This window comes from Paraburkholderia sp. CNPSo 3076, from assembly GCF_026343935.1.
Taxonomy (GTDB): Bacteria; Pseudomonadota; Gammaproteobacteria; order Burkholderiales; family Burkholderiaceae; genus Paraburkholderia; species Paraburkholderia nodosa.
On sequence record NZ_JAPMAL010000044.1, the window covers coordinates 1 to 56,590 of the forward strand.

A 56,590-nucleotide genomic window follows, 5' to 3' on the forward strand; every position below is an offset into this window, starting at 1 on the left:
GCAAATTCGGCGGTTCGCTCGCGAAGGTGGCGGCGCCCGACCTGGGCGCGATCGTCATCAAGGCCGCGCTCGAGCGCGCGGGCGTTACGCCCGAGCAGGTGAGCGACGTGATCATGGGTCAGGTGCTCACGGCCGGTTCGGGCCAGAACGTGGCGCGCCAGGCATCGATCAAGGCGGGCCTGCCCACGGCCGTTCCCGCCATGACGATCAACAAGGTGTGCGGCTCGGGCCTGAAGGCGGTGATGCTCGCGGCCAACGCGATCATCGCGGGCGATTCGGACATCGTCGTGGCCGGCGGTCAGGAGAACATGAGCGCCGCGCCGCACGTGCTGCCGGGCTCGCGCGACGGTTTCCGCATGGGCGATGCGAAGCTCATCGACAGCATGATCGTCGACGGCCTGTGGGACGTGTACAACCAGTATCACATGGGCGTGACGGCGGAAAACGTCGCGAAGGAATACGGCATCACGCGCGAGGAGCAGGACGCGTTTGCGGCGCTGTCGCAGAACAAGGCGGAAGCCGCGCAGAAGGCCGGCCGCTTCGACGCGGAAATCGTGCCGGTGGCGATTCCGCAGCGCAAGGGCGAGCCGCTGCAGTTCGCGACCGACGAATTCGTGCGCCACGGCGTGACGGCGGAGTCGCTCGCGGGTCTGAAGCCCGCGTTCAACAAGGAAGGCACGGTGACGGCGGCGAACGCGTCGGGCCTCAACGACGGCGCGGCTGCGGTCGTGGTGATGTCGGCGAAGAAGGCCGAGGCGCTGGGCCTCACGCCGCTCGCACGCATCAAGGCGTACGCCAGCGGCGGCGTCGATCCGAAGGTGATGGGCATGGGTCCGGTGCCGGCGTCGAAGCGTGCGCTGGAGCGCGCGGGCTGGTCGGTGAACGACCTCGATCTCATGGAGATCAACGAGGCATTTGCCGCGCAGGCGCTGGCCGTGAACAAGCAGATGGGCTGGGACACGTCGAAGATCAACGTGAATGGCGGGGCGATTGCGATCGGACACCCGATCGGCGCGTCGGGCTGCCGGATTCTCGTGACGCTGCTGCACGAAATGCAGCGCCGCGATGCCAAGCGCGGTCTGGCCTCGCTGTGCATCGGCGGCGGCATGGGCGTGGCACTCGCGCTCGAGCGCGCTTGATATCGGAACGGGCATTTGCCAGCGCCTCGCCAAGCAGGGTTTTACGGTGGTCGCCGGCTGTGGCCCGCATTCGCCGCGCCGCGTGAAGTGGCTGGAAGATCAGAAGGCGCTCGGTTTCGACTTCGTGGCCTCGGAAGGCAACGTGGGCGACTGGGATTCGACGCGCCAGGCGTTCGACAAGGTCAAGGCCGAGGTCGGTGAAATCGACGTGCTCGTGAACAACGCCGGCATTACGCGCGACGTCGTCTTCCGCAAGATGACGCGCGAAGACTGGACGGCGGTGATCGACACCAATCTCACGAGCCTCTTCAACGTCACGAAGCAGGTGATCGACGGCATGGTCGAGCGTGGCTGGGGCCGCATCATCAATATCTCGTCGGTGAACGGCCAGAAGGGCCAGTTCGGGCAGACCAACTATTCCACGGCCAAGGCCGGCATTCACGGCTTTACGATGGCGCTGGCCCAGGAAGTGGCGACCAAGGGCGTGACGGTCAATACCGTTTCGCCGGGCTATATCGGCACGGATATGGTGAAGTCCATCCGTCCCGACGTGCTGGAAAAGATCGTCGCGACGATTCCCGTGCGCCGTCTCGGCGCGCCCGAGGAAATCGCGTCGATCGTGGCGTGGCTCGCGTCCGACGAGTCAGGCTTTGCAACCGGTGCTGACTTCTCGCTGAATGGCGGGTTGCACATGGGCTGATCCTGAGCGCCGCGCGCCTGCAGGGGACGCGCGAAGCTGGGATCGAGGACGGCAGCGGGCCTGTTTGCTCACCGGGGCAGGCACGCTTGACGGGCTAGGCGAACGCGCGACGGCAGCGGCTGCCGCGCGTTGGCGCTAACAAGGGCGACACATGACGACTACAAAGAAAACCGCCGAACGTCTCATCAAGAAATATCCGAATCGTCGGCTGTACGACACGGAGACGAGCACGTACATCACGTTGGCCGACGTGAAGCAACTCGTGCTGGAGCAGGAGGAGTTCAAGGTCATCGACGCGAAGACCAACGAGGATCTGACGCGCAGCATCCTGCTGCAGATCATCCTCGAGGAGGAAAGCGGCGGTCTGCCGATGTTCTCGTCGTCGATGCTGTCGCAGATCATCCGTTTCTATGGTCATGCGATGCAGGGCATGATGGGCACTTACCTGGAAAAGAACATCCAGGCGTTCATCGACATCCAGAACAAGCTCGCGGACCAGTCGAAGAGCCTCTACGAAGGCAACGCGATGAATCCCGAGGTCTGGTCGCAGTTCATGAACATGCAGGCGCCGATGATGCAGGGCATGATGACGAGCTACATCGAGCAGTCGAAGAACATGTTCGTGCAGATGCAGGAGCAGATGCAGAACCAGGCGAAGAACATGTTCAGCAGCTTCCCGTTCAAGCCCGTGCCGCCGGGCGGCGCAGCGGCGCCGGCGCAGGGCGCGCCCGAGGGCGGCGAGGAAGAGAAGAAGTAAGCGGCGCGGCGCACACGGCGGGTGGCGCGCGCTGGCAAGTCGCGGCGCGCTTTCGCATATCCGGCGCGCCGTGGCGGCCCGTTGCCGCGCGAGCGCCACGCTTTGTGAGGCAGTGGGTGATGCCGCCGCCTTTATTTACTCTCAGGCGCTTTGCAGGTCGCGCAAGGCTTCAGGGTGCGCCACGGCCAACCGCAAAAGGGATTGTGCGGCGCCGGTCGGCTGGCGCCGGCCTTGGCTCCCAGTCCTGCAGCGTACGCGTGGAAACGCCAGGCAGTGCCGCGAACGCGCTCTGCGAGAGACCGGCGCTCGCACGCGCGAGCGCGGCGGCGGTGGGCTTGCGGCCGGTGACGCGCAACGCGCCACTCGAGGCGCCCCGGCGCGCTTTCAACCCGCGCACCGAGTCCAGCAGTTCAGCCTGAAACGGGTCCATTTTCTCGTTCATGTTTTCGCTCTCTCCGCACATCCGGTTCAGGTTGCGTTTGACCGCGCGCCGGGCGCACGCGGCGAAAATTATCCGGATGCGCAGTTCGCAGGCGAGCGATAGCTGAACAAAGTTTGATTCTGTCCATATTCCACCCGACCCTGACGCTACGAGGCACGCACCCACCATGCTGCGCCGCACGATACGCCAAGCGGGTAAAATGGCGGATTGGCTTGACCCTCGCGCGGCGCTACCTCGCCCTGCGCCCCATATCCGGACGTACACGTGAAAAACCCTGTTGAATCAACGACCCCCCGCAATCCTGCTCCGCGCGTCGGGATGGTTTCCCTCGGCTGCCCGAAAGCGCTTGTCGACTCCGAGCAGATCATTACCCAGTTGCGCGCCGAGGGTTACGAAATCTCGGGGTCTTACGACGGTGCGGATCTCGTGGTCGTCAACACGTGCGGCTTCATCGACGAAGCGGTGCAGGAGAGTCTCGACGCCATCGGCGAAGCGCTTTCCGAGAACGGCAAGGTAATCGTCACCGGCTGTCTCGGCAAGAAGGCGAGCGCGAGCGGCTCGAACCTGATCGAGGAAGTGCATCCGAAGGTGCTCGCCGTGACGGGCCCGCACGCCGTGGGCGAGGTCATGCAAGCCGTGCACAGCCACCTGCCCAAGCCGCACGATCCGTTCGTCGACCTCGTGCCGGCTGCGGGCATCAAGCTCACGCCGCGCCACTACGCGTACCTGAAGATCTCCGAAGGCTGCAATCACCGCTGCACGTTCTGCATCATCCCGTCGATGCGCGGCGACCTCGTGTCGCGCCCGGTCGCCGAGGTCATGCTCGAAGCGGAGAACCTCTTCAAGTCCGGCGTGAAGGAACTGCTCGTCATTTCGCAGGACACGAGCGCTTACGGCGTGGACGTGAAGTACCGCACCGGCTTCTGGAACGGCAAGCCGATCAAGACGCGCATGACCGATCTCGTCGGCGCGCTGGGCGAGCTGGCCGCGCAATATGGCGCCTGGGTGCGCCTGCACTACGTCTACCCGTACCCGAGCGTGGACGAAGTCATTCCGATGATGGCCGAAGGTCCGTTCAAGGGCCACGTGCTGCCGTATCTCGATGTGCCGTTCCAGCACGCGCATCCTGAAGTGCTCAAGCGCATGAAGCGTCCCGCGAACGCGGAGAAGGTCATGGAGCGCGTGAAGGCCTGGCGCGAAATGTGTCCCGATCTCACGATCCGCAGCACGTTCATTGCCGGCTTCCCCGGCGAGACCGAAGAGCAGTTCGAAACGCTGCTCGACTTCATCCGCGAGGCCGAACTCGACCGCGTGGGCTGCTTCGCCTATTCGCCGGTCGAAGGCGCAACGGCGAACGAACTCGACGGCGCGCTGCCCGACGAAGTGCGCGAGGAACGCCGCGCGCGCTTCATGGAAGTGGCGGAGCAGGTCTCGGCCAAACGTATCCAGCGCAAGGTGGGCAAGACCCTCAAGGTGCTGATCGACGAGATCAACGTCGATGGCGGCATTGGCCGCACCGCGGCGGATGCACCCGAGATCGACGGCGTGGTGTATGTCGCGCCGGCGACCAGGGCGTCGAAGCGTTACAAGGTCGGCGATTTCGTTTCGGTGAAGATCACCGGCGCGGATGGCCACGATCTCTGGGGCGAGGTCTGACCGGCATGACGAGCGTCGCCCCGCAAGTCCTCGCTTATGGCGAGGCCATGGTCGAGTTCAACCAGGCGTCGAAAGACCGTCCCGAGTACTTGCAGGGCTTTGGCGGCGACACGTCGAACTTCGCCATCGCGGCGGCTCGCCAGGGTACACGCACGGGCTTCGTTTCGGCCGTCGGCGACGATCATTTCGGACGCCTCCTGACCGACCTGTGGACGCGCGAAGGGGTCGATACCGCGACGGTGCGGGTGGACGCCACGGCGCCCACGGGCGTCTACTTCGTCTCGCATGGCCCGGGCGGCCATGCCTTCGACTATCTGCGCAAGGGCTCAGCCGCGAGCCGTTACACGCCGCGCGATCTGCCGCTCGACATCATCGCGGCTGCGCGCGTGCTGCATCTTTCCGGCATCAGCGTGGCGATCAGCGACAGCGCCTGCGACGCGGCACTGGCCGCGGTCGAGCATGCGCGCGCCAACGGCGTGCGCGTGAGCTTCGACACCAACCTGCGCCTGAAGCTGTGGCCGCTCGCGCGAGCCCGTGCCGTGATGAACGAAGTGCTGCGCCTGACCGATATCTGCCTGCCCAGCTGGGACGACGTGGCGGTGCTCACAGGCCTCGACGACCGTGACGCGATCCTCGATTACCTGCTCGCGCGCGGTGCCTGCGCGGTCGCGTTGAAGCTGGGCAAGGACGGCGCCTATGTGGCGACGCCCGACGAGCGGCGCGTCGTGCCGGGCCACGTGGTCGCGGCCGTGGACGCCACGGGCGCGGGCGACTGCTTCGGCGGCGCATTCGTCGCGCGGCTCGCAGCCGGCGACGATCCGTTCGCGGCTGCGCGCTATGCGAACGCGGCTGCCGCGCTCTCGACGCTGGGTTTTGGCGCCGTTGCGCCGATCCCGTATCGCGAGGACGTCGAGCGCTTGCTTGCCGGCCAGCCCGCAAGCGAAGCGCATCAATAACAAGATTCATCCATTCAGGAAGACGAGGAGCAAGACCATGGAACGCGAAGTAGTGGTGGCAAGCGGTGTACGCACGGCAATCGGCGACTTCGGCGGCGGCCTGAAGGACTTCTCGCCGACGGATCTTGGCGCACGCGTGGTGCGCGAAGTGCTCTCGCGCGCGAACGTGGAAGGCGACGCGGTGGGTCACGTGGTGTTCGGCAACGTCGTGCACACGGAGCCCAAGGACATGTATCTTGCGCGCGTGGCCGCCATCAACGGCGGCGTTGCCCAGCACGCGCCGGCATTGACCGTGAACCGCCTGTGCGGCTCGGGCCTGCAGGCGATCGTTTCGGCGGCGCAAACCATTCTGCTCGGCGACGCCGACATCGCGATCGGCGGCGGCGCGGAAAACATGAGCCGCGCGCCGTATTCGATGCCGGCCGCGCGTTTCGGCCAGCGCATGGGCGACTCGCAACTCGTCGACATGATGATCGGTGCGCTGCACGACCCGTTCCAGACGATCCACATGGGCGTGACGGCGGAAAACGTCGCGAAGAAGTTCGGCATCACGCGCGAGGCGCAGGACGCGCTCGCGCTCGAATCCCATCGCCGCGCCGAGCGTGCGATCGCCGAAGGCCGCTTCAAGGATCAGATCCTGCCCATCTCAATCAAGTCGAAGAAGGGCGAAGTGCTGTTCGATGCCGACGAGCACGTGCGCCGCGGCGCCACGCTGGAGGACTTCTCGAAGCTCAAGCCGGTGTTCGCGAAGGAAAACGGCACGGTCACGGCCGGCAACGCGTCGGGCATCAACGACGCCGCTGCCGCCGTACTGCTGATGAGCGCGGACGCTGCCCGCGCGCGTGGCGTGAAGCCACTCGCGCGCCTCGTCTCGTACGCGCATGCGGGCGTCGATCCGGCGTACATGGGCATCGGCCCCGTGCCGGCCACGCAGAAGGCGCTCGAGCGCGCGGGTCTCAAGGTCAGTGACCTCGACGTGATCGAAGCCAACGAAGCCTTCGCGGCGCAGGCCTGCGCGGTGTCGCAGGAGCTCGGCTTCGACCCGGCCAGGGTCAATCCGAACGGCTCGGGCATCTCGCTCGGCCACCCGATCGGCGCGACCGGCGCGCTCATCACCGTGAAGGCGCTTTATGAACTGCAGCGTATCGGCGGCCGCTACGCGCTCGTGACGATGTGCATCGGCGGCGGCCAGGGCATTGCGGCCATCTTCGAACGGATTTGACGCCGACTCGTGACGCGCGGTTTTGCGCAAGGCCACTGTGCAAGTGAAGGAAGGATGCAGATGGAAGGATTGACGCAAGCACAGCGGCCGCCGCGCGCGGCCGCCCGACGGGGCAGCGCTACCCGGGCGCGCGGCTGGATCGTGGCCGCGGCCGCTGCAGCCATGGTCCTCACGCTGCCGCTCGCGGCGCGCGCGCAGGACGCAGGCGCTGCGCCGCCGGTCCAATCCACGCTCAAGCCGAACCCCGAGTTCGCGAAGCTGCCGCAATACGTCGGCACGCTCGGCCAGCGCCAGATCGTCATGCGCCTTGGCGCCAAGGCCGGCGACGACGACCCGACCGGCGTGCATGGCGAATACCAGTTCACGGACACCGGCGAGGTGATCCTGATTGCCGGCGACCACGCGGATGCCACGCTCGAAGCCGAGGACTCGAACGACGGCACGCATATCACCGGCAACTGGGTGGGCACGTTCGCCGAGGACGGCTCGCTTTCGGGCGACCGCATGGACCCGGACGATTCCCATCCGGTGCCATTCGATCTTAAGCCGCTCGCGGCGGGGTCCGCGGCTCCGGCTGTGTCGACCGGCGTGACGAGCGCGCCCGCGTCGACGCCGAACGGCGCGCATGCCGTGAACGGCGTGAGCAATCTCGTCATCGGGCAATAAGCGCCGCTGCGGGTGTTACTCTTCGGTATGCGGCGTTGCACGCGCCATTGCGCGAGCCGCGCGTCGCAACGTCATCGCGCCTCAACCGAATTCGCCTTCCGACATGACCAAATCCGACTCCAGCCGCGCATTGCAGACGCGCATCGTTCACCCGCAAGACGACCTCACGCCCGGCTTCGAGTCGTTTGCCGCGCCTGTCACGCGGGCGTCGACCGTGGTGTTTCCCGACCTCGCTTCGGTTCGCGCGCTCGACTGGCGCAACGACGCGCAATGGCGCTACGGCCTGCACGCCACGCCCACCTCGGCCATGCTGCAAAAGCGCATCGCCGAGATCGAAGGCGGCGAGCATGCGCTGCTGCAACCCTCGGGCCTCTCGGCCATCTCGAACGTCTACTTCGGACTGCTGAAGTCGGGCGACGATGTACTGATCCCCGATAACGTCTATTCGCCGAACCGCGACCATGGCGACTGGCTCGCGCGAGATTTCGGCCTCACGGTGCGTTATTACGAACCGATGATCGGTGCGGGCATCGCCGAACTGATCCAGCCGAACACGAAACTGATCTGGCTGGAAGCGCCCGGCTCGGTGACGATGGAAGTGCCCGACGTGCGCGCGATCACGACGGCGGCGCGCGCGCGCAATGTCGTGACGGCCATCGACAATACGTGGTCGGCGGGCCTCGCCTTCAAGCCGTTCGAGCACGGCATCGACATCTCGGTGCAGGCGCTCACCAAGTATCAGTCGGGCGGCAGCGACGTGCTGATGGGCGCGACCATCACGGCAGACCGCGATCTCTATCTCAAGCTCAAGGCCGCGCGCATGCGGCTTGGCATTGGCGTCTCGGTCGACGACTGCTCGCTCGTGCTGCGCGCACTGCCGAGCATGAAGGCGCGCTTCGAGGCGCACGATCGCACCGCGCTCGCACTCGCTGGCTGGCTCAAGACGCGCCCCGAAATCGCGGCGACGCTGCACCCGGCGTTCGAAGATTGCCCGGGCCACGAGTTCTACAAGCGCGACTTCACGGGCGCGGGCGGTCTCTTTTCCGTAGTGTTCGACGAGCGCTATAGCGCGGCGCAGATCGACACGTTCTGCGAGTCGCTCGAACTCTTCGCATTGGGCTGGAGCTGGGGCGGGGCGCATAGTCTCGCGATGCCGTACGACGTCGGTTCGATGCGCACGGCTGCGAGCTGGCCGCATCGCGGCACGCTGGTGCGCTTCTACATCGGTCTCGAAGAAGAAGCCGATCTGCGCGCCGATATCGAGCGCTCGCTCGCGAGGCTCGCGGAAAAAACAAGCACGCCTGAATAATCCGCACAAAGCCACAACGGCCGCTCGCGTCCACAAGGACACGAGCGGCCGTCGACGTGTCTGCCCGCCGCGAAAACCGGATCAGAAAAGACGCAGCAACCCGTCGAGCCCGACGAAGTTGAACGCGACGCTCGCGGCCTCGCGCACCACCGGCTTCGCGCGGAACGCCACCGACAAACCGGCCACGCCCATCATCTTGAGGTCGTTCGAGCCGTCGCCCATTGCGATTGCGCGGCGCGGGTCGATGCCGATTTCGGCACAGGTTTCGGCGAGCGTACGCGCCTTCACGTCGGCGTTGACGATCTCGCCCGTCACGCGGCCCGTGAGCTTGCCGTCGACGATTTCGAGCGTGTTCGCGCGCGTGTAGTCGAGCCCGAGGCGCGCTTTCAGGCGCTCGGTGAAGAACGTGAAGCCACCGGAGACCAGCAGCGTCTTCAGCCCCGCGGCCTTCGCGCCGGCGAGCATCTGTTCGGCGCCCGGCGAGAGCTGCAGGCGTTCCTCATACACACGCTCCAGCGCGCTCGCGTCGAGCCCCTCGAGCAGCGCCACGCGGCGCGTGAGGCTCTCGTTGAAGTCCTTGATCTCGCCGCGCATCGAGGCTTCGGTAATTGCTGCGACCTCGGCCTTCAGACCGCAGAAGTCGGCGATTTCGTCGATGCATTCGATCGTGATGAGCGTCGAGTCCATGTCCATCGCCAGGAGGCCGAAATCGGCCAGCGCGCGGCCGGCGTCGACGAATGCATAGTCGAGCTGATGCGTGCCGCAGTAGACCTCGAGGTCGGCGCGCTGGGCCGGCTCGGCGTTCTCGATGCGCAGCGCGTGGGCGTCGATCGGCGCGAGGCGGCTGCCGCGGGCGAGGCCGAGGAGCGGCTTGTGATGGACGGTGTCGAGCGGGGCGGGACTCTGGATGACGAGGTTCATGGCAGGACAGGCGAAGCCGACGCACGGCGTCGTCGGATTGATCGGATGAAAAAGGGCGCGGTCGCGCGTGTGCGTGCAAGACCCCGCAGTGCTCCTGCAGTGCGCGGTAAAGCCCGTCATTGTAACGTCCCGCCGACCGCTGCGGTCGCACACGCCGCCCGTCGCGTTTGCGCGCCTCGCGGATACTTCCCCGTTTTTGGCGTGCGTTTGCGAACACCTTGCAGCGACGAAAGCGCCCATTCGAGGCACAATGAAAGCTCGTGCGGCGATCCAACGGGGGCGGCCGCCGCGCGCCGTCAACCGAACGTGTCGCGACTCGCGTCGCGCGATGCGTCATGTGCGCCACGGCGCCAGGGGAACCGGTATGCAGGACGCCCGCAAGGCCCCAGCCACGACATCTGCCCGAACGCCGCGCGGCGAGCGGGCCCCGACATCGGACGCCGCCGCACCGGCCACGCCTGCCGCGTCCGTGCACCGCTTGCCTCGTAGCGCACGGCGCCGGCGTGATGACTCCGCCGACAGCGAAATCGACGGCATACGCATCACGAGCGCAAGGCGCGTCATCGATGCGGACAGCGGGACGCACAAGCTCGAGGTCGTGCGCTACTACGAGCGCGCCGCGCGCTGGATCCTGCCGCATCTGCGCGATCGCCCCGTGTCGCTCGTGCGCGCACCGCGCGGCCTGAGCGGCGAGATGTTCTTCCAGCGCCACCGCGCTCGCGCGCCGCTGCCCGAACTCACCGAACACGAAGGGCTCGACCCGGGCCATCCGCCGCTGCTCACGATCGATACGGCGAGAGCGCTGGTGAGCGCCGCGCAGATGGACGTCATCGAGCTGCACACCTGGAACGCTAGTGTCCACGACATCGAGCGGCCCGATCGGGTCGTGTTCGACCTCGACCCCGATCCGGCGTTGGGCTGGGACCGTATGATCGAGGCGGCGCAGTCCACGCGGGCCTTGCTTGCGGAACTGAGGCTCGAATCGTTCTGCAAGACGAGCGGCGGCAAGGGCTTGCATATCGTCGTGCCGCTCACGCCGGACGCGGGCTGGGATGACGCGAAGGCGTTCGCTCGTGCGGTTGCGCAGCATCTGGCCTCGGTTTGGCCCACGCAGATCACGGCCACCATGGGCCCCGAACACCGCAAGAAGAAGATCTTCGTCGACTACCTGCGCAATGCGCGCGGTGCGAGCACGGCGCTCGCGTATGGCGTGCGGGCGCGGCCGGGCATGGGCGTGTCCGTGCCGATCGGCTGGGACGAACTGGAGGCGACGACGGGCGGCGCGCAATGGACGCTTGCGACGATCGACGCGCGCCTCGCGCAGGTCGAGCAAGCCGATCCCTGGGCAGCCTATGGGCGCGTGCGCCAGACGTTGACGGCGGAGCTGACGCTGGGTCTCGAAACCGCCGGCAAGTAGCGGCGCGAGGTGAGGGTTTGCGCGTGCCGTGTATGCACGACGAGTCGGCCACGCAGACGCCGCCCGGCGCCAACGGTGCGCTGTCGGACGGCAAGCAAATTGCTGGCGATGACAAGCAGGATAAAACCTGGTCCGTTCGATGCATGTGCTCGGCGCAAGGCAGCGCGCAGCGCGCTAGACTGCTAACAGACCATCCGCCGCACGGGAGCGGAGCGTCGTACCTGGCGTTTCGCGGCTCGCCGCGTTCGTTGCGTACGCCGCTTTTCGCTCGCGGGCGCGGCCGTTCCCGCCAGGAGGTGACGCATGCCTTGCCGCAGCTCCCGCCATACTCGCCGCCGCCCCGCGGTGCTCGTCCAGTTTGTCCTCGCCGCTTCCTGCGCGATCGCGCCGCCGGCATTCGCGGCCACGCCGATCACGGTCACCTCGAAGGCCGCGACCGACGGGCCGATCCGCTACACCGTGCGGGTCGCGTCGAAGGCGTTCGGCGACGCCCAGGAGACCCGCACCCTGCGCTCGGGCGATACCGACGACTTCACCTGGCGCACCACGCCGCCGGGCGGTGCGGTCGCGACGCCGCAAGGCTGCCCGGACTACGCCTCGTTGCCGCTCGACGCGAATGGCGCGATGGTCCGGCAGACCCAGGTGCGTCTGGCGCCAATCGTCGCGAGCAACGGCACGGCCACCGTGCAGGTGAGCTTCCGCGCCCAGGCGCCGCACGGCACGCAGACGGTGTCGAGCAACGGCGCTTCGCTCACGTGCCCCGCCGTGGTCGCGCATAGCGAGGTCACCCACCTCACGATGCCCACCAATGGCACCGCGAAGACGCTCAAGCTCAGCGACGGCACGCAAATCTCGATCTCGGCGCAGCGCTAGGGCGCGGCTCGAGCGGGAGGGCCGGCGAGACGCACCAGGCGTGCCGGCCGCGCACGCCGCCCAGGCTTTAAGCGCGTGTCTTGCGCTCGATGAGCCGCGCAACGAGAAAGCGATGCTGCGGCGAGAACAGGCGCCGGTACGCGAGCAGCACCGCGCCCACCGTGCCGAGCGCCGACGAAGCCGCGATCAGGAACATGATCACGATCTGATAGCGGACGGCCTGTAGCGGCGATTGCCCCGCGAGCACCTGGCCCGTCATCATGCCGGGCAGGCTTACCACGCCAACGATGGCCATCTGGTTGAGCGTCGGAATCATGCCGGCGCGCACGGCCTCGCGGGCGCTCGCCTGCGCGGCTTCCCAGCGTGTGGCGCCCAGCGCGAGCGCGCTCTCCACACGGTCGCGCCGCGCGGTCAGCTCCTGCATCATGCGCTCCACGCCGAGCGACACGCCCGTCAGCGTGTTGCCGAGAATCATGCCGAGGATCGGAATCGCATATTGCGGCTCGTACCACGGCCGGATGCGGATCACCACGAAGAGCCCGACTGCCGCCACGAGCCACGCGCTCACCCAGATCGACACGATGCTGTCCGCGCGCTGCCCGCCATAGGTGCGCGCGCCGCGCTGCGCCCCTGCGAAGCCGGCGATCAGCGTCATGAGTACCATGAGCGGCAGCACGACGTACCAGCGGTTGAACGCGAACACCCAGCCGAGCACGTAACCGATCGCGAGCAGCTGCACGACGGTGCGCACGGCGGCCCACGCCAGCTTGCGTTCGAGGTCGAGCTTGAGCAACAGGGAGACCGCGCCGTTGACGAACACGAGGAGCGCCGCAATGGCGACGTCGCCGATGCCGAGGTTCTGCAGCACGCCGGGGCTCATTGCGCGGCTCCCTGGGTGAACGCCGCGCGCGTGGCGGGTTCTTCGAGCACACCCGCGCGCATCGTCAGATGCCGCGCGCCCACGCGCTGTGCCTGGGCGGGATCGTGCGAGACCCAGACCGTGGCGCGCCCCGTGCGCGCCTCATCGAACCAGCCGGCGACGAGCGCTTCGACGGCGCGCGCCGATTCGGGGTCGAGAGACGCGGTCGGCTCGTCGAGCAGGAGCGCTTCGGGATCGAGCTGGAGCACGCGCACGAGCGCCACGATCTGCGCTTCGCCGCCCGAAAGCTCGGCGGTGTCGCGCGCGAGGAAGTCGCTGGAACGGCCAGTGGCGGCGAAAAGCGCGCTGGCGCGCGCCGGGTCGAATCGCACATCGCGATATACCGCTAGCGTGTAGGGGTAGCGCAGATTGTCCTCGACGCTGCCGTCGAGCAGCGCAGGCCGCTGCCGCAGGTACGCAATATGCCGCCGATAGTGGACAATGCGCCCGCGCGTGACCGCTTCGCCGTGCCAGCGCACGTCGCCGCCATCGAGCGGGTCGAGCAGCGCGAGCGCGCGCAGGAACACACTCTTGCCGGAGCCGGACGGTCCCGTCAGCACGGCGCGCTCGCCAGCCTGCAGGGTGAAATCGGTGGGATGCAGCAGCCACTGGCCGCGTTGCGCGTCGCGCCGGGCGATCTGATGCGCCTCGACGAGCGGCACGCCACTGGCGTGGGGTGGGGGAAGTGGGGTGTGCTTGAGCATCGAAAGATTGCAAACAGGGCAGGCATACAGGTCGTGCGAGGCAGTCATGCAGATATAACCGGGCACGCTGACTGCTCTTGCGGTATTGCAACATGGCAGGCCATACAACAACGCATAACGTGGAGTACGCATGACGTCACCGCAGCCCAAGCCTTTCCGACTCGGCCGCACACTCGCCAGGATCATCGCATGGCTCGTCGCGGTTGTCGTCGTGTTGATTGCCGTGCTCGTCGTCTTCATCCTGACGTTCGACTGGAACCACGCCAAACCCTACGTGAACGAGAAGGTCACCGAGGCCATCGGGCGGGCGTTCGCGATCGAAGGCGATCTCAAGGTGGGCTGGCAGCGGCCGCCCGGCGAAACGGGCTGGCGCGCGTGGGTGCCCTGGCCGCGTTTTTCCGCCACGCAGATCGAGATCGCCAATCCCGACTGGACGAAGTCCCCGCACTTCGCCACGCTCGACGAGATCGACTTCGAGGTGGCCGTGCTGCCGCTGCTTGCGCACGACATCGTGATTCCGGCGATCAATCTCGTGAATCCGTCGATCGACGTCGAGCGCCTCGTCGACGGGCGCAACAACTGGACCTTCAAGCTGCCCGCCTCGAGCGGACCGTCGACGTGGCGGCTCGATCTGCACGACATCACGTTTTCGAGCGGCAATATTGCCGTGAGCGACCAGCAGACGAAAACCGACGTGAAGATCACGGTGAGCCTGCTCGGGCACGGCATCCCGATCGGCAAGGTGATGGAGGAGCAGGAAGCGGCGTCGCGCCAGGGCTCCGCGCAGGTCATCGGGCGTGCGGGCGCGAACCGGCTGACCCAGCAGGTCAACAAGGAGCAGGCTTCGGAGGCGGCGGCCGCCAGCGAGGCTAGCGGTGCGGCTAGCGGTGCGGCTAGCGGTGCGGCGGCTTCGGGCGTGCCGGCTGCCGCGAGTGTTGCCGGCACAACCACGGGCACGTCGAGCGCAACAAGCGCGCCCGCAGCCGGCTCGCAGAAACTCGCCGCGAGCGGCGCCAGCGGCGCCGTCGTCGGCTCGGGCACGGCGCCCGCGCAGCCGCCCGTGAAACAGCCGTTCTACGCGATCGGCTGGACGATCAAGGGCACCTATGGCAAGACGGCGCTCTCGGGCGACGGCAAGCTCGGCGGCGTGCTCGCCCTGCAGGACGCGAAGCGCCCGTTCCCGATCCAGGCCGACGTGCGCGTGGGCGACATGCACATCGCGCTGGTCGGCACGGTCACCGACCCCATGCATCTGGCCGCCGTCGATCTGCGCCTGTGGCTGCAGGGGCAAAGCCTGGCGCATCTCTACAACCTCACCGGCGTGACGTTGCCCGAAACGCCGCCGTATGCCACCGAAGGCCGCTTCGTCGGCAATTTCAAACGCGGCGCGAGCGTGTTCCGCTATGAGAACTTCACGGGCCGCGTCGGCGGCAGCGATCTGAACGGTACGGTGGTCTACGAGCAACGCACGCCACGGCCGCTCCTGAGCGGCGAGCTGGTCTCGAACCTGCTGCAGTTCTCGGACCTCGCGCCGATCATCGGCGCTGACAGCCGTGCGAGCAAGGAAAAGCGCGGCGACACCGTGACCCAACCTGCCGATCGCGTGATTCCGGTCGAGCAGTTCCGCACCGACCGCTGGAACGCCATCGACGCCGACGTCAAGTTCACGGGGCGGCGCATCATCAAGCAGGGCAGCCTGCCGGTGCAGGACCTCTACACGCACGTCATGATGACGAACGGCGTGCTCGTGCTCGACCCGCTGCAGTTCGGCGTGGCAGGCGGCACGCTCGGCACGCGGCTGAACCTGGACGGCAGCGGCGCGCCGCTCAAGGCGCGCGGCACGCTGGAGGCGCGCCACCTGAAGCTCAAGCAGCTATTCCCGAACTTCAAGACGATGCAGTCGGCGCTCGGCGAGATCAACGGCGACGCATCGCTCACGGCGACCGGTAACTCGCCGGCGGCGCTCGCTGCGACCTCGAACGGCGAGGTGAAGCTGCTCGTCACGCAGGGCACGATCAGTATGCTGCTCATGGAGGCGGCGGGCCTGAACGTGGCGAACGTGGTCTACGAAAAGCTGTTCGGCTCGCGCGACGTGAAAATCAATTGCGCCGCGGCCGACTTCGTCGCCACCAACGGCGTGCTCGATCCGCGCGTGTTCGCGCTCGACACCGACGACGCCGTGATCGACATCGACGGCCCGATCGATCTGCGCGACGAGTCGATGAACATGAAGGTCCATCCGCATACCAAGGGCTTCCGCATTTTCACGCTGCGCTCGCCGCTCTACGTGAAGGGCACCTTCAAGAACCCGCATGTGGGCGTGGATGCGACGGCGCTTGCGCTGCGCGGCGGCGCCATGATCGGGCTCGGGCTGATCAACCCGTTCGCCGCGCTGATTCCGCTCATCGCGCCGAGCAACAACAAGCCGCTGCCGTGCGACACGCTGTTCGCGCAGATGCATCAGCATCCCGTGGCGCCGCCGCCGGGCCAGAAAATGCACGCGCTGCCAAAGCCCGACCTCGGAAGCGCAGGCACGGGCGCGAGCGCGGCTGCGGCGACTGACAAGGGCGGCAAGGGCGATAAGGGTGACAAGGGCGCGAAAGCGGGCCCGGCAATGCGCAGCGCGCCGTCGCCGGCCTCGGCTGGCAAACCGACGCAAGGGCAGGAGCCGCTCTACAAGGGAAGCTGATTCGGGAAGCGGACGCGAAAAATACTGCGCCGGGTCAATCGACCCGGCGCAGTGCCGTAGTGAACTTCGTTGGAAGCGCGACCTAGCGCAACGAACGCGGCGCCGTGTCGCCGGCGGCGTCCTGGCGGCGCGTCACGCGCCGGGTGGTCATGGTCGGACGCGCGGCGCCGAACTCGGGCAGGACCCGGCCGCGCGCGCGGCTCGCGAACACAAGGAAGCCGAAGCCGTCCGCCTCGTACCAGTAACCGCCGTTCTCGAGGCCTTCGATCGGCTGCTCGAGCGCGTGAGCGATCGATTCGATGCAGCGCTTGCGCAACTCGCTCGTGCCCGGATAGGGCGGCTGCGCACCGCGCACGCTGCACAGGAGCACGTCGAGCCCCGGCAGGATATGCGCATACAGCACGGGCTCGTCCTGCGCGCGCGCACGCGCGATCTTGGTATCAAGTTGGCCGAACGGTTTGAAGTGGCTCAGCACGGCGAGAAATGACTCATCGCCGTCTGCCTTGACGCGTTTGCGCTTTTTCGGGAAGGACATAAAAATTCGCCTGAAAAAGGTGGATTGCAGTACACGCAGCGTTCCCATGCGACCACTCCCGGACTGGTGCGCCGCACGTCGATCCTTTATAGCACACGGATTTGCTGTCTTCATGAGGATCGAGATGGGGACGGTCCGCTTGAACGGCGCGCGGACCGCCTGTAGCGATCCGGCCTGCGCGGCCCGGCTTGCTGCCCCTGTTTCAAAACCCTCATCGCGTTCGCAAACGCCATGCCGGATCGCACGTCGCGCTCATGTAGATATCCCGGCGCTCTCTCGCTTGTCTCCGTCTCAATAATAGACCTGTGTGTGCGCTCGGTGTGGCGAATTGCCGCAAAAAAGCGGGTTTTCCACGACGCGAGGTGTGTGGTGTCACATACATTGTCATCCTGAAAAATCGCGCAGATAATGTTGCGGTTCGGGTGCCCGCGGTTGCCCCAGGCGCCCCCAGCTGGCTGGTTTTGCGAGGGCGGACGCGGCGCGAGAGCTTGCAAAACGCATTGCAGAACGCATGGCGAAAAGCACGGCGCGCCGCCCAGACCCGCCACCGAACCAGACCGACATGAAACTCTTCGCCAAGGGGCTCTTGCTGATCGCGATTCCGAGCGTCGTCGAACTGGCGCTGCTGGGTGTCGTGTTCGACGCGCAGGGAAAGGCCGCGCTCGCGGCCAAACGCGCCGAGAACACGCAGCAAATCCTTTGGCAGGCCAACAGTCTCGTCGACCCGTTGCTGCGCGAAGCCGCGCGCGTGCGCACCGGCATCGTGCTCGAAGACCCTTCCTTCATCGATCGCCACGCCGTCTGGACCGAGTTCTCCGACCGCATCACGCTGCTTGCGCGGATGGTCGCCGACAATCCGCCCCAGCTCGCGCGCGTCGAGCGCATGCGCGACGCCGCCTATGCATGGCGCAAGGAAGCGGGTGATATTGCCGATGCGCTGCGCACGGGACATAGCGCGCCGTTTGCGCGCGTGGCGGGCAACGGCATGCCGCCCGAGATCGAGACGGTGCGCGAGGTGCTGGGCGAGTTCATCGCCGAGGAGACGCGGCTCGACGAGGCCCGCGCGGCGATGCTGCGCGAGACGCGCGAGCGCCAGCAGGACGCGCTGATTTTCGCCGTGGTGGGCTCGATGCTGATCTGGGCGTTCACGGCGATGGCGTTTGCGCGCAACGTGGGCGTGCGACTCGCCGCGCTCGGCGCGAACGCCGAGCGTCTGGGCGATGGGGCGCCGCTCGCGCCGCCGCTCTCGGGCGACGATGAAATCGCGGCGCTCGATGCGGTGCTGCATCAGACGAGCGCGCGGCTGCGCGTGGCCGAGCGCGAACAGACCGCGCTGAAGGCGCAGCTCCAGGCGCGCGCCGCGGATCTCGCGAGCGCCAACGAGCATTTGCGCCAGGAGAGTCAGGACAACGAGATGTTCATCTACAGCGTGTCGCACGATTTGCGCTCGCCGCTCGTGAACCTGCAGGGTTTTTCGAAGGAACTGCAGGTATCGTGCGACGACTTGCGCACGCAGGTCGACGCGGCGGGGCTGCCCGAACACGAATATCGCGCGATGGCCGAAGTGCTCGACGGCGATGTCGACGAATCGCTGAAATTCCTGCGTCAGGCGGTGGCGCGCGCGGCGGCCATCATCGAGGCGCTGCTGCGCATCTCGCGCGCCGGACGCCTCGAATACCGCTGGCAGCGCGTCAACGTCGCGCGGCTCGTCGAGCGCGTGCTCGGTGGCCTCGCCGAGGAACGCACGAAGGCCGCGCGCATCGAAGTGGGCGAGTTGCCGCCCGCGTGGGGCGATCCGGCCGCGCTCGAGCAGATCTTCGGCAACCTCATCGAGAACGCGCTGCACCATCTCGATCCCGCGCGGCCGGGTCGGGTCGAGATCGGCGCGCTGGAGGCCGGCGCGCAATCCGCCGGCGAACCCGGTAAAAGCGCGGGAAAAGGCCCCGGAAAATCAGCGGCCGGAGAGCCTGGCGAACGTACGCGGACTTATTTTGTGCGCGACAATGGCGTTGGTATCGCGCAGGCGTATCTGCCGAAGCTGTTCCGCGCCTTTCAGCGGCTGCACGGCGGCGAATCGCCCGGGCAGGGCACCGGCCTCGCGCTCGCCAAGCGGATTGCGGAGCGGCATGGCGGGCGCGTCTGGGTCGAATCGACCGAGGGCGCGGGCTCGACGTTCTTCGTCGCGCTGCCGGACCAGCCGTTGCGTACCACATAGCGGGTATTCTGGCGCGCGCTGCGCGGCAAGCTTTCAACAAGCCTTAAAAAGTTCATGCAGGACGTAGGAGAGTCGAGATGACGAACGGGGAACAGGTCAGCATCGTGCTGATCGAAGACGACGACGGGCATGCCACGCTGGTCGAGCGTAACCTGCGCCGTTCGGGGATCTCGAACGGCTTTCTGCGCTTTCGCGACGGCCAGGAGGCGCTCGATTATTTTTTCGGCACGCCGGGCGATAACCCGGCTGCGGCCGCGCACTGGCCTTCGCGCGACGCGCTCGGCAATTTTGTCGTGCTGCTCGACCTGCGCATGCCGCGCGTGGACGGCTTCGAGGTGCTGCGGCGCCTGAAAGCGGAGCCCGCCACGGCGTCGGTGCCGGTGATCGTGCTCACGACCACCGACGACCCTCGCGAAATCGAACGCTGCTATGAGCTCGGCTGCAACGTGTACATCACGAAACCGGTCGAATATGACGCGTTCATCGAGGCCGTTCGCCGGCTCGGCTTCTTTCTCCAGGTCGTCAAGCTGCCGCCGGGACATCGCTTCGTCCAGGCGCGGCCGGCCGGCGCCCAATAACGCATCACGCATGCATCACGCATGGAATCATCACGCATTGGCAATCGAATGGAAGAACGGCGGCAAACCGGACCCGTGCCCGAAGGGATGCTTCGCGCATGACTGAGGTACCCACGATGCTGGACGGCGCGCGCGTGCTCGTTGTCGACGACGACGAAGGCATTCTGCGCCTCGCCCGCAAATCGCTTCTGCGCGCCGGTGCGCGCGTGGACACCTGCACGGGTGTCGGGGAGGCGTGCGCGCTGCTCGCCATGCAGACGCCCGATGTGCTCGTGCTCGACTATCAGCTCGACGGCGCGGAAACGGGCCTCGACTTCTTCCGTCGCCTGCGCGCCGACGACGTGCGCGTGCCGGCCATCCTCGTGACCGGCTTCACCGACGAATCTCGCGTGATCGCCGCGTTGCGCGCGGGCGTCTCGGACGTGGTGCCGAAATCGGGCGACTATCTCGACTACCTGCCTGAAGCCGTCGCGCGCGTGCTCTCGCAGGTGGCGCTGCAGCGCGCCTCCGACGAAGCGCTGCTCCTGCGCGACCGCGAAGAGCACTACCGCACGCTCTCCGAAGCCTTGCCGCACCTCGTGCTCACCTGCGCCGCGGACGGCAATTGCGACTTCGTCTCGAAGCAGTGGCTCGACTACACGGGTCTCGACGCGGGCCAGTCGCACGGTCTCGCGTGGCTCGACGCCGTGCATGCCGACGATCGCGAGGAGATTCGCCACACGTGGCTCAAGGCCGTGAGCAGCGGCGCCCCCGACTATCGCCACGAGTTGCGGATTCGCCGCCACGATGGCGTCTACCGATGGTTCGATGTCCGAATCGTTCCGATGCGCGACCCGCGCGGCGGCGTGAACAAATGGTTCGGCAGTTGCACCGACATCGACGCACAGCGCGAAGCAACCCAGGAGCGCGAGCGCCTGCTCGCCTCGGAGCAGGCCGCGCGGCAGACCGCTGAAGAAGCCAATCGCGCGAAAGACCGCTTCCTCGCCATGCTCTCGCACGAGCTGCGCACGCCGCTCACGCCGGTGCTCGCGGGCACGCGTCTGCTGGAGCAGATCCCGGGCCTGCCCGATGCGGCGCGCGCGGGCGTGCTGATGATCCGCCGCAATATCGAACTCGAGGCGCGTCTGATCGACGACCTGCTCGATCTCACGCGCGTGGCCAATGGCAAACTGAGCCTTGCGCTCGAGACGGTCGACGTGCACGACGTGATCGAGGCCGTGCTCGAGCTGTTCCACAGCGAAATCCAGATCAAGCAGCAGGATGTGCACGTCGATCTGCGCGCGCAGCAGCATTACGTGCGCGGCGACCGCGCGCGCCTGCAGCAGATGCTCTGGAATCTCGTGCGCAACGCCGCGAAGTTCACGCCGGACGGCGGCCACATTTACGTGCGCACGCGCGACGAGCGCATGCAGGTGGAAATCGAGGTCGAGGATACGGGCATCGGCATCGCGCCCGAGCAGATCGGCAAGCTTTTTCATGCCTTCGAGCAGGGCAGCCACAATCTCACGCGCCAGTTCGGCGGACTCGGTCTAGGTCTTGCCGTGACGCGGGCGCTGACCGAGGCGCACGGCGGCAACGTGAGCGCGAAGAGCCCCGGCGCGCATTGCGGCGCGACCTTCACCATCGTGCTGCCGACCGCGGCGCGTGGCGAGGGGGCGGCAGCGACCGCCGAGCTGCGCGGGCCGCATCGGGTGGGCGCGCTGAACATCCTGCTGATCGAGGATCACGAGGACACCGCCGAGGTCATGTCGCAGCTGATGCGTGCGGGCGGCCACGAGGTGGCGGTGGCGGGCAGCGTAACCGGCGCGCTCGCGCTCACGGCCAGCATGGCCTTCGACCTCGTGGTGAGCGACATCGGCCTGCCGGATGGCTCGGGCATCGACTTCATCCGGGCGTTTCGTGCGCAATCAACGGCGCCGGCCGTCGCGCTCACCGGCTTCGGCACCGACGAAGACGTGCGCCGCAGCGTCGAAGCGGGCTTTACTGCGCACCTCACGAAACCCGTCAACTTCGAGCAGCTCGAACGGCTGATCGAAGAGGCCGCAGCCGCGCGCAGCGCGGCGGCCGAGCCCGATTCCGCCGCGCCTCGTCCCTGACGCTGTCTGGATCCGGGCACAAAAAAGCCCGCGCGGCCTTACGGCGGCGCGGGCTTTTGTCTGGGCGCTCGTGCGGCTCAGCGCGGATTGCTCTGCAGCGAATCGCGGATCTCACGCAGCAGCAGCACGTCTTCGGGCGTGGGCGGCGGCTCGGCGGGCGCAGCCACTTGCGGCTGGCGCAGCTTGTTGATGAACTTCACCATCAAAAAGATGATGAACGCGAGAATGACGAAGTTGATCACCGCGGTGATGAACGAGCCATAGCCGAACACGGCCACGCCCGCGGTCTGCAGATCCTTGTACGATTCGGGGTTGCCTTTATAGCTGGCCGGAATGTGGCCGAGCCGCACGAACATGTTCGAGAAGTCGAGGCCGCCGGTGATCACGCCGATGACCGGCATGATGAGGTCTTTCACGATCGAGTTGACAATGCTCGAGAACGCGCCGCCGATGATCACACCGACGGCGAGATCCATCACGTTGCCTTTGACGGCGAATTCCTTGAACTCCTGGACGATGCTCATGAGCGGGCTCTCCCTGAATGGCGCAGCACGGGGCTGGGGTCAATACGGCGTATTGGCGCAATCATAGCGAACGCATCCGTATCGCGGTAGCAATTTGACATTCCCTGACGTTTTGCCGTGGACCGGCGACGAAGTCCCGGCGAACGCACGCGGCGTGCCTACGACGCGTGCGCCGCGCTAGTGCGCGAGCGAGATCTGCTGGTGGAAGCTCGCCGGGTCGGTGTTGGTGCCACACAGCAGCACGCCTACGCGCTTGCCTTGCAGCGTGTCGCGCAGCGGCCCGAGCAGCCCCGCCGTGGCGGTGGCGCAAGCGGGCTCGACGGCGAGCTTGAGCTGCTCGAAGAGCACGCGCATTGCGCTGCGCAAGGCGTCGTCGGTGACCGTGACGACGCGCTCGAGATGACGGCGGCACAGCGTATAGCTGTATTGCTCCGCATGCGGCGCCATGAGCGAGTCGGCGATCGAGTGCATGTGGGTCAGGCGCACCGTATGGTTCGCGGCGAAGCTGCGGCTCATCACGTCCGACCCCTCGGGCTCGACGCCATACACGCGCACGCGCGGATTCGCGAGCCGCAGCGCGGTGGCGACGCCCGCAGCGAGCCCGCCGCCGCCGATGGGCACGACGACCGCGTCGAGATCGGGCGCCTGGGTGGCCCATTCGTAGCCGAGCGTGGCCGTGCCGAGCACCGTGCGATAGCCGTTGAAGGGATGCACGAAATAGCGACCCTCGTCCGTCTCGATACGGCGCACGATCTCGAACGCCTCGCTGCTGTTGCCCGCTACGACAATTTCCGCGCCAAAGCGCTTGCACTGTGCGACGCGCGCCGCGCTCGCGGTGCGAAAGAGCACGACTTTCGCGCTGATGCCGAGGCGCATCGCCGCATACGCTACCGCAATCGCGTGATTGCCGCCCGAAACGCACGTGACGCCGGCGCTGCGTTGCGCGGCGTCGAGGGCGAGCAGATGCGTGAACGCGCCGCGCACCTTGAAGCTGCCGCTCGACTGCAGCAGCTCGAACTTGAAATTCACGAGCGTCGCTTCGAGCGTGGACAGATCATGGCGGTCGAACACCGGCGTGCGCAGCACCCACGGCGCGAGCGCGAAATGCTGCGAGGCGATCTCGTCGAGCGTGGGGATCGCCTCACCGTCGATCGTGTGGCTGGTGGGCAGCGGCGCGGCGGTGGACATGATGTTGCGCGTCCGGCGTAGTTACTGTGCCAGGGCTTCGACGGACATGCCGTGCACGAGCTTGCGCAGGAAACCTTCGCAGGCCGCGAGCTGTTCGAGCGAGACGTATTCGTTCGGCTTGTGCGCCTGCTGGATGTCGCCGGGGCCGCACACCACGCTCGGAATGCCCGCGCGTGCGAACAGGCCCGCCTCGGTGCCATAAGCCACCTTGCGGCGCGACTGATCGGCGGTGAGCGCGCGCACGAGCTGTGTGATCGCGGCCTGCTCGGTGGCGTCGAGGCCGGGGGCTGCGGCGATCTTCGTGAACTCGATCGCGCCCACCGCGTGCTCGCGCTGCATTTTCGGCACGAGCGTTTCGCGCGCGTACTGCTCGACGCGCGCGAAGATCGTGTCGGGGTCGAGCGTCGGCAGATTGCGGAACTCGAACGCGAAGCGGCATTCGGCCGGCACCGTGTTGATGGCGTTGCCGCCTTCGATCGTGCTGGTTTGCGCGGTCGTGAACGGCACATCGTAAAGCTCGTCGAAGGGGCCGTTCGCGCGGAACGCGTCGGCCATGTCGCGGATGTAGCAGATGAGGCGCGCCGCGTACTCGATCGCGTTCAGGCCGCGCGGCGTGAGCGACGAATGGGCGGCCTGGCCGCGCACGCAGCACTGGTACGCGTTGATGCCCTTGTGCGCGACGATGGGGTGCATGCTCGTGGGCTCGCCCACGATGCAGCCTTCGGGCTTCACGCCGCGCTTCACGAGTTCTTCGATCATGAGCGGCGCGCCCACGCAGCCCACTTCCTCGTCGAACGAGAGCGCGAGGTGCAAGGGCTTGGCGAGTTTCGTCTGCTGGATCTCGGGCAGGAGCGTGAGCGCGGCGCCGATGAAACCCTTCATGTCACAGGTGCCGCGGCCATAGAGCAGGCCGTCACGAATCTCGGGCTTGAACGGGTCGCTGTCCCATTTCTGGCCGTCCACGGGCACGACGTCCGTGTGCCCCGAGAGCACGATGCCGCCGTTCGTTTCGCCGTCGTGCGCGGGGATCGTGGCGAACAGGTTGGCCCATTTGCCGTCGCGGCCATAGGTGAGCGTCGACTCGATGCCGCGCGCGCGCAGATCGTCGCGCACGGTCTCGATCAGGCCGAGATTCGGATGGCGGCTGACCGTGTCCATGGAAACCAGGCGGGTGACCCAGGGGAGCGAGGCGGGAAGGGCGGCGGAAGGCGTGGACGACTGCGCTGTTTCAGCGGCGAGGGACATGTTGGACTCCAGCTTGCTTGTATTCTTCATCTTACCCAAAAAGAATGGGGCAAGCCAAAGCTGCGGGCAGTGCGGCGTCCCACGCAGCAGGCGACCGCGCTGGGCATGGCGCACTGCAGCAAGACGTGAAAACGCCCGCGCAAAAGGCAATCCGCGCGGGCGTCCGATGATGCTGAAAATGCATTCAGCGCGATGCGCCAGCGCGATTGGGCGCGCCGAGCGCGCGCAACGTCTCCTTCACGGTCGCCACGCGCACCGCGAGATCGGGGCTGCGCGTTTCGATGCGCAACTTGTCCTGCCCGGCGAGCTTGATGTGCTTGTGCTTCTGCACCATCTCGATGATGCGCATAGCGTCCACGGGCGGATTCGGCACGAACTGCAGGCCAATGACCGCTTCGCCCGCATCGATCTTCGTGATGCCGAGCGGCTTGGCCGCCAGACGCAGGCGGTGCGTTTCGATCAGCGCATGCGCCTGCGCCGGCATCTTGCCGAAGCGGTCGATCAGCTCTTCCTGAATGCCGTCGATCGAATCATCGTGCTCGCAGTTCGCGAGCCGCTTGTAGAGCGACAGGCGTTCCTGCACGTCGCCGCAATAGTCGGCGGGCAGGATGGCGGGCGCGTGCAGGTTGATCTCGGTGGTCGCCGCGAGCGGCGCGTTGAGATCGGGCTCGCGGCCGTCCTTGAGCGCCTTCACGGCGTCGTTGAGCATGTCCGTATACAGCTGGAAGCCGATCTCCTGGATCTCGCCCGACTGCTTGTCGCCGAGCACCTCGCCCGTGCCGCGAATTTCCAGGTCGTGCATCGCCAGATAGAAGCCCGAGCCGAGTTCCTCCATCTGCTGAATGGCTTCGAGCCGGCGTTGCGCCTGCTTCGTGAGCCCTTGCGGATCGTGCACGAGCAAATACGCGTACGCCTGGTGGTGCGAGCGCCCGACGCGGCCGCGCAACTGGTGCAGCTGTGCGAGACCGAACTTGTCGGAACGGTGGATGAGGATCGTGTTCGCCGTCGGCACGTCGATGCCGGTCTCGATGATCGTCGTACAGAGCAGCACGTTCGCGCGTTGCGCCACGAAATCGCGCATCACGGTTTCGAGTTCGCGCTCGTGCATCTGGCCGTGCGCCACGGCGATACGTGCTTCCGGCACGAGCGCTTCGAGCATCGCACGGCGGTTCTCGATGGTCTCGACCTCGTTGTGCAGGAAGTACACCTGGCCGCCGCGCTTGAGTTCGCGCAGCATGGCCTCGCGAATCACGCTGTCTTCCTCGCGGCGCACGAACGTCTTGATGGCGAGACGCTTTTGCGGCGCGGTCGCGATCACGGAGAAGTCGCGCAGGCCTTCGAGCGCCATGCCGAGCGTACGCGGAATCGGCGTGGCGGTGAGCGTGAGTACGTCCACTTCCGCGCGCAACGCCTTGAGCGCCTCCTTCTGGCGCACGCCGAAGCGGTGCTCCTCGTCGATGATCACGAGCCCGAGGCGCTTGAACTGAACATCGGACGAAAGCAGCTTGTGCGTGCCGATCACGATATCGACGCTGCCGTCGTTGATCTGCTGGATCGCGGCGCTCACTTCCTTCGCGGTCTTGAAGCGCGACAGCTCGGCGATACGCACGGGCCAGTCGGCGAAGCGGTCCGTGAAGGTCTGCGTGTGCTGCTCGGCGAGCAGTGTGGTGGGCGAGAGAATCGCCACCTGCTTGCCGCCCATCACGGCGATGAACGCCGCGCGCAACGCCACTTCGGTCTTGCCGAAGCCCACGTCGCCGCACACGAGGCGGTCCATCGGCTTGCCGCTCGTCATGTCGCCGATCACGGCGGCGATCGCGGCGGCCTGGTCGGGCGTTTCCTCGAAGCCGAAACTCTCCGCGAATTTGACGTAGTCGCGCGGTTCGAGCGCGAACGCGTGGCCCTCGCGCGCGGCGCGGCGCGCGTAGAGATTCAGAAGCTCGGCGGCCGTGTCGCGGATCTGCTGCGCGGCCTTGCGGCGCGCTTTTTCCCACTGGCCCGAGCCGAGCGCGTGCAGCGGCGCGCTATCGGGATCGGCGCCGCTGTAGCGCGAAATCACATGCAGTTGCGAGACCGGCACGTAGAGCTTGCTGCCGTTCGCGTATTCGAGGTGCAGGAACTCGGTGTCGCCTTCGCCGAGGTCCATCGTCACCAGGCCGTGATAGCGGCCGATGCCGTGCTGCGCATGGACCACCGGATCGCCCACTTTCAGCTCGGAGAGGTCGCGCACCATCGAATCGACGTTGCTCGCCTGTTCCTGGCGGCGGCGCCCGGCGCGGCGCGCGAGCGGGCCGTAAAGCTCGGTCTCGGTGATGACCGCGAGTTCCTCGTCCGGCAGCGAGAAGCCCGTGGAGAGCGGCGCGACGCCCATCGCGAAACGCTCGTCGCCGGTGAGCCAGTCCTCGAAGCTGTCCGCGCCCGCGGGGCGCAGGTGGTTGTCGGCGAGCAGCTGCGCGATGGTTTCGCGCCGGCCCGCCGATTCCACCGCGAACAGCACGCGGTTCTTTGTCGTGTCGAGGTACGTGCGCAGCGAGGCGAGCGGGTCGTCGGCGTGGCGGTCGATCGCGAGGTTCGGCAACGCCGTGGCCCAGCCGCCCGCGCTCGTGGCGGGCAGCACGAGGCGCGCGAACGGCTTCGCGAAGGCGAAGAAGTCCTCGTCGGTCAGGAAAAGGCGCTGCGGCTCCAGGATCGGCCGCTCGCGGTCGTGCGAGAGGAAGTTGTAGCGCTGCTTCGTGTCGTTCGTGAAGCGGCGGATCGAGGTATCGAGGTCGCCCGAGAACACCAGCTGCGCGTTTGCAGGCAGATAGTGGAAGAGCGTAGCCGTCTCTTCGAAAAAGAGCGGCAGGTAGTATTCGATGCCCGCCGAAGGCACGCCGTTGCCTATGTCCTTGTAGATCGTCGCGCGGCTCGGGTCGCCCTCGAACACTTCGCGCCAGCGGCTGCGAAACGCCGTGCGCGCGGCTTCGTCAAACGGGAACTCGCGGCCGGGCAGCAGGCGCACGTCCTTCACGGGATAGAGGCTGCGCTGGCTGTCCGGATCGAACGCGCGGATCGAGTCGACCTGGTCGTCGAACAGGTCGATGCGGTAGGGCAGCGGCGAGCCCATCGGAAACAGGTCGATGAGCGAGCCGCGCACGCAGTATTCGCCCGGGCGCACCACCTGGCTCACGTGTTCGTAGCCCGCGAGCGTGAGCTGCGACTTGAGCTTCGCCTCGTCGAGGCGCTCGCCCTGCGAAAACGAGAACGTGTAGGCCGCGAGGAACGAGGCGGGCGGCATGCGGTAGAGCGCCGTGGTGGCCGGCACGATGAGAATGTCGCAGCGGCCTTCGCCGAGATCGTGCAGCGTCGCGAGGCGCTCGGAAACGAGATCCTGGTGCGGCGAGAACGTGTCGTACGGCAGCGTTTCCCAGTCGGGCAGCAGGCGCACGCGCGCCTCGGGCGCGAAGAACGGAATCTCCTGGGCGAGCCGCTGCGCGTCCACGGCGCTCGCGCAGATCACGGCCAGTAGCGGGGCGGCGCCGGTGCGCGCGGCCTCGCGGTAGCGGGCGATCAGGAGCGCGTCGGACGAGCCGTGCGTGCCATCGAACGCGTAGCGCTGGCCCGGCTTGACGACGGCAACGGGGGACGGAGATTGCGAGGAAGCGGCGATATCGGACATGGGCAACAGGGTGGCCGACGCTTGTGTCGGCGCTTGTGTCGGTATGGTGGCCAGTTCAGTTCGGGCACGTGCAACGCCGGAATATGGGGGCCGGTTTGCGGTCTTCAAGTGAATCCGGCGCGTTTTTCCTTACGTTGCGCGGGCATTTTATGGCCGTTTTGCGGGCGTCCGGCGTGCGGGTGAGGGACCTATTATAAAATCCGTCCTTTACTTTGACTCATGCGGCTCGCGACACCGTGACTTCACGCCTCTTTGCCCTGATTCCGTGCGCCGGCACCGGCAGCCGTTCGGGCTCGGCCATGCCGAAACAATATCGAATCGTTGCCGGACGCGACCTCCTGCACTATACGCTTGCCGCCTTTGACGCCTGCAACGAATTCTCGCAGACGCTCGTGGTGATTTCTCCCGACGATAACCACTTCGACGCCCGGCGCTTCGGCGGCTTGCGCTTTGCCGTGCGCCGCTGCGGCGGCGCCTCGCGCCAGGCGTCGGTCTACAACGGCCTCGCCGCGCTCGCCGAATTCGGCGCAACCGACGACGACTGGGTGCTCGTGCACGACGCCGCGCGCCCCGGCATCACGCCCGCGCTGATCCGCGCGCTCGTCGAGTCGCTCAAGGACGACCCCGTGGGGGGCATCATGGCGCTGCCGGTGGCCGACACGCTCAAGCGCGTCGCGCCGAAGGATCCCGCGGCGCCCGGCGCGCATATCGCGCGCACCGAGTCGCGCGACGGCCTCTGGCAGGCCCAGACCCCGCAGATGTTCCGCATCGGCATGCTGCGCACGGCCATCGAGCGCGCGCAGCAAGACGGCCACGATCTCACCGACGAGGCGAGCGCGATCGAATGGCTCGGCCACGCGCCGCGACTCGTGCAGGGCAGTCTGCGTAACTTCAAGGTGACGTACCCCGAAGATTTCGCGCTCGCCGAAGCGATCCTCAGCCGCCCCGCGGAGTAAGCGCGCCGCAATCCCTTTACCCGGAATCCCAAACATGGACATCAGAATCGGACAAGGCTACGACGTGCACGCGCTGGTGCCCGGCCGCCCGCTCGTGCTCGGCGGCGTGACGATCCCCTACGATCGCGGCCTGCTCGGCCACTCGGACGCCGACGTGCTGCTGCACGCCATCACCGACGCGCTGTTCGGCGCTGCCGCGCTCGGCGACATCGGCCGCCATTTCCCCGACACCGACAAGCAATTCTATGGCGCGAACAGCCGCGTGCTGCTGCGCGAATGCCTGCGCCGCGTGCAGGAGGCGGGCTTTACGCTGATGAACGTCGATACCACGGTGATCGCGCAGGCGCCCAAGCTCGCGCCGCACATCGAATCGATGCGCCAGACGATCGCCGAAGACCTGAACCTGCCGGTCGAGCGCGTCAACGTGAAGGCGAAGACGAATGAAAAGCTCGGCTATCTCGGCCGCAGCGAAGGGATCGAAGCGCAGGCGGCGGTACTGCTGCTGCGCGCGTGAGCGGTTATTCAACCGACATTTTGAAGGGTTGAACGGCGGGAGCAGGGCGCGTGCCTGCTCCGCACCTGACGGCGATGATTGCAGCTGCAATCATCGCCGCTGCTTTTCTTGCCGATTAATTTTCCGTTTTTTTCGTCCCATACTGAACCGGTAACCGGAAGTGGGGAGGACGATGGCGGGAGTTGAAAGACGCGTGAAAGGCCTCGATGGCCTGCGGGCGCTGGCAGTGGTGCTCGTGTTCCTCTCGCACAAGGCCCACGTCGACGCGATCGATGCGGGCAAGATCGGCGTCTGGCTGTTCTTTCTGATCAGCGGCTATCTGATCATCGGTGAGCTGCATCGCAATCGGGTCCGCATCGAGCAACACGGCGCGCGCACGGCCGCGCTGCTGTACGTCTTTTTCATGAAGCGCACGCTGCGCATTTTTCCCGTGTATTACCTGCTGCTCGTGGCGCTCACCATCGCGCATGCGAGCTTTTATCAGCGCGATGTCGATCTCGGGCTCGCCTGGCATTTCGTATTCCTCTCCAATTACTGGATCGGCGTGGTGCACGACGGCTGGCCCGGCACCGTGTCGCATTTCTGGAGCCTCGCGGTCGAGCAGCAGTTCTATCTCGTCGCGCCATTCGCGCTGCTGTTCGTGCGTGCGTCGCGCCATCTCGCGCTCTGCGCCGTGGTCATCGCGGCGGCCGCGTGCGCGCATCTCGCGCTGTACGAGGAAGGGGCGATCGCGCCGCTCATCTACGCATTCTCGCCGTGGAATTTCGCCATGCTGGCGCTCGGCGGCGCACTGGCGATTGGCGGCGCGCGCGTGCCGTTGCGCCCGGGCACGTTGAGCGCGCTGTGGTTCGTTGGCGCGTGTGCGGCGATCGCCGGCTTCGCGCTGGCGCGCGCCGATTGTGCTGACTGCGCCGAAGGCGTGACGAGCGCGACGATGCTGCCGGGCTGCTTCGACATCGGGCTCGCGCTCTCGCTCGGCGCGTTGTTCCTGTGGCTCGTGCGTCGTCAGGACAGCGTACTGGTCGCGGCGCTGGAACTGCGGCCGCTGGCCTGGCTCGGCACGATCAGCTACGGCTTCTATCTGTTTCACAACCTCGTGCCGGCGCGTCTTGGCGTGGCGCCGGGGCTCTATGCGCGGCTTCACGTGCCCGAGGTGGCGCAGCCGGTCCTCGCGCTCGTGCTGCAGTTCGCACTGGCCGTGCTGCTCGCGCATCTGTCGTGGCAGGTGCTCGAAAAGCGCGTGCTCGAGTGGAAGCGGCCGCTCGAAACGGCGATACGCAACCGCCTGCCCACCCGCGCGGCAGCGAGCCAGACGTGATGCGCGGCGGCGCGTAGCCTAGAGCGTTCCGCCGCCGACTTCGCGGCCGTCCGGACACAGCTCGCCGGTCTGCAACCCATCGAGCACGCGCAGCACTTCTTCGGCGCTGCGCCCGACGTTGAGGTTGTTCACCGTGACATGCTGGATGGTGTTGTCGGGATCGACGATGAACGTCGCGCGCAACGCCACGCCCGCTTCCTTGTCGCGTATGCCGAGCTGATCGATGAGTTCGCCCTTCACGTCGCCGAACGAATAGTGATTGAGGCGATCGAGTGTCTTGTCCTCGCGTCGCCACGCGAGCTTCACATATTCGTTGTCGCAACTGCCGCCCATCACGACCGTTTCGCGGTCATCGAATTCCTTGATGAGCCCGGCGAACGCGACGATCTCGGTGGGGCAAACGAGCGTGAAATCCTTGGGGTAGAAATAGATGACCTTCCACTTGTTGGCGAAGGTCTGCTCGGTGATCTCGGTGAACGCCGATTCGCCGTTTTCTTCGGGATGGTTGAAGCCGGGCTTCGCGGCCGTGACGGTAAAAGCTTCGAGTTTGTCGCCGACGGTTTTCATGGCGGAGGTCCTCATACGAGAGACGGGCCGGGCGGCCCGCATTGCCGCCGCGTGCGCGGTGCCAGACTCGGCCACATGCGGCGGCGTGCCCATGAAAACGATTGTCGCAGGTGCGGGCGGCGCGTGGTGCGACGGTGCGCCGCCGCCGGGTCTCGCTCAGGAGCGAAAGAGGCTCAGGCGCCCTTGGCGAGCGGGAACTCGATCGTTACTTCGAGCCCCGGGCCTGGCAGCCGGTTGCGCAGACGCAGCGCGCCGCGATAGCGACCCACGAGGCGCTGCACGATGGCCATACCGAGTCCCGTGCCGTTCGCCTGCGTACGAGCCGTATCGACGCGGTAGAACGGCCGCGTGACGAGCGGGAGCTGATCCTCGGGAATGCCCGGGCCTTCGTCGACCACGGAAAGTTCGACGCGCGAATGAGAGACGCGCGTTTCGAGCATGATGTGCGGAATGCCGTCGGTTTCGCTCGCGCCGTACTTGCGGGCGTTCTCGATCAGGTTGCCCACGACGCGGCGCATGTCGGTGTCGTCGGCTTCGATCATGGCCGAAGGCGCGAGCCGCGTGATGAGACGCACGCCATCTTCGCTCGCCATGCGCCCGGCCATCTCGCCGGCGATGACCGAGAGGTCGACGCGCTCGGGCATGCGCTGGGCGGGCCGTGCGTAATCGAGGAAGCGGCCGATGATCATGTCCATCTGCTCGATGTCGTCGATCATCGCGTCCTTGGTGGCCTGGTCGGACGGACTCATCTCCGTCTCGAGCCGCAGGCGCGCGAGCGGCGTGCGCAGATCGTGCGAGATGCCCGCGAGCATCAGCGCGCGGTCGGCCTCCAGCTGCTCGAGGTCCCGCACCATCTGGTTGAACGAGCGATTCGTTTCGGCCGCGACGCCCATGCCGCTCTCAGGCAACGGCGCGGGCGGCTGGCCCGAGCCCAGCATGCGCGCCGACATGGCGAGACGCGCGAATGGCCGGTTCACGAGACTCGTGATGAAGGCCGCCCCGAAGAGCGATAGCGCAAGCGCAGAGACACCCCATCCGACCCACTGCAGGCCTGTGACGTTGTCGAGCTGGTCGCGGTCGAGCGCGACCCAGTAGTCGTCTTCGTCGATCTTGAAGCTGATCCACACGCCCGGAATGTCGTTCACGGACTGCGCGATCACGGTGTCGTCGCCAAGACGCCCGCGGATGTCGTGCTCGATCAGGCGATTGAGCGATTCGTCGGGCTGAAGCTTGTATTTGTCGGTGGTTTCGCGCGGGTACACGCGCACGCCCTCGTTGCTCTCCAGATCCTGCAGCAACGCGCGGCGCAGATCGGGATCGGAGTAGAGGAGCGCCGTGCGCGTGAGCTTCACGATCGCGACGAGCTGGAGCGCCACGCGCTGCGCGCGCGGCTCCCGCTCGATCACGCGAAAGCTCTGGAACCACGCGGCGAGACTCACTGCGATGAGAAGGGCGATCAGCAGGAAGGTGCGCCAGAACAGATCGCCGAACGCGAGCGTGAGCAAACGCCGGTCAATCCGCATGGACCCTTCCCGTTTCAACAGAGGCAGTGCAGACAACGAGACTCCATCCAGGATCACGCGGCGCCGTCGGGAATGAACACGTAGCCGAGGCCCCAAACCGTTTGAATGAAACGCGGGCTGCCCGGATCGGGTTCGATGAGCTTGCGCAGGCGCGAGATCTGCACGTCGAGGCTGCGGTCGAACACTTCGTATTCACGGCCGCGCGCCAGCTCCATGAGCTTTTCGCGGGAGAGCGGTTGGCGCGGATGACGCGCGAACACCTTGAGCACCGAGAATTCGCCCGTGGTGAGCGGAATTTCCTGGCCGGCCTTGGTGAGCGTACGCGTGGCGAGATTCAACGCGAATTCGCCGAACTCGAACACTTCGGTGGTTTCCGAGGGCGCGCCCGGCAGTTCGGACGGCGCCTGACGGCGCAGCACCGCGTGAATGCGTGCGACGAGTTCGCGCGGGTTGAAGGGCTTGGGTAAATAGTCGTCGGCACCCATTTCGAGGCCGACGATGCGGTCCACGTCCTCGCCCTTGGCGGTGAGCATGATGATGGGCGTGCGGTCGTTGCTGCCGCGCAGACGCCGGCAGATCGACAGGCCGTCTTCGCCTGGCAGCATGAGGTCGAGCACCAGCAGGTCGAAACGCTCGCGCACCCACAGCTTGTTCATGGCGGGGGCGTTTTCGGCCACATAGACATTGAAGCCCTGCTCGCCGAGATAGCGGCGCAGGAGGTCCCGCAGTCGGGGATCGTCATCGACAACGAGAATTTTGGACGGGTTTTTGGTTTCCATGCCTGGCATCTTAGCGCGATTGGATACTGATGCGAGTTTGCACCAATTATCAGGTTACAGTCAGTTACAAAATTTACCCGTGCTGTGCCACGACCGCAAGCACCGACAGATAGACTTCTTTACGTAAAGCGGCAGTTCGGTAGATACTTCATTCGACTTTAAAATTCATGCCCGCGCCGAGCCGGGTTCGCACATGTATTCGAGGTAGCCGTTTGCCGCGTCAAGAAGGGAACAAAACGATGGGAGGGGTCAGGCCGACAATGCGCCATACCATGCTTGCACTGGCGCTAGCCGGTGGCGTGGCGGCCGCACTGGAGTCGGTGCCGGCCCGGGCCCAGCCCTCCGCAGACCGCTACGAGAACTCGCTGTCCTCCGCTCGCTCGCCGGGCAGCAAACCGTCGATGCGGCGCGTACGCAGCGACACGATCCCGCGCCCCGCATCGGACATCAACCAGCGTCCCGCAGTTCCCCCCGATCTCGATCAGCGTCGCCGCGACGGCCATATGACGCCCGACGAACGGCGCCTCTTGCGCCAGCACATCGAAGACGCCGTGCGCGAACTGTACAAGCGCTGATACTGCGGCGCGCGTAAATGCCGCTCTGCTGCGATAACGTTTACGCGATTTTCTCCTGGCACCTCGCGCACGCCTTTCTCGCGGCTTTCATGATTTTATCGGTATCGAAGCGTGCATTGGTGCACTCGCGCTGCCGAAACGCGCTGAAAAATACCGTAGCAATTGCACCGTCAACATCCGTTTCGCCACAGCCGTTAAGCCGGTACATTCAATGACTGCGCCGACGGATTCGTCGTGCGCCCATTCATCATGAGCGACTCCAGACGGTCGAGGCCAAACGCGCAATCCGCCGCCCACGTAGCGGCGCCCGACGACGGCGCGGATGCGCTGCTCGACGCCGACGATGCCCGCCATCTTCTGGTGCGCACGGGCTTCGCGCCGCGCGAGAGCGAAGTCGAACCCTATGTGGGCCTCACGCGAGAGCAGGCTGTCGCGCGGCTCGTCGGCAGCGCGCGCCGCGAGGCGCTCACGCCGCTGCCCGCATGGAGCGCCGAAGTGCCGCCGAGCCGGGCACAGCGCAGCGCGTGGACCCCCGAAGAACGCCAGCAAGCGCAGCGCCAGCGTGGTGCGCGCTACGACGAATTGCGCGCATGGTGGCTGCGCGAGATGCTCGTCACGCCTTCGGCGCTGACTGAGCGCATGACGCTCTTCTGGCACAACCACTTCACCTCGGGTCAGGACAAAGTCGGCGAGCCGCAGTTGATGGCCGCGCAAAACGCGCTGTTGCGGCGCGATGCGCTGGGCAGTTTCGCGGGCATGCTGCACGCGGTCGCCAAGGACCCCGCTATGCTGCTTTACCTCGACGGCGCGAGCAATCGCAAGGGCCGGCCCAACGAGAATTTCGCGCGTGAAGTGATGGAACTGTTCACGCTGGGCGAAGGGCAGTACTCGCAGCGTGACGTTGCCGAAGCGGCGCGCGCCTATACGGGTTGGAGCCTCGATCCCGACACCGAGGCGTTCGTCTGGCGCGCCGACTTGCACGACGACGGCGAAAAGACCGTGCTGGGACGCAGCGGTGCATTCGACGGCGACCAGGTGCTCGACATCCTGCTCGCGCAGCCGCAAACTGCCCGGTATGTGTCGGCGAGGCTTTGGCGCGAGTTCATCTCCGCGACGCCTGACGAGGAGCAGCTCACAAACGTCGCCGATCGGTTTCACTCAAGTGGCTATGAAGTCGGCGCTGCGCTTCGCGCGCTCTTAACCACTCCCGCGTTCTGGGATGAAAGCAATCGGGGCGTGCTCGTGAGTTCGCCGGTGGAGTTCATCGTCGGCACGATGCGGCGCTTCGATGTGGCCTATGGCGATACGCTGCCGTTCGCGCGCCGCTCGGCCGCGTTGGGCGAGAACCTGTTCTATCCGCCGAACGTGAAGGGGTGGCCGGGCGGGGCATCGTGGATCAATAGCTCGACGCTGCTCGCGCGCAAGCAGTTCGTCGAGCAGCTGTTTCGTGCGACGGAAGCAGGGCGACCGCATGCTTCGGCCGCAGCGACGAAGATCACGGCAAGCATGCCGCAAAACGCGATGCGGCATGACGCCTTGCAAGGCGGCATGCGCTTCGATCTGGACGGCTGGCTCTCGCGCTTCGGTCTCACCGCCGAAGCCACGCCCGGCCTTTCCGCGCAGTTGCAGATGCAGCACGCAGTCCTGCCGCTTGCGCCTGTCGATGCGATCGCAGTTGGCAGTAGCTCGAGTTCATATCTCCAGGCACTGCTGATGGATCCGGTGTATCAGTTGAAGTGAAGCATGGATATGAATAGCCGAATCCCCGGCGGCAGTGTGCGCCGCCGCACTGACGAGCGAGGCAAGCCATGAAGCGACGCGACTTTCTTGCAGCCGGTGCGACGGCGGTCGCCGCGACGGCTGGTTCCGGGCTATGGCTGCCTCGCGCTGCGCGCGCGCAAGGCGCGGCGCCCATGCACCCGGGCACGGCGAGCGGCTACGAGAACCTGCTGATTCTCGTCGAGCTGAAGGGCGGCAACGACGGACTCAACACCGTCGTGCCTTTTGCCGATCCGCTCTATTACCGCTACCGGCAAACGATCGGCGTGCCGCGCGCACAGGCGATACAACTGGACGAGCGCACGGCGCTCCATCCGGCGCTCGCGCCGCTCATGCCGATGTGGCGCGCGCACGAGCTCGCGATCGTGCAGGGGGTGAGCTACGCGCAGCCCAATCTGTCGCACTTTCGATCGATCGAGATCTGGGACACGGCTTCGCGCTCCAACGAATATCTGCGCGAGGGCTGGCTCACGCGCGCGTTCGCACGCGAGCCGGTGCCGTCCGGCTTCGCCGCCGATGCGCTCGTGCTCGGCAGCGCCGAGATGGGCCCGCTCTCGAACGGCGCGCGCGCCATCGCGCTCGTGAATCCGGCGCAGTTCGCGCGCGCTTCGCGCCTCGTCACGCCGATCTCGCTCAAGGAACACAATCCCGCGCTCGCGCATATCCTCGATGTTGAGAACGACATCGTGCACGCCGCCGATGCGCTGCGGCCGCGCCCGGGCAACTACGCGCTGAAGACTGCATTTCCGGCCGGCGCATTCGGCACCTCGATCAAAACGGCAATGCAGGCGCTCGCCTCGAGCGACACGCCGCAAGGCGCGCCGGTGGCGGGCCGCGGTGTCGCGGTGATTCGTCTGACGCTGAACGGCTTCGACACGCACCAGAACCAGCCGCAGCGCCACGCCGACTTGCTGCGCCAGTTCGCCTCGGGCATGGCGGCGATGCGCTCGGCGCTCGTGGAACTCGGACGTTGGGACCGCACGCTCATCGTGACGTATGCGGAATTCGGGCGGCGCGTGCGTGAGAATCAAAGCCGCGGCACCGATCACGGTACGGCTTCGGCGCATTTCGTCGCGGGCGGGCGGGTGGCGGGCGGGCTCTATGGTCAGGCGCCGCAACTCACGCGGCTCGACGGCAACGGCAATCTGCCGGTGGGCGTCGATTTCAGGCAGATCTATGCGACCGTGCTAGGCCCCTGGTGGGGCCACGACGCGCAGGCCGTGCTGCAGCAGCGCTTCGAGCCGCTGCCGTTGCTGCGCGCGTAGCGCGGCCGCGAGCTTCAACTACGCCGCGCGGCGCGCCAGGCGATCCACAGCTTGCGCACCGGCGTGAGCACGATCTGCTGATGCAGCACCTGGTAGCCTTCGCGCTCGACTTCGTCGAGCAGCGCCAGTTCGAGCGCCGCGAGCGCACGCAAGGTGCGCTGGTCGCGCCGCGCCGAAGCGGGAATCGCGTCGAGCGCGGCCTGGACTGATGCGCGCGCGCGCGAGGTCTGGAACTGCATCAGCTCGGTGAACTCCGCGCTGTAGCGCCGGTTGATGAGATCGGCGGCGGTGACGTTGTAGCGCTGCAATTCGTCGATGGGCACGTAGATGCGGCCATGGCGCGCGTCGTTGCCGATTTCCGGCACGAACTGCGCGAGCATCAGTGCGTTGCCGAGAGGGGCGGCCCAGCGTGCGGCGTCCTGGCGATCTTCGTCGGTGCGCGCACTCAGTTGCGCGATGAGCGAGGCGAACGTGCCGCCCACACCCTGCATATAGCGGCGCAGATTCGGCAGATCGAGATAACGCGCCTGCTCGAAGTCCATCTCGAAGCCGGCGAGCAGCGCTTGCAGATCGGGATAGACGGCGCTCGCATCGCCGAGATGCTCGGCGAGCGCCTGGGTGACCGGATGCGCCGGTTTGCCTGCGGCGAGCGCGGCCAGTTCCTTTTGCCACCAGGCGAGCTTCGTGCGGCCGACGGTGGGATCGCTCGTTTCTTTCGCGGTTTCCTCGAGTTCGCGGCGCAGCGCGAAGAGGGCGGTCAGGAGCGGCTGGCGCGCAGCGCGGGCCTGACGCAGCGCATAGTAAGTGCTCGAACCAGGGGGAGCCGCCTTTTGCTGGCAGTAGTCGTCGAAGTTCACGGCATTCGGAGATGTGGGGCGAAGCGGCTCGCGCGGCGGCCAGAGCGCGCCGCGACGGTAGAGCCGCGATTCTAGCATCGGCGCGGCTTTCGGCCGGCCCGGCAGGGCGGGCCGGCGCGCGGATCGATGCACGGGTCGATGCGCTGGCATGCCCCGTCGCGCACTGCTTTCGGGATGCAGACAAGCGCCAGTCAATCGGTTAGAATCTCGCGCTTGCGCTTTCTGACGCTTAGCTGGAAGCGCGCAGCCGGCCCATAATGAAGCATCGCTGCCGGCGGGCGCAGTCAGAAAGCAGGCTGGATTGCGGGCGAGGTGGATAACACCGCGTCCGGCGTCTCACGAGGACTCGATCAGTCGGCATGTCGCACAGGGTTGTATCGCACGCGTTGTTCGCAGCGGTCCTGCCGGGCGCAACAAGACAAGCGCAAAGAATTCGCGTGAGTGGCGAAATTGGTAGACGCACCAGGTTTAGGTCCTGACGCCCGCAAGGGTGTGCCGGTTCGAGTCCGGCCTCACGCACCAAAGTAAAAAGGCCATGTACCTTCCGGTACGTGGCCTTTTTGTTTGTGCACGGCTTGCGCGAAGCACTCGCGATGGCGGCTTGACGCTGGCCGCCATCTGTTTGGCTTATTGCCTCTGCTCGTTCGTACTGCCTTACAGTTCAGTCTGCACGGCTTCGATCACCTTGTCGAGCGCGCGCGCGAGTGCGTCGCGTTCCTTGTCGTCGAGGCTCGCGAAGAGGTCGACATTCCACTTGCGCGCGATGGGCATGACCTTGCGATACAGCGCGCGTCCGTCGGTTGTGAGCGAAACGAGCACGAGGCGTCCGTCCTCCTCGCTCGTGTTGCGCTGCATGAGGCCGCGGCGCATCAACGCCTCGGCTGCACGGCTTGCCTGGCTCTTGTCGAGATTCGCGTGACGCGCAAGCTCCATCACGGAAAACGGGCCGAACGCCCCCACAGCTGCAATGAGCCGAGCCTCCGGAAGTGTGATGCCGAGCTTCGCCTGGTAGCGTTCGCTCGCGCCACGTTCGGAGAGTTTGTTCAGGACATGCAGCCGATAGGTGAGGAATTGTTCGAGTCCGGCTTTGCTTGCCTTCATGGGAGTCCTGGTCTGGTCGCTTGGGAAGGGCGCGACACGTGTCGCGATTCCATAATTGTTGCCCCATCTCGCGCGCGGGTCAACGCATCCTAACCCTTGTCGAGCGCATCCGATGCGGCGCACGAATCTATTAATCGCTTACTGCGGAATGCGTGGCGTGCCGAGGTCATGAAGCTGGCCGCGATCTGGCCACCCGGGGAAGGGCAACGAGGCCGGGGCGGCGGGCCCCGGCCGGTCTGCCCGGATCTTAGTTGGATGTACGCGCAGCGTATTTGAGGCGGCCGAGTTGCTCCGCTTCGTTGGCGAGCAGGCGTGCGGCGTCGCGAATCGCGGTTTCGAGCGTGATGGGGCCCGGCGCGGGCGAGAAGCAGCCGCTGAAGTGCTCCGCGAGCCGCGGCAGGGCGGCTGCGTCCACGGCGCCCGAGAGCAGCGTGGCCGGCACCCCGAGGGCCGCGGCGTGGCGGCAGGCGATGAACGGCGCCTTGCCGTGCAGCGTTTGTACGTCGGAGCGGCCTTCGCCGGTGATGAGCCAGTCCGCGCGATCGAGCGCTTCGTCCAGACCGATGGTGCGCGCAACGACTTCGGCGCCGGGCTCGAAGCTCGCGCCGAGCATGCGCAGCGCGAAACCCAGGCCGCCGGCCGCGCCGGAACCGGCTTCGTCGCGCACGCGAGGGCCCAGCGCCGCTTCGAGCAGATCGGCGAACCGGCCGAGCGCCGCGTCGATCGGCGCGACCTGCTCCGGCGTCACGCCTTTTTGCGGGCCGAACACGGCGGTTGCGCCATGCTCGCCCGTAAGCGGATTGTCCACGTCGGACATGCCGACGAACGATGCCTCGCGAAGCCGCGCGTCGAGCCCGGAAACGTCCACCCGCGCCACTTGCGCGAGCGCTTGCGGCGTGGGCTCGAGGGGCTTGTCCGCGGCGTCGAAGAGTTGCAGGCCGAGGCCCGCGAGCAGGCCGGCGCCGGCGTCGTTGGTGCTGCTGCCGCCGAGCGCCACGTAAAAGCGCCGCACGCCTTCGTCGAGCAGCGCGCGGATCGCTTCGCCCACGCCGCGGGTGCTGCGCGCGTCCACCGGCACGCCCATGCCCACCGGGTCCGTGATGCCGACAATCTCGGCAGTTTCGACGATCGCGCTGCCGTCGTGCAGCAGGCCCACTGCGGAGTCGCGCTTCGGGCCCGCTGCGCCTTCCACGGTGAGTACGCGGCGCTCGCCGCCCATCGACAGCATCGCGTCGAGCGTGCCTTCGCCGCCGTCGGCCATGGGGCGGATGCGGATGTCGGCGTCGGCGCGCACGCGGCGGATGCCCTCGGCGATCGCGGCAGCGACCCCGTCCGCGCTGAGCGAGCCTTTGAAAGAATCAGGAGCAATGACGATAACGGGAGCGTCAGGCGACGAATTCGGCATGGTGTCTCTGCTGGAAGAATTGTGTTGGGAGCGGCTGCGGCCGGCGGGGCGTCCGGCGCGAGCGTTAGCTTAACAGCCTCGCCGCGTGTGCTGGATAGCGGCGCTGCGATAGCGCGCATCGGAGCGCGTTTCGGGCTTGTGGCGATTCAACAGCAGACCAAAACCGGGTCGAAAACAGGCTCATAGCACACTCAAACGGCAATTCCACTGGGACCTGGAAATAGTTTGCTAAAATACTTGGCTCTTTTGACGGAACCGCACCGCAAGCCGCCCGTTTCGGCGCTGTTGAGCGGCGCGTGAGGCGCCGGCGTTCAGCTCCAAAGCGGGTTGCTGGACCGCATCGGAACCAAGCGGCCCCAAGCGGCCCGCGGCACGCAAAGACCACAGATTACTGATTCGCTCGAACAATTTTAGGACGATTGAAGCCATGGCTAACGTTGTTGAAAACCTCGGCAAGCTGGAACGCCGCGTGACGATTTCCCTGCCGAAGGACGCCGTGCAGAAAGAAATCGATTCGCGCATCCGTAAACTCGCGAAGAACGTGCGCATGCCGGGTTTCCGCCCGGGCAAGGTGCCGCTCAAGATGGTCACGCAGCAATATTCGGGCCAGGTCGAAGCCGAAGTCCTGAGCGACAAGGTCGGCAAGGAGTTCTTCGACATCAGCCGCGCGGAGAACCTGCGCGTTGCCGGCCAGCCGAGCTTCGCGCCGAAGTCGGAAGCCGCTGAAGGCGACTACGCGTTCGACGCGACCTTCGAGGTCTACCCGGAAGTGAAGCTCGGCGATGTCGCGACGGCCGAAATCGAGCGCACGACCACGACCATCACCGAAGCGGAAATCGACCGCACGCTCGACATCCTGCGCAAGCAGCGCGTGCACTTCCACGCTCGCGGCGAAGCCGGCGAGCACGGTGACGGCGGCGCCGACACCGCGGCAAAGGAAGGCGACCGCGTGACGGTCGACTTCGTCGGCAAGATCGACGACGTCGCGTTCCAGGGCGGCACCGCGGAAGGCTTCGCGTTCGTGCTGGGCGAAGGCCGCATGCTGCCGGAATTCGAAAAGGCGGCGATCGGCCTGAAGAAGGGCGAGTCGCGCGAATTCGACCTTGCGTTCCCCGAGGACTATCACGGCAAGGACGTCGCCGGCAAGACGGCGAAGTTCACGATCACGATGCAGCAGATCGAGTGGCCGCACCTGCCGGAAATCGACGCTGAATTCGCCAAGTCGCTCGGCATCGCCGACGGCGACCTCGTGAAGATGCGCGCCGAAATCAAGGACAATCTTGAACGCGAAGCGAAGCGCCGCACCCAGTCCATCGTCAAGAACCAGGTGATGGACGCGCTCCTCAAGATTTCCGAACTCGAGGTGCCGAACGCGCTCGTCGAGCAGGATCAGGAGCGCCTCGTCGAAATGGCGCGCGCCGACCTCGCGCAGCGTGGCGTGCCCAACGCCAAGGACGCGCCGATCCCGGCCGAAATGTTCAAGGAACAAGCCGAGCGTCGCGTGAAGCTCGGCCTCGTGCTCGCCGAACTCGTGAAGGCCAACAGCCTCGAGGCGAAGCCGGAGCAGATCCGTGCTGAAGTCGACGAGTTCGCGAAAAGCTATGAGGACCCGAAGGAGGTCGTGCGCTGGTATTATTCCAACCAGCAGCGTCTGGCCGAAATGGAAGCCTATGTCGTCGAATCGAACGTCGTCGACTTCGTGCTCGGCAAGGCCAAGGTGACGGACAAGCAAGTTAGCTTCGAAGAACTGGCAAGCGCGACGGCGCAGGCTTAAAACTGCCCGCTACGGCGTGCCGGCTGTCGGAGCGACCGACGGCCAGCACGCCGTTTTTGTATTCGCAGGTTTTAGCCATGCTGACCGTGTGGTTGATTTAACCGGGGTCCGTCGCCATACCGGTATATAGAAGAACTTTTCCAGACAAGGATGCACCGCATGACCATTCGCGCTCAATCGCTGGATACGTTGACCTCCCACTCGTCGCGGGACTTCGACCCGCAGGCGCTCGGCCTCGTGCCGATCGTCGTCGAAACGAGCGGCCGCGGCGAACGTTCCTACGACATCTACTCGCGCCTGCTCAAGGAGCGCGTGGTGTTCCTGGTCGGCGAAGTGAACGACCAGACGGCGAACCTCGTGGTCGCCCAGCTGCTGTTCCTCGAAAGCGAAAACCCGGACAAGGACATCAGCCTGTACATCAACAGCCCGGGCGGCTCGGTGTCGGCCGGCATGGCGATTTACGACACGATGCAGTTCATCAAGCCGGACGTTTCGACCCTTTGCATGGGCCTCGCGGCCAGCATGGGCGCGTTCCTGCTGGCGTCGGGCGCCAAGGGCAAGCGTTTCGCGCTGCCGAACTCGCGCGTGATGATTCACCAGCCGCTCGGCGGCGCGCGCGGCCAGGCCTCGGACATCGAAATCCAGGCTCGCGAAATCCTGTACCTGAAGGAGCGCCTGAACCAGTTGCTCGCGCACCATACGGGTCAGCCGGTCGAGCGCATTGCGCGCGACACGGATCGCGACAATTTCATGTCGGGTGACGACGCCCAGGCATATGGTCTCGTCGACCAGGTCCTGCACAAGCGTCCTTAAGCTGCGCGAGCGGTTTTGCGCGTCCGACCCTGCGAAGGACGGCGCGCGAGCCGTGACAAAGGCAACGTAAAGGAACAGCTCGGCCCCCGTACAAAAGGGGATAGCCGACGCCGCGCAGACCTTGTGAAATAATCGGCAAACGCGCTTCGCGGCCTGCGGCCCCCAACGCCGTCACAGCAAGCGGTTCACGCACCCTCCGGCCTCGCCGGGGGAAACGGCGTATCATGTAACAGAGTGTCCGGAGGCTCATTTATCCATGGCGGACAAGAAAGGTTCTAACAGCGAGAAGCTGTTGTATTGCTCGTTCTGCGGCAAGAGCCAGCATGAGGTGAAAAAGCTCATCGCTGGTCCGTCGGTATTCATCTGCGATGAATGCATCGACTTGTGCAACGAGATCATTCGCGACGAAGCCGCCGGTGCGGGCGTCGACGCGGCGCTGTCGCGCTCGGACCTGCCGAGCCCGCAGGAGATCCGCGACATCCTCGACCAGTACGTGATCGGGCAGGAACGCGCGAAGAAGATTCTCGCAGTGGCGGTGTACAACCACTACAAGCGTCTGAAGCACCTCGACAAGAAGGACGACGTCGAACTCTCCAAGAGCAACATCCTGCTGATCGGGCCCACGGGCTCGGGCAAGACGCTGCTCGCGCAGACGCTCGCGCGTCTTCTGAACGTACCGTTCGTGATCGCCGACGCCACCACGCTGACCGAAGCCGGTTACGTGGGCGAAGACGTCGAGAACATCATTCAGAAGCTGCTGCAGAACTGCAATTACGAGGTCGACAAGGCCCAGCGCGGCATCGTCTATATCGACGAAATCGACAAGATCAGCCGCAAGTCGGACAACCCGTCGATCACGCGCGACGTCTCCGGCGAGGGCGTGCAGCAGGCGCTGCTCAAGCTCGTCGAGGGCACGATGGCTTCGGTGCCGCCGCAGGGCGGCCGCAAGCATCCGAACCAGGATTTCATCCAGGTCGACACGACCAATATCCTGTTCATCTGCGGCGGCGCGTTCGACGGACTGGAAAAGGTCATCACCGACCGTACGGAAAAGACCGGCATTGGCTTCGGCGCGAGCGTGAAGAGCAAGCAGGAGCGCGACACTGGCGAAGTGCTGCGCGAAACGGAACCGGAAGACCTGATCAAGTTCGGCCTGATTCCCGAACTGATCGGCCGTCTGCCGGTGGTCGCCACGCTCGGCAAGCTCGACGAAACCGCGCTCATGAAGATTCTGGTCGAGCCAAAGAATGCGCTCGTCAAGCAGTATCACAAGCTCTTCAACATGGAGCGCGTGGAGCTGGAAATCCGCCCGGCCGCTTTGCAGGCCGTCGCCCGCAAGGCGATCCGCCGCAAGACGGGGGCTCGTGGCCTGCGCTCGATCCTGGAACAGGCATTGCTCGACGTGATGTACGAGCTGCCGGCCATGAAGGGCGTGAGCAAGGTCATCATCGACGACAACGTGATCGACGGCGACGGCAAGCCGCTGCTGATCTACGAAGACGCTCCGAAGGTTGCAGGGTCGAACTGATGGTGGTGATCGGCTAAAGAGTTCCGGAAAAGGGCCGTTCATACAATGGGATGAACGGCTTTTTCGTTTAATCTTGTGGTCGATGGCGCACTATTTTGGAGTCACTGAACTTTTCCCACACGCGCGAGGCTTGCAATCGGTATCTCAGGCCTCAATTACCGAACAATTGATTCCACTCATGGGGAAATGAAATGTCAGGAACCCAACTCCTCCCGCCGGAACGCACCACGCTCCCGCTGCTGCCGCTGCGAGACGTCGTAGTCTTCCCGCATATGGTGATTCCCCTTTTCGTGGGCCGACCGAAATCGATCAAGGCCCTCGAAGCGGCTATGGAAGGCGGCAAGCACATCATGCTCGTCGCGCAGAAAACCGCCGCGAAGGATGAGCCGACCGAAAAAGACATGTATGAAGTAGGGTGTGTCGCCAACATCCTGCAAATGCTCAAGCTGCCCGACGGCACCGTGAAGGTGCTCGTGGAAGGCCTGCAGCGCGCGAAGACGCTTTCCATCGAAGAGCAGGAAACGCAGTTCTCGTGCGAAGTGATGCCGCTCGAACCGGACCACGCCGACAGCGCAGAAACCGAAGCGCTGCGCCGCGCGATCGTCTCGCAGTTCGACCAGTACGTGAAGCTCAACAAGAAGATCCCTCCGGAGATCCTGACCTCGCTGTCGGGCATCGATGAGGCCGGTCGTCTTGCTGATACCATCGCCGCGCATCTGCCGCTCAAGCTGGACCAGAAGCAGCACATTCTCGAGATGTTCCCGGTCGTGGAGCGTCTGGAGCATCTGCTCGCGCAACTCGAAGCCGAAATCGACATTCTCCAGGTGGAGAAGCGTATTCGCGGCCGCGTGAAGCGCCAGATGGAAAAGAGCCAGCGCGAGTACTACCTGAACGAGCAGGTCAAGGCCATCCAGAAGGAACTGGGCGAAGGCGAAGAGGGTGCGGATCTCGAAGAGCTCGAGAAGCGCATCACGGCCGCGCGCATGCCCAAGGAAGCCAAGAAGAAGGCCGATGCCGAGCTCAAGAAGCTCAAGCTGATGTCGCCGATGTCGGCGGAAGCCACCGTGGTGCGCAACTACATCGACACGCTGATCGGCCTGCCGTGGCGCAAGAAGAGCAAGGTCAACAACGACCTCTCGAATGCCGAAGCCGTGCTCGACGAAGACCACTTCGGTCTCGAGAAGGTGAAGGAACGCATTCTCGAGTATCTCGCGGTGCAACAGCGCGTGGACAAGGTCAAGGCGCCGATCCTGTGCCTCGTCGGACCTCCGGGCGTCGGCAAGACCTCGCTCGGGCAGTCGATTGCGCGCGCAACGAACCGCAAGTTCGTGCGTATGGCGCTGGGCGGCGTGCGTGACGAAGCCGAAATCCGCGGCCACCGTCGTACGTACATCGGTTCGATGCCGGGCAAGATCCTGCAGAGCCTGGCCAAGGTCGGTGTGCGCAATCCGCTCTTCCTGCTCGACGAAGTCGACAAGATGGGCATGGATTTCCGCGGCGATCCGTCGTCGGCGCTGCTGGAAGTGCTCGATCCGGAACAGAACCACACGTTCGCCGATCACTACATCGAAGTCGATTTCGACCTCTCCGATGTGATGTTCGTCGCCACGTCGAACTCGCTCAACATTCCGCCGCCGCTGCTCGACCGGATGGAAGTCATCCGTCTGTCGGGTTACACGGAAGACGAGAAGGTCAGCATCGCCCAGCGTTATCTACTGCCGAAGCAGAAGAAGAACAACGGGCTGAAGCCGGGCGAGATCGAGGTGACCGAAGGCGCGATCCGCGACATCATTCGTTACTACACGCGTGAAGCGGGCGTGCGTTCGCTTGAGCGCGAAGTGTCGAAGATCTGCCGCAAGGTCGTGAAGATGCTGCTGCTGAAGAAGGCCGACAAAGCCGTCACGGTGGACAGCGCCAACCTCGACACCTTCCTCGGCGTGCGCAAGTACGACTTCGGTCTGGCCGCGAAGGAAAACCAGATCGGTCAGGTCACGGGTCTTGCCTGGACGGAAGTCGGCGGCGATCTGCTGACGATCGAAGCGGCGGTCATGCCCGGCAAGGGCAACGTGATCCGCACGGGTTCGCTCGGCGACGTCATGAAGGAATCGGTCGAAGCGGCACGCTCGGTGGTGCGTTCGCGTTCGCGTCGTCTTGGCATCAAGGACGAAGCGTTCGAAAAGCAGGACATCCACATCCACGTGCCGGAAGGCGCGACGCCGAAGGACGGTCCGTCCGCAGGCGGTGCGATGACGACGGCGCTCGTGTCGGTGCTCACGGGTATTCCGGTGCGTGCCGACGTGGCGATGACGGGCGAGATCACGCTGCGCGGCGAAGTGCTGCCGATCGGCGGCCTGAAGGAGAAGCTGCTCGCGGCGCATCGTGGCGGCATCAAGCTCGTGCTGATCCCGGAAGAGAACGTCAAGGATCTCACTGAGATTCCGGACAACGTGAAGAACTCGATCGAAATCGTGCCGGTCCGCTGGATCGACAAGGTGCTCGAACTCGCGCTCGAACGTGTGCCGCAGCCGCTGCCGGAAGAAGAGGTGAAGGCTGAGGACGCCAAGGCGCCCGTGGCCGAATCGACGGATGCCGGCGCGACGGAAGTCGTCAAGCACTAAGCCTTCAGTACGCCTTCAACAAGCCGCGCTCATGCGCGGCGCGTTGGACCCAAAAAGCCCGCGGCATGCGCCGCGGGCTTTTTTATTTGCGTCACAATCCTTGACGCTGTTATGACAACCAGCGGTCTTTTCTGCGTTTTCCCACATGTTCGATACTCCTTCGAATAATCCCTCGAATCCCGCGCCGAATCAGGCTCAATCCCGCTTGACACGGCCCTTTCGGCCCCGTTAAATGAGCGGTCCCCGCGCTATGGCGGGGATGTCTATCCAATAAGTTGAACTTCTTTCTTACGATTGCCCAAACACATTCTCGGGGGCTGGAATGAATAAAACGGAACTGATTGACCATATCGCGCAGCAAGCCGACATTTCGAAGGCGGCTGCGGGACGCGCGCTCGACGCCGTGATCGGCGGCGTCAAAGGCACGCTCAAGAAGGGCGGCTCGGTTACGCTCGTCGGCTTCGGCACGTTCGCCGTCGGCAAGCGCACCGCGCGCACGGGCCGCAATCCGCGTACTGGCGACGTGATCAAGATCAAGGCGGCGAAGGTGCCCAAATTTAGGCCTGGTAAAGCGCTGAAGGATGCGCTAAACTAGCGGGCTCGCTACCTGATGGGTAGCGCAGCAGAAGTCGCAGTTCAGGAAAGCATGAAGCTGGGTGCTTAGCTCAGTTGGTAGAGCGGCGCCCTTACAAGGCGTAGGTCGGGAGTTCGAGCCTCTCAGCACCCACCACAGCTTCTGTTCCGGTACGTAGCGCACCCGCACGGAGCGGTAGTTCAGTTGGTTAGAATACCGGCCTGTCACGCCGGGGGTCGCGGGTTCGAGTCCCGTCCGCTCCGCCAAGGATATCTCGACAAGAAGGCGAACTCCGGTTCGCCTTTTTTGTTGGCCGCTGTTGTAATATCGGGCGTTCCATTTTCTGGCGCCCTCAACGTCTGGTCACGCATGCTCGACTTTTTCCGCAATCACAAACGCCTGATGATGTTCATGCTGCTCCTGGTCGTCCTGCCAGGGCTGGGCTTCGTCGGTATTCAAGGTTTCCGCGGCTTCTTCGATGAAAGCGCGAATGTCGCGAGCGTCAACGGGCACAAGATCACGCGTGTCGAATACGACAACGCCGCGCGCCAGCAGCTCGACCAGGCCCGCCAGGTCCTCGGCGCGCAATTCGACGCGAACATGTTCGACACGCCCCAGCACCGTAAGGACATCCTCGACGGTCTGATCCAGCAGCGCGTGCTGGTGGACGAAACGCAGCGCCTGCACCTCACCGCCTCGGACGACGCCGTGCGCCGCGCGCTGCTCGCCGACCCGGTGATCTCGTCGCTCAAGAATCCTGACGGCTCGATCAATCTCGACCAGTACAAGCAACTGCTCGCCATGCAGGGCATGACGCCGGAGCAGTACGACGAACGCGTGCGCTATAGCCTCGCCATGCAGCAACTGCCGGCGTCGATCATCAGCAGCGCGTTCACGCCGAAGGCGCTCGCGCAGCAGCTCACGGGCCTCTCTGAGCAGCAGCGCGACGTGCAGGGCCTTGCGTTCCACGCGAGCGACTATGCGCCCAAGGTCCAGCCGACCGACGCGCAACTGCAGGCGTACTACGACGCGAACAAAAACGCTTTCGCCACGCCGGCCACGGCGCAGATCCAGTATCTCGTGCTCTCGGCGGCGACGGTTGCCGCCGGCGTGCAGCCGAGCGACGCCGATCTCAAGAAGTACTACGACGACAACATCGCGCACTATCGCACGCAGGAAGAAGTGCGCGCGAGCCACATCCTGATCACGGTGCCGAAGGACGCGAGCGCCGACGTGCGCAACGCAGCGAAGCAGAAGGCCGAATCGATCCTCGCCGAAGTGAAGGCGCATCCGGATCAGTTCGCGCAGATCGCGCAGAAGGAATCGCAGGATCCGGGTTCAGCCTCGAAGGGCGGCGACCTCGGCTACTTCGGCCCCGGCATGATCGCGGGCGGCCAGGCGTTCGACGCCGCGGTCTTCAAGCTCAAGAAGGACGAGATCAGCGACGTGATCCAGTCGGACTTCGGCTATCACGTCGTCAAGGTCACGGACCTGAAGCCGGCGGTCACGAAGCGGTTCGACGACGTGAAGGCGCAGATCACGAACGACGTGAAGGCGCAGCAAGCCGCGAAATTGCTCGCCGACGCGAGCGATGGCTTCACGTCGGTGGTCTACGAGCAGGCGAAGAGCCTGCAGCCGGCCGCGGACAAGTACAAGCTGACGATCCAGACGGCCACGGTTACGCCGAAGCCGAATGCAGCGCTGCCGCCGGATAGCCCGCTGAACAACCAGAAGTTCCTCGACGCCGTATTCGCGAGCGACTCGGTGAACCAGCACAACAACACCCAGGCGATCGACGTCGGCAACAACACGCTGATCTCGGCTCACGTGACGAACTACCAGCCGGCCGCCGTGCCCGCGTTCGCCGCGGTCAAGGATGCGGTGCGCCAGAAGGTGGTCGCGCAGCAGGCTGCCGACATGGCGCACAAGGACGGCGAGGCCAGGCTCGCGGAACTGCAGAAGTCGAAGTCGACCGATGGTTTCTCGTCGGCGCTCAAGGTGTCGCGCAACGACGCTCAAGGGTTGCCGCCCAGCGCGCTGTCCGCCGTCTTCAAGGCCGATTCGCAGAAGCTGCCCGCTTACGTGGGCGTGGACCTCGGCAACGACGGCTATGCGATCTACCGCGTGAACAGCGTGACCAACGGTCCGGCCGCAGAAGGCCCGCGTCTGGGCGCCGCGCAGCAGCAGTTGGCCCAGGTGGACGGCCAGTCGCAGGTGCAGGCGTACCTCGACGCGTTGCGCGAGCGCGCGAAGGTGAAGCTCTACGGTTCGCTCAGTTCGGCCAGCCAGTCGGGCGACGGCGCCCAGTAAGCCCAACCCGCATCAGCCCGCCGGCGTCGAGAGCCGGCACAAAAAAAGCCCCGCGAAACGTCGCGGGGCTTTTGCGTTTTGGCAAGCGCGAAATCAGAGGCAGGCGCTGATGTCGCTGGTGGCGTCTCCACCGGCGCCGCCCCCGGAGCGGAAGCCGACCCACGTCTTCGCGCTGGCGCTCCATGCGGGGCGCACCGTCGCCGCTGCGCCGTTAGGCGGCTGCTGGCCAGGGACGTAGACGTCGACAGCCTGGCCGTTGGCGAGCACGGACTGCGAGACGACTTGCTGCTGCGACTTGTCGGCCCATTTTTGCGCGATGCATTGCGCAACCGTCGCAGGTGGTTGTTGGCTCGTGCCGACGGACTGCGCTCCGCTCGGCATTGGCTGATTGGCGCAGGCAGCCAGTGCTGCCGTAACGACAATGAGAGGTAAATATTTCACGCTTCTTCCTCCAGTCAGGGTCGGTCGGATTCAGGCAGCGAAGCCTCTCGGACCCGCATGTCTGACGCAAAAGGTGGCCAATGGCGAGACGCGGTTGCCCGCCGCCAAGCTGCCTGAGAGGCTCGAGCGGCTTGAACGCGCCAAGGGCTGCGCGCTGGGAAAGGGCGCCCGGTGAGGGTGCCCAGACGTTTGCCCAGCTGCTCGTCAGCGCCGCACGCCGCTGACGAGCAGCGGCTTGAGCGTTGGCCACACGTTGTCGAGCAGCAAAGGCTGTGCCTGCTGGGTGGGATGGATCTGATCGGCCTGGAAGAGTTCGGGCTTGTCGGCGAGGCCGGCGAGCAGAAAGGGCACGAGCGGCACGTTCAGTTCTTTCGCAAGCCGCTCGTAGATTGCGTGGAAGTCACGCGTATAGTCGACCCCGTAGTTGGGCGGCACGTACATGCCGATGAGCACGGGTTTCGCGCCGCTTTCGCGGATCTGCGCGACGATGGCGCGCAGATTGCTGTCCGTCGTCGTGAGCGGCACGCCGCGCAGTGCGTCGTTTGCGCCCAGTTCGACGATCACGATCGCGGGCTTGATGCGCTGCATGACGAGCGGCAGGCGCGTGAGGCCGCCGCTGGTCGTGTCCCCGCTGATGCTCGCATTCGCAACGTTATAATCGATCCGCTCACTGGCGAGCCGCTGGCGCAGCAGGGCCACCCAGCCCGTATCGCGCGGCAGGCCGTATTCGGCGGAAAGGCTGTCGCCGAGCACGACGACGTTCGGTTTTGCCGTGGCAGCGGGGTTCGTCGCCGCGTTGACCGTGGAGACGGGCGAGGCCGCGAGCGCGGTGCCGGTCATGCCACATAAGGCGCCGAGCCAGGCAGCGGCGGTCAGGGTCGCGATAGCGGCAAACGCGCTGAAGCGGGACGAAGCGCGGGAAAGGGCGGCGCGCCGCGCGGCGCGTTTCTGGTTCACGGCTAACCTGTGCGTCATCATGTGCGAATGAATAGCGATCCAGTCATCGAAGTACGGGGTTTGAGCAAGCGGGTCACCGACGCCACCGGCGAGCTGACGATCCTCGACGGCATCGACCTCACCGTGCAGGCGGGCGGGAGCGTGGCGATCGTCGGCGCGTCCGGTTCCGGCAAGTCGACGCTGCTCGGCCTGCTGGCCGGCCTCGACAGCGCGAGCGCGGGTTCGGTGCGCCTGCTAGGCCATGAGCTTACCGGCATGGCCGAAGATCAGCGCGCGGCGCTGCGCAACGGCTCGGTGGGCTTTGTGTTCCAGTCGTTCCAGCTGATGCCGCATCTCACCGCTTTGGAGAACGTCGCGCTGCCGCTCGAACTGCAGGGCGGCATGTCGACGCGTGATGCTTTCTCCCGCGCGCGCACGCTGCTCGAGCGCGTGGGTCTTGCCGAGCGCACGGGCCACTACCCGAAGCTGCTCTCGGGCGGCGAGCAGCAACGCGTGGCGCTCGCCCGCGCGTTTGTGACGAGCCCCGCCGTGCTGTTCGCCGACGAGCCCACCGGCAGCCTCGACGCCGCCACGGGCCACGCCGTCATCGACCTGATGTTCGAACTCAATCGCGCCAACGGCGCGACGCTCGTGCTCGTCACCCACGACGTCGATCTCGCGCAGCGCTGCGACGCCATCATCACGATCGAAGCGGGCCACCGCGTGCCCAACGCGCCGCATGGCGCGGCAGCCTCGCGCAGCGCGAGCAATGTCGAAGCCGGGCGTTAGCGCCTGACCATCGAACGGCGTGCGCAGCGCATGCGCACGCCGCCTCTGCCCGAGTTAGCGTTTGAGCGCCGCGCGGGCGCGCGCGATCAGTGCGGCTGTGGACGAATCGTGCCGCTTCACATCGGCGCTTGCCGCGTTCAAGTCGGCTTCGACCACCTTGCCTAGGATCTTGCCGAGTTCCACGCCCCACTGGTCGAACGGGTTGATATCCCACACGGAAGCCTGCACGAGCACCTTGTGCTCATAGAGCGCGATGATCGCGCCGAGCGAGCGCGCGGTGAGCGCGTCGACGAGCAGCGTGGTGGTCGGCCGGTTGCCGGGGAACATGATGTGCGGCACGAGTTCGGGCTTGTCCGGGCCCGCGATCTTGCGCGCTTCTTCCTCGGTGCGGCCAAGCATCAGCGCCTCGCTCTGCGCAAAGCAGTTCGCGAGCAGCTTTGGATGATGGTCGGCCAGCGGATGCTCGGGCGTGAGCACGGCGATGAAGTCGATCGGCACGATCGTCGTGCCCTGGTGCAGCATCTGGAAGAACGCGTGCTGCCCGTTCGTGCCGGGCTCGCCCCAGGTGATCGCCGAGGTCGCGTAATCGACGAACTTGCCGTCGAGGCGCGCCGACTTGCCGTTGCTCTCCATTTCGAGTTGCTGGAGATACGAAGGCAGGAAGTGCAACGCTTCGGAGTAGGGCGCAACGAGATAGCTCTGCGAGCCGAAGAAGTTGCGATACCAGACACCGATCATGCCGAGCAGCACGGGCAGGTTCTTCTCCAGCGGCGCTTCGCGGAAGTGCTTGTCCATGTCGTGCGCGCCGGCGAGCAGTTCGTCGAACTGCTGCGGCCCGATGGCGATCATGATCGAGAGGCCCACGGCCGACCACAACGAATAGCGGCCGCCGACCCAGTCCCACATCTCGAACACGTTTTCCCTGGCGATGCCGAACTTTACGACTTCGGCCGGATTGGCCGAGACGCCCACGAAGTGCTTCGCGAGTTCGCCTTCCGGGCAGCCGTGTTTCACGAACCAGTCGCGCATCGACAGCGCGTTGGTCATGGTTTCGAGCGTCGTGAACGTCTTCGAGACGATGATCGCCAGCGTCTCTTCCGGATCGATGTTTTCGATCGTGCGCCACAGGTCCGCGCCGTCGACGTTCGAGACGAAGTGCGAGGTGATCTCGGGTAGTTCGAGATGCTTGAGCGCGTGCACGACCATTTTCGGCCCGAGATCCGAGCCGCCGATGCCGATATTCACGACATGGCGGATGCGCTTGCCCGTGTAGCCGGTCCACGCGCCGCTGCGCACGGCGTCGGCGAACTTCGCCATCTTCGCGCGCTCGGCCGCGATCTGGGCGTGGAACGGGGCGTCGGCTTCGCTGGCGCGCAAGGCGGTGTGCAGCGCCGCGCGGCCTTCAGTCGGGTTGACGACTTCGCCCTTGAACATCGCATCGCGGCGCGCTTCCACGCCGGCCTCGCGAGCGAGCTGCACGAGCAGCTTGAGCGTGGCGTCGGTGATGCGGTTCTTCGAGAAGTCGGCGCCGAGACCGGCGCCTGCGAACGTGAAGCGTTCGGCGCGCGTCGGCGCCGGGTCGTTGGCGGGGGCGAACCAGTCGCGCAGCTTTTCGTCGCGGATCTGTTCGTAATGCGTCTGTAGCGCGGACCAGGCGGGGAGCGGATTCGTCATGTTCGTCTAGCGAGGGATCACGAATGGAGGGCGGCAGGTGCGGTTCGCCGGTCAGGCCGAACGCGCGCTTCGCGCGCCGCGGGGAAGCACGGGCCGCCTCCGGTGGAAGACGGCGTGCGGAGGATCAGTATAGCGGCCTCGCGCGACACTGCGCAGCGTTGTGATGCCTGCGGCCGTGCCCGGCGCGGGCGGTGGGGCAAACGTGGTTGCGAAGCAAGCCGCGTGCCGCGCGAGCGGACGTGCGAGATGCGGCCTCACGTTGCATAAGACGGCGCGTAAAAGAGCCGGTTCATCAGCTTGCGCACCGCGGGCGCGAGTTCGCCCGCCGTGAGACCCGCGGGGCCGTCGCCGTGCGCGCGCAGCGTGTCGGCGGCGAGGCCGTGCAGGTAGACGCCCGCGAGCGCCGCCTCGTAGGGCGGCACGCGCTGGGCCAGCAGCGCGCCGATCATGCCGCCGAGGACGTCGCCGGTGCCGCCCGTGGCGAGGCCCGCGTTGCCGGTGGGGTTGACGGCGACGCGGCCGTCGGGCGCGGCAACCACGGTGCCGCTGCCCTTGAGCACCGCAACCGCCGCATAGCGGGTGGCAAGCGTTCGCGCTGCGGCGAGGCGGTCGCGCTGTACCTGGGCGGTGTCGCAGCCGAGCAGGCGCGCCGCTTCGAGCGGATGCGGCGTGAGCACGCAAGGCGCCCCGCGCGCGGCGGCCGACTGCGCGACGTGCACGGCGAGCGCCTCGTCGCGCGCGACGAGATTGAGCGCGTCGGCATCGAGGAGCACGGGGGCGTGCAGGCGCAGGATGGCGTCCACGAGCTGGCGCGCCGACGCGCTGCCGCCCATGCCGCAGCCCGCCGCGACGGCGTCCATCGCGCCAAGCGGTAGCCTGGCCGCCGCGTGCAGCATGAGTTCGGGATGCGGGGCGTCGTAGGGCGGCGCGTCGCTGCCGAGAAAGCCCACGTGAACCTTGCCCGCGCCGGTGAGGAGCGCCGCGCGCGCCGCGAGAATCGGCGCGCCGCACATGCCTGTGTCGCCGCCCACGACGGCGAGCGTGCCGAACGTGCCCTTGTGGGTGGCGAAGTCGCGTGCGGGCAGCGCGGCGGCGAAGAGCGCGGGCGCGTTCAGGCGCACGGCGCCCGGCGTGCCTTCGGTGTCGATGCCGATCGGCGCGACCGCGACGGCGCCTGCGTAGTCGCGCCCGACGCCCGTGTACAGGCCGGGTTTGGCGGCGATGAAGGTCACGGTATGGGTCGCGCGCACCGCCGGGCCGCTGCCGACCACGTTGCCGGTGTCGCTGTCGAGGCCGCTCGGCACGTCGAGCGCGAGCACATGGCCATGGCTGCGCGCGCGTGCCGAGAGCATCTCGGCGAGTTCGGCGAACACGCCTTCGAGCGCGCGCGCAAGGCCGATGCCGAACATCCCGTCGACGAGCCAGCCGTAAGCGTCGAACGATGCGGGCGCCGACGCGGCGATGGGCACGCCCGCCGCGCGCGCCTCGGCGAGCGCCCAGCACGCGTCGTCGGGCTTGACCTCGACGGGCATGCAAACTTCCACGGCGACGCCCGCGCGATGCAGCTCGGTGGCGACGACGAGGGCGTCACCACCGTTGTTGCCGGGCCCGGCGGCGAACCAGACGGGCTTGTCGCTCGCCGACGAGGGCGCATGCGCGAGCTGCTCGTTCAGGAAGTGCGCGGCGGCGGCACCTGCGCGCGCCATGAGCGCGTGAGCAGGCAGAGCCGACTGCGCTGCGACTTCGGCCTTGCGCAACTGTTCGACGGTAAGCAGCGGGACCGCACGATCGTGCGGGTAGGTGAGCACCGGTTGCCCGGTGCCAGAGGAGTGTGGAGCGTGCGTCATGACGATGCGGTCCAGAGAGGCGACATCGCAACGATACCCGAGCAAGCGCTCAGACGGCACGCCCCAGGCGCGCGGTGGACGGGCACGGCGGCGCGGCAACGCCGCACACGCGAGCGCCGCTCAATCGCGGCCCGGCTGGAGCGCCTTGATGGTATCGGCCGGCAGCTCAGGCGCGGTGTTCGAGATCTGCTGGGCGATGAGACGCGCCGAGCCGAGCGAAAGCGCCCAGCCTGCCGGC

The 56,590-nt window shown here is 66.1% G+C and carries 45 protein-coding genes, 3 tRNA genes and 1 pseudogene; 30 read left to right on the top strand and 19 right to left on the bottom strand.

Annotated elements, in window-relative coordinates:
* The 3 genes from M3A49_RS36060 to phaR form a co-directional block, all read left to right on the top strand.
* Positions 1-1,139 (top strand): acetyl-CoA C-acetyltransferase (locus M3A49_RS36060; protein ID WP_266233146.1); only part of this gene is annotated, 1,139 nt, incomplete at its 5' end.
* A gap of 1 nt (position 1,140) precedes the next feature.
* Entirely contained in the window at positions 1,141-1,839 is a 699-nt protein-coding gene (locus M3A49_RS36065) for a 3-ketoacyl-ACP reductase (protein ID WP_266233173.1), read from the top strand.
* Positions 1,840-1,990: 151 nt separating this feature from the next.
* Entirely contained in the window at positions 1,991-2,596 is a 606-nt protein-coding gene (gene phaR / locus M3A49_RS36070; RefSeq protein WP_266233148.1) for a polyhydroxyalkanoate synthesis repressor PhaR, read from the top strand.
* Positions 2,597-2,737: 141 nt separating this feature from the next.
* On the opposite strand, the pseudogene M3A49_RS36075 reads toward phaR, so the two are convergent.
* Positions 2,738-3,038, bottom strand: a pseudogene (locus M3A49_RS36075) (helix-turn-helix domain-containing protein).
* Between the two features lie 318 nt (positions 3,039-3,356).
* Between M3A49_RS36075 and rimO the strand changes: the two are divergent.
* From rimO to M3A49_RS36100, 5 genes are all read left to right on the top strand, one after another.
* On the top strand, positions 3,357-4,694 hold the full coding sequence (rimO, locus tag M3A49_RS36080) for a 30S ribosomal protein S12 methylthiotransferase RimO (RefSeq protein ID WP_254355844.1): 1,338 nt from the start codon (positions 3,357-3,359) through the stop codon (positions 4,692-4,694).
* A 5-nt stretch (positions 4,695-4,699) separates the two neighbouring features.
* A complete protein-coding gene (locus M3A49_RS36085) occupies positions 4,700-5,650 on the top strand; it encodes a sugar kinase (protein ID WP_266233149.1) in 951 nt (316 codons plus the stop codon).
* A gap of 37 nt (positions 5,651-5,687) precedes the next feature.
* Entirely contained in the window at positions 5,688-6,872 is a 1,185-nt protein-coding gene (gene bktB / locus M3A49_RS36090) for a beta-ketothiolase BktB (protein ID WP_266233150.1), read from the top strand.
* Between the two features lie 60 nt (positions 6,873-6,932).
* Positions 6,933-7,538 carry a hypothetical protein gene (locus tag M3A49_RS36095; protein ID WP_266233151.1) on the top strand — a complete coding sequence of 202 codons (606 nt, stop codon included), beginning with the start codon at positions 6,933-6,935 and terminating at the stop codon, positions 7,536-7,538.
* 103 nt (positions 7,539-7,641) lie between these two features.
* Complete coding sequence (locus M3A49_RS36100; protein ID WP_254355848.1) at positions 7,642-8,847, top strand: cystathionine beta-lyase; 1,206 nt, start codon at positions 7,642-7,644, stop codon at positions 8,845-8,847.
* 81 nt (positions 8,848-8,928) lie between these two features.
* Here the strand turns inward: M3A49_RS36100 and serB are convergent, their stop codons facing one another.
* Positions 8,929-9,768, bottom strand: a complete 840-nt coding sequence (gene serB, locus M3A49_RS36105) for a phosphoserine phosphatase SerB (protein ID WP_254355849.1) — start codon at positions 9,766-9,768, stop codon at positions 8,929-8,931.
* A 364-nt stretch (positions 9,769-10,132) separates the two neighbouring features.
* On the opposite strand from serB, the gene ligD reads away from it, so the two are divergent.
* A complete protein-coding gene (ligD, locus tag M3A49_RS36110) occupies positions 10,133-11,185 on the top strand; it encodes a non-homologous end-joining DNA ligase (protein ID WP_266233152.1) in 1,053 nt (350 codons plus the stop codon).
* Between the two features lie 303 nt (positions 11,186-11,488).
* The gene (locus M3A49_RS36115; RefSeq protein ID WP_266233153.1) at positions 11,489-12,058 is read left to right on the top strand and encodes a DUF6013 family protein; all 570 of its coding nucleotides are present in this window, start codon (positions 11,489-11,491) and stop codon (positions 12,056-12,058) included.
* A 67-nt stretch (positions 12,059-12,125) separates the two neighbouring features.
* Here M3A49_RS36115 and M3A49_RS36120 read toward each other — a convergent pair whose 3' ends face one another.
* On the bottom strand, positions 12,126-12,938 hold the full coding sequence (locus M3A49_RS36120; RefSeq protein WP_266233154.1) for an ABC transporter permease: 813 nt from the start codon (positions 12,936-12,938) through the stop codon (positions 12,126-12,128).
* Complete coding sequence (locus M3A49_RS36125) at positions 12,935-13,681, bottom strand: ABC transporter ATP-binding protein (protein ID WP_266233155.1); 747 nt, start codon at positions 13,679-13,681, stop codon at positions 12,935-12,937. The genes M3A49_RS36120 and M3A49_RS36125 overlap by 4 nt, the downstream gene beginning before the upstream one ends.
* Positions 13,682-13,811: 130 nt before the next feature.
* Between M3A49_RS36125 and M3A49_RS36130 the strand changes: the two genes are divergently transcribed.
* The gene (locus M3A49_RS36130; protein ID WP_266233156.1) at positions 13,812-16,370 is read left to right on the top strand and encodes an AsmA family protein; all 2,559 of its coding nucleotides are present in this window, start codon (positions 13,812-13,814) and stop codon (positions 16,368-16,370) included.
* Positions 16,371-16,452: 82 nt separating this feature from the next.
* Here M3A49_RS36130 and M3A49_RS36135 read toward each other — a convergent pair whose 3' ends face one another.
* Positions 16,453-16,953 (bottom strand): hypothetical protein, encoded by a 501-nt coding sequence (locus tag M3A49_RS36135; protein ID WP_028206958.1) that lies wholly within the window; start codon positions 16,951-16,953, stop codon positions 16,453-16,455.
* Between the two features lie 514 nt (positions 16,954-17,467).
* Between M3A49_RS36135 and M3A49_RS36140 the strand changes: the two genes are divergently transcribed.
* The 3 genes from M3A49_RS36140 (at position 17,468) to M3A49_RS36150 (ending at position 21,794) form a co-directional block, all read left to right on the top strand.
* Complete coding sequence (locus tag M3A49_RS36140; protein ID WP_266233157.1) at positions 17,468-19,120, top strand: sensor histidine kinase; 1,653 nt, start codon at positions 17,468-17,470, stop codon at positions 19,118-19,120.
* A gap of 77 nt (positions 19,121-19,197) precedes the next feature.
* Entirely contained in the window at positions 19,198-19,698 is a 501-nt protein-coding gene (locus M3A49_RS36145; protein WP_133186021.1) for a response regulator, read from the top strand.
* A gap of 98 nt (positions 19,699-19,796) precedes the next feature.
* Positions 19,797-21,794, top strand: coding sequence for a response regulator (locus tag M3A49_RS36150; protein WP_266233159.1), 1,998 nt, complete (start codon positions 19,797-19,799; stop codon positions 21,792-21,794).
* Between the two features lie 77 nt (positions 21,795-21,871).
* Here the strand turns inward: M3A49_RS36150 and mscL are convergent, their stop codons facing one another.
* The 4 genes from mscL to mfd all read right to left on the bottom strand — a co-directional run bounded on the left by mscL (position 21,872) and on the right by mfd (position 28,409).
* The gene (gene mscL / locus M3A49_RS36155; protein WP_254355855.1) at positions 21,872-22,318 is read right to left on the bottom strand and encodes a large conductance mechanosensitive channel protein MscL; all 447 of its coding nucleotides are present in this window, start codon (positions 22,316-22,318) and stop codon (positions 21,872-21,874) included.
* Positions 22,319-22,495: 177 nt separating this feature from the next.
* Positions 22,496-23,506, bottom strand: a complete 1,011-nt coding sequence (locus M3A49_RS36160; RefSeq protein WP_254355856.1) for a threonine/serine dehydratase — start codon at positions 23,504-23,506, stop codon at positions 22,496-22,498.
* A 21-nt stretch (positions 23,507-23,527) separates the two neighbouring features.
* Positions 23,528-24,751: an acetylornithine deacetylase gene (gene argE / locus M3A49_RS36165; RefSeq protein WP_266233161.1), complete on the bottom strand. Its 1,224-nt coding sequence runs from the start codon at positions 24,749-24,751 to the stop codon at positions 23,528-23,530.
* Between the two features lie 184 nt (positions 24,752-24,935).
* Positions 24,936-28,409, bottom strand: a complete 3,474-nt coding sequence (gene mfd, locus M3A49_RS36170) for a transcription-repair coupling factor (protein WP_266233162.1) — start codon at positions 28,407-28,409, stop codon at positions 24,936-24,938.
* A gap of 236 nt (positions 28,410-28,645) precedes the next feature.
* On the opposite strand from mfd, the gene ispD reads away from it, so the two are divergent.
* From ispD to M3A49_RS36185, 3 genes are all read left to right on the top strand, one after another.
* Positions 28,646-29,365 carry a 2-C-methyl-D-erythritol 4-phosphate cytidylyltransferase gene (gene ispD / locus M3A49_RS36175; RefSeq protein WP_266233163.1) on the top strand — a complete coding sequence of 240 codons (720 nt, stop codon included), beginning with the start codon at positions 28,646-28,648 and terminating at the stop codon, positions 29,363-29,365.
* A 34-nt stretch (positions 29,366-29,399) separates the two neighbouring features.
* Positions 29,400-29,879, top strand: coding sequence for a 2-C-methyl-D-erythritol 2,4-cyclodiphosphate synthase (gene ispF, locus M3A49_RS36180; protein WP_028206967.1), 480 nt, complete (start codon positions 29,400-29,402; stop codon positions 29,877-29,879).
* 172 nt (positions 29,880-30,051) lie between these two features.
* Complete coding sequence (locus M3A49_RS36185; protein ID WP_416339082.1) at positions 30,052-31,197, top strand: acyltransferase family protein; 1,146 nt, start codon at positions 30,052-30,054, stop codon at positions 31,195-31,197.
* A gap of 18 nt (positions 31,198-31,215) precedes the next feature.
* Here M3A49_RS36185 and M3A49_RS36190 read toward each other — a convergent pair whose 3' ends face one another.
* The 3 genes from M3A49_RS36190 to ompR form a co-directional block, all read right to left on the bottom strand.
* Entirely contained in the window at positions 31,216-31,764 is a 549-nt protein-coding gene (locus tag M3A49_RS36190; RefSeq protein WP_028206969.1) for a peroxiredoxin, read from the bottom strand.
* A 173-nt stretch (positions 31,765-31,937) separates the two neighbouring features.
* Positions 31,938-33,287: an ATP-binding protein gene (locus M3A49_RS36195; RefSeq protein WP_028206970.1), complete on the bottom strand. Its 1,350-nt coding sequence runs from the start codon at positions 33,285-33,287 to the stop codon at positions 31,938-31,940.
* 53 nt (positions 33,288-33,340) lie between these two features.
* Entirely contained in the window at positions 33,341-34,075 is a 735-nt protein-coding gene (gene ompR, locus M3A49_RS36200; RefSeq protein WP_027814652.1) for a two-component system response regulator OmpR, read from the bottom strand.
* Between the two features lie 251 nt (positions 34,076-34,326).
* On the opposite strand from ompR, the gene M3A49_RS36205 reads away from it, so the two are divergent.
* The 3 genes from M3A49_RS36205 (at position 34,327) to M3A49_RS36215 (ending at position 37,685) form a co-directional block, all read left to right on the top strand.
* Complete coding sequence (locus tag M3A49_RS36205; protein ID WP_254355862.1) at positions 34,327-34,641, top strand: hypothetical protein; 315 nt, start codon at positions 34,327-34,329, stop codon at positions 34,639-34,641.
* Between the two features lie 249 nt (positions 34,642-34,890).
* On the top strand, positions 34,891-36,381 hold the full coding sequence (locus M3A49_RS36210) for a DUF1800 domain-containing protein (RefSeq protein ID WP_266233174.1): 1,491 nt from the start codon (positions 34,891-34,893) through the stop codon (positions 36,379-36,381).
* A gap of 68 nt (positions 36,382-36,449) precedes the next feature.
* Entirely contained in the window at positions 36,450-37,685 is a 1,236-nt protein-coding gene (locus tag M3A49_RS36215) for a DUF1501 domain-containing protein (RefSeq protein WP_266233165.1), read from the top strand.
* Between the two features lie 14 nt (positions 37,686-37,699).
* Here the strand turns inward: M3A49_RS36215 and M3A49_RS36220 are convergent, their stop codons facing one another.
* The gene (locus M3A49_RS36220; RefSeq protein ID WP_266233175.1) at positions 37,700-38,542 is read right to left on the bottom strand and encodes a squalene/phytoene synthase family protein; all 843 of its coding nucleotides are present in this window, start codon (positions 38,540-38,542) and stop codon (positions 37,700-37,702) included.
* 435 nt (positions 38,543-38,977) lie between these two features.
* Here M3A49_RS36220 and M3A49_RS36225 point away from each other — a divergent pair.
* Positions 38,978-39,064 (top strand) — tRNA-Leu (locus tag M3A49_RS36225).
* Positions 39,065-39,196: 132 nt separating this feature from the next.
* On the opposite strand, the gene M3A49_RS36230 is transcribed toward M3A49_RS36225, so the two are convergent.
* Positions 39,197-39,643, bottom strand: coding sequence for a MarR family winged helix-turn-helix transcriptional regulator (locus tag M3A49_RS36230; RefSeq protein WP_266233166.1), 447 nt, complete (start codon positions 39,641-39,643; stop codon positions 39,197-39,199).
* 247 nt (positions 39,644-39,890) lie between these two features.
* The gene (locus M3A49_RS36235) at positions 39,891-41,048 is read right to left on the bottom strand and encodes a glycerate kinase (protein WP_266233167.1); all 1,158 of its coding nucleotides are present in this window, start codon (positions 41,046-41,048) and stop codon (positions 39,891-39,893) included.
* Between the two features lie 427 nt (positions 41,049-41,475).
* Between M3A49_RS36235 and tig the strand changes: the two genes are divergently transcribed.
* The 8 genes from tig to M3A49_RS36275 all read left to right on the top strand — a co-directional run bounded on the left by tig (position 41,476) and on the right by M3A49_RS36275 (position 50,665).
* Positions 41,476-42,822 (top strand): trigger factor, encoded by a 1,347-nt coding sequence (gene tig / locus M3A49_RS36240; RefSeq protein WP_028206977.1) that lies wholly within the window; start codon positions 41,476-41,478, stop codon positions 42,820-42,822.
* Between the two features lie 159 nt (positions 42,823-42,981).
* The gene (gene clpP, locus M3A49_RS36245; RefSeq protein WP_028206978.1) at positions 42,982-43,635 is read left to right on the top strand and encodes an ATP-dependent Clp endopeptidase proteolytic subunit ClpP; all 654 of its coding nucleotides are present in this window, start codon (positions 42,982-42,984) and stop codon (positions 43,633-43,635) included.
* 256 nt (positions 43,636-43,891) lie between these two features.
* Complete coding sequence (gene clpX, locus M3A49_RS36250; protein WP_266233168.1) at positions 43,892-45,163, top strand: ATP-dependent Clp protease ATP-binding subunit ClpX; 1,272 nt, start codon at positions 43,892-43,894, stop codon at positions 45,161-45,163.
* 191 nt (positions 45,164-45,354) lie between these two features.
* Entirely contained in the window at positions 45,355-47,781 is a 2,427-nt protein-coding gene (lon, locus tag M3A49_RS36255; RefSeq protein WP_254355868.1) for an endopeptidase La, read from the top strand.
* A gap of 322 nt (positions 47,782-48,103) precedes the next feature.
* The gene (locus M3A49_RS36260) at positions 48,104-48,376 is read left to right on the top strand and encodes an HU family DNA-binding protein (protein ID WP_254355869.1); all 273 of its coding nucleotides are present in this window, start codon (positions 48,104-48,106) and stop codon (positions 48,374-48,376) included.
* Between the two features lie 59 nt (positions 48,377-48,435).
* Positions 48,436-48,511: transfer RNA gene (locus M3A49_RS36265), tRNA-Val, on the top strand.
* 33 nt (positions 48,512-48,544) lie between these two features.
* Positions 48,545-48,621: transfer RNA gene (locus tag M3A49_RS36270), tRNA-Asp, on the top strand.
* Positions 48,622-48,724: 103 nt separating this feature from the next.
* Positions 48,725-50,665: a SurA N-terminal domain-containing protein gene (locus tag M3A49_RS36275; protein WP_266233169.1), complete on the top strand. Its 1,941-nt coding sequence runs from the start codon at positions 48,725-48,727 to the stop codon at positions 50,663-50,665.
* Positions 50,666-50,758: 93 nt separating this feature from the next.
* Here M3A49_RS36275 and M3A49_RS36280 read toward each other — a convergent pair whose 3' ends face one another.
* Both M3A49_RS36280 and M3A49_RS36285 read right to left on the bottom strand, forming a co-directional pair.
* Positions 50,759-51,106 carry a hypothetical protein gene (locus M3A49_RS36280; protein WP_028206982.1) on the bottom strand — a complete coding sequence of 116 codons (348 nt, stop codon included), beginning with the start codon at positions 51,104-51,106 and terminating at the stop codon, positions 50,759-50,761.
* 204 nt (positions 51,107-51,310) lie between these two features.
* Positions 51,311-51,946: an arylesterase gene (locus M3A49_RS36285; protein ID WP_266233176.1), complete on the bottom strand. Its 636-nt coding sequence runs from the start codon at positions 51,944-51,946 to the stop codon at positions 51,311-51,313.
* A 144-nt stretch (positions 51,947-52,090) separates the two neighbouring features.
* Between M3A49_RS36285 and M3A49_RS36290 the strand changes: the two genes are divergently transcribed.
* On the top strand, positions 52,091-52,831 hold the full coding sequence (locus M3A49_RS36290) for an ABC transporter ATP-binding protein (RefSeq protein WP_416339083.1): 741 nt from the start codon (positions 52,091-52,093) through the stop codon (positions 52,829-52,831).
* Positions 52,832-52,885: 54 nt separating this feature from the next.
* Here M3A49_RS36290 and pgi read toward each other — a convergent pair whose 3' ends face one another.
* Both pgi and M3A49_RS36300 read right to left on the bottom strand, forming a co-directional pair.
* A complete protein-coding gene (pgi, locus tag M3A49_RS36295; RefSeq protein ID WP_266233171.1) occupies positions 52,886-54,505 on the bottom strand; it encodes a glucose-6-phosphate isomerase in 1,620 nt (539 codons plus the stop codon).
* A 254-nt stretch (positions 54,506-54,759) separates the two neighbouring features.
* Positions 54,760-56,352 carry an NAD(P)H-hydrate dehydratase gene (locus tag M3A49_RS36300; RefSeq protein WP_266233172.1) on the bottom strand — a complete coding sequence of 531 codons (1,593 nt, stop codon included), beginning with the start codon at positions 56,350-56,352 and terminating at the stop codon, positions 54,760-54,762.
* Between the last annotated feature and the right edge of the window lie 238 nt (positions 56,353-56,590).

Bases quoted from the DNA above. Each gene is read 5' to 3' on its own strand.
- M3A49_RS36215 (WP_266233165.1), top strand. From the start codon at position 36,450: ATGAAGCGACGCGACTTTCTTGCAGCCGGTGCGACGGCGGTCGCCGCG.
- M3A49_RS36210 (WP_266233174.1), top strand. From the start codon at position 34,891: ATGAGCGACTCCAGACGGTCGAGGCCAAACGCGCAATCCGCCGCCCAC.
- M3A49_RS36145 (WP_133186021.1), top strand. From the start codon at position 19,198: ATGACGAACGGGGAACAGGTCAGCATCGTGCTGATCGAAGACGACGAC.
- argE (WP_266233161.1), bottom strand. From the start codon at position 24,751: ATGTCCCTCGCCGCTGAAACAGCGCAGTCGTCCACGCCTTCCGCCGCC.
- M3A49_RS36150 (WP_266233159.1), top strand. From the start codon at position 19,797: ATGACTGAGGTACCCACGATGCTGGACGGCGCGCGCGTGCTCGTTGTC.
- M3A49_RS36115 (WP_266233153.1), top strand. From the start codon at position 11,489: ATGCCTTGCCGCAGCTCCCGCCATACTCGCCGCCGCCCCGCGGTGCTC.
- clpP (WP_028206978.1), top strand. From the start codon at position 42,982: ATGACCATTCGCGCTCAATCGCTGGATACGTTGACCTCCCACTCGTCG.
- tig (WP_028206977.1), top strand. From the start codon at position 41,476: ATGGCTAACGTTGTTGAAAACCTCGGCAAGCTGGAACGCCGCGTGACG.
- mfd (WP_266233162.1), bottom strand. From the start codon at position 28,409: ATGTCCGATATCGCCGCTTCCTCGCAATCTCCGTCCCCCGTTGCCGTC.
- ompR (WP_027814652.1), bottom strand. From the start codon at position 34,075: ATGCCAGGCATGGAAACCAAAAACCCGTCCAAAATTCTCGTTGTCGAT.
- M3A49_RS36290 (WP_416339083.1), top strand. From the start codon at position 52,091: ATGAATAGCGATCCAGTCATCGAAGTACGGGGTTTGAGCAAGCGGGTC.
- pgi (WP_266233171.1), bottom strand. From the start codon at position 54,505: ATGACGAATCCGCTCCCCGCCTGGTCCGCGCTACAGACGCATTACGAA.
- M3A49_RS36160 (WP_254355856.1), bottom strand. From the start codon at position 23,506: ATGTCCACCGCCGCGCCGCTGCCCACCAGCCACACGATCGACGGTGAG.
- ispF (WP_028206967.1), top strand. From the start codon at position 29,400: ATGGACATCAGAATCGGACAAGGCTACGACGTGCACGCGCTGGTGCCC.
- M3A49_RS36185 (WP_416339082.1), top strand. From the start codon at position 30,052: ATGGCGGGAGTTGAAAGACGCGTGAAAGGCCTCGATGGCCTGCGGGCG.
- M3A49_RS36205 (WP_254355862.1), top strand. From the start codon at position 34,327: ATGCGCCATACCATGCTTGCACTGGCGCTAGCCGGTGGCGTGGCGGCC.
- M3A49_RS36100 (WP_254355848.1), top strand. From the start codon at position 7,642: ATGACCAAATCCGACTCCAGCCGCGCATTGCAGACGCGCATCGTTCAC.
- bktB (WP_266233150.1), top strand. From the start codon at position 5,688: ATGGAACGCGAAGTAGTGGTGGCAAGCGGTGTACGCACGGCAATCGGC.
- M3A49_RS36125 (WP_266233155.1), bottom strand. From the start codon at position 13,681: ATGCTCAAGCACACCCCACTTCCCCCACCCCACGCCAGTGGCGTGCCG.
- clpX (WP_266233168.1), top strand. From the start codon at position 43,892: ATGGCGGACAAGAAAGGTTCTAACAGCGAGAAGCTGTTGTATTGCTCG.
- M3A49_RS36275 (WP_266233169.1), top strand. From the start codon at position 48,725: ATGCTCGACTTTTTCCGCAATCACAAACGCCTGATGATGTTCATGCTG.
- M3A49_RS36130 (WP_266233156.1), top strand. From the start codon at position 13,812: ATGACGTCACCGCAGCCCAAGCCTTTCCGACTCGGCCGCACACTCGCC.
- M3A49_RS36095 (WP_266233151.1), top strand. From the start codon at position 6,933: ATGGAAGGATTGACGCAAGCACAGCGGCCGCCGCGCGCGGCCGCCCGA.
- M3A49_RS36120 (WP_266233154.1), bottom strand. From the start codon at position 12,938: ATGAGCCCCGGCGTGCTGCAGAACCTCGGCATCGGCGACGTCGCCATT.
- M3A49_RS36285 (WP_266233176.1), bottom strand. From the start codon at position 51,946: ATGACCGGCACCGCGCTCGCGGCCTCGCCCGTCTCCACGGTCAACGCG.
- rimO (WP_254355844.1), top strand. From the start codon at position 3,357: ATGGTTTCCCTCGGCTGCCCGAAAGCGCTTGTCGACTCCGAGCAGATC.
- M3A49_RS36135 (WP_028206958.1), bottom strand. From the start codon at position 16,953: ATGGGAACGCTGCGTGTACTGCAATCCACCTTTTTCAGGCGAATTTTT.
- M3A49_RS36300 (WP_266233172.1), bottom strand. From the start codon at position 56,352: ATGACGCACGCTCCACACTCCTCTGGCACCGGGCAACCGGTGCTCACC.
- M3A49_RS36140 (WP_266233157.1), top strand. From the start codon at position 17,468: ATGAAACTCTTCGCCAAGGGGCTCTTGCTGATCGCGATTCCGAGCGTC.
- M3A49_RS36085 (WP_266233149.1), top strand. From the start codon at position 4,700: ATGACGAGCGTCGCCCCGCAAGTCCTCGCTTATGGCGAGGCCATGGTC.
- ligD (WP_266233152.1), top strand. From the start codon at position 10,133: ATGCAGGACGCCCGCAAGGCCCCAGCCACGACATCTGCCCGAACGCCG.
- lon (WP_254355868.1), top strand. From the start codon at position 45,355: ATGTCAGGAACCCAACTCCTCCCGCCGGAACGCACCACGCTCCCGCTG.
- M3A49_RS36260 (WP_254355869.1), top strand. From the start codon at position 48,104: ATGAATAAAACGGAACTGATTGACCATATCGCGCAGCAAGCCGACATT.
- serB (WP_254355849.1), bottom strand. From the start codon at position 9,768: ATGAACCTCGTCATCCAGAGTCCCGCCCCGCTCGACACCGTCCATCAC.
- phaR (WP_266233148.1), top strand. From the start codon at position 1,991: ATGACGACTACAAAGAAAACCGCCGAACGTCTCATCAAGAAATATCCG.
- M3A49_RS36230 (WP_266233166.1), bottom strand. From the start codon at position 39,643: ATGAAGGCAAGCAAAGCCGGACTCGAACAATTCCTCACCTATCGGCTG.
- M3A49_RS36190 (WP_028206969.1), bottom strand. From the start codon at position 31,764: ATGAAAACCGTCGGCGACAAACTCGAAGCTTTTACCGTCACGGCCGCG.
- M3A49_RS36235 (WP_266233167.1), bottom strand. From the start codon at position 41,048: ATGCCGAATTCGTCGCCTGACGCTCCCGTTATCGTCATTGCTCCTGAT.
- M3A49_RS36195 (WP_028206970.1), bottom strand. From the start codon at position 33,287: ATGCGGATTGACCGGCGTTTGCTCACGCTCGCGTTCGGCGATCTGTTC.
- mscL (WP_254355855.1), bottom strand. From the start codon at position 22,318: ATGAGCATCGTCCAGGAGTTCAAGGAATTCGCCGTCAAAGGCAACGTG.